Source organism: Planctomycetia bacterium (genome assembly GCA_021413845.1).
Lineage (GTDB): Bacteria > Planctomycetota > Planctomycetia > Pirellulales > PNKZ01 > PNKZ01.
On record JAIOPP010000052.1, the window covers coordinates 1 to 46356 of the forward strand.

59 protein-coding genes, 3 tRNA genes and 1 pseudogene are annotated in these 46356 nt (G+C 62.4%); 25 read left to right on the forward strand and 38 right to left on the reverse strand.

Features of this window, described 5'->3' with window-relative positions; genetic code table 11:
* The 3 genes and pseudogenes from K8U03_09075 to K8U03_09085 form a co-directional block, all read right to left on the reverse strand.
* A partial coding sequence (locus K8U03_09075) for a hypothetical protein (protein MCE9605039.1) occupies window positions 1-247 on the reverse strand: 247 nt, incomplete at its 3' end.
* 402 nt (window positions 248-649) lie between these two features.
* Window positions 650-4229: pseudogene (gene dnaE / locus K8U03_09080) on the reverse strand (DNA polymerase III subunit alpha).
* Window positions 4230-4372: 143 nt separating this feature from the next.
* On the reverse strand, window positions 4373-5053 hold the full coding sequence (locus K8U03_09085; GenBank protein ID MCE9605040.1) for an FHA domain-containing protein: 681 nt from the start codon (window positions 5051-5053) through the stop codon (window positions 4373-4375).
* A gap of 206 nt (window positions 5054-5259) precedes the next feature.
* Between K8U03_09085 and K8U03_09090 the strand changes: the two genes are divergently transcribed.
* From K8U03_09090 to K8U03_09100, 3 genes are all read left to right on the forward strand, one after another.
* A tRNA-Arg gene (locus K8U03_09090) sits at window positions 5260-5333 on the forward strand.
* Window positions 5334-5551: 218 nt separating this feature from the next.
* Complete coding sequence (locus K8U03_09095; protein ID MCE9605041.1) at window positions 5552-5734, forward strand: hypothetical protein; 183 nt, start codon at window positions 5552-5554, stop codon at window positions 5732-5734.
* Window positions 5735-5802: 68 nt separating this feature from the next.
* Entirely contained in the window at window positions 5803-6141 is a 339-nt protein-coding gene (locus tag K8U03_09100; protein ID MCE9605042.1) for a hypothetical protein, read from the forward strand.
* Here K8U03_09100 and K8U03_09105 read toward each other — a convergent pair.
* Window positions 6138-6386: a hypothetical protein gene (locus tag K8U03_09105; GenBank protein ID MCE9605043.1), complete on the reverse strand. Its 249-nt coding sequence runs from the start codon at window positions 6384-6386 to the stop codon at window positions 6138-6140. The genes K8U03_09100 and K8U03_09105 overlap by 4 nt on opposite strands.
* A gap of 529 nt (window positions 6387-6915) precedes the next feature.
* On the opposite strand from K8U03_09105, the gene K8U03_09110 reads away from it, so the two are divergent.
* From K8U03_09110 to K8U03_09185, 16 genes are all read left to right on the forward strand, one after another.
* Entirely contained in the window at window positions 6916-7188 is a 273-nt protein-coding gene (locus tag K8U03_09110) for a hypothetical protein (GenBank protein ID MCE9605044.1), read from the forward strand.
* Window positions 7185-7517, forward strand: a complete 333-nt coding sequence (locus tag K8U03_09115) for a helix-turn-helix domain-containing protein (protein MCE9605045.1) — start codon at window positions 7185-7187, stop codon at window positions 7515-7517. The genes K8U03_09110 and K8U03_09115 overlap by 4 nt, the downstream gene beginning before the upstream one ends.
* 114 nt (window positions 7518-7631) lie before the next feature.
* Entirely contained in the window at window positions 7632-8738 is a 1107-nt protein-coding gene (locus tag K8U03_09120) for a hypothetical protein (GenBank protein ID MCE9605046.1), read from the forward strand.
* A 29-nt stretch (window positions 8739-8767) separates the two neighbouring features.
* Entirely contained in the window at window positions 8768-8914 is a 147-nt protein-coding gene (locus K8U03_09125; GenBank protein MCE9605047.1) for a hypothetical protein, read from the forward strand.
* 43 nt (window positions 8915-8957) lie between these two features.
* Window positions 8958-9031: transfer RNA gene (locus K8U03_09130), tRNA-Met, on the forward strand.
* Window positions 9032-9074: 43 nt separating this feature from the next.
* Entirely contained in the window at window positions 9075-9350 is a 276-nt protein-coding gene (locus K8U03_09135; protein MCE9605048.1) for a hypothetical protein, read from the forward strand.
* A 254-nt stretch (window positions 9351-9604) separates the two neighbouring features.
* Window positions 9605-9811, forward strand: a complete 207-nt coding sequence (locus K8U03_09140) for a carbon storage regulator (protein MCE9605049.1) — start codon at window positions 9605-9607, stop codon at window positions 9809-9811.
* Window positions 9808-10056 (forward strand): hypothetical protein, encoded by a 249-nt coding sequence (locus K8U03_09145; GenBank protein MCE9605050.1) that lies wholly within the window; start codon window positions 9808-9810, stop codon window positions 10054-10056. Before K8U03_09140 ends, K8U03_09145 begins: the two co-directional genes overlap by 4 nt.
* Complete coding sequence (locus K8U03_09150) at window positions 10053-10478, forward strand: hypothetical protein (protein MCE9605051.1); 426 nt, start codon at window positions 10053-10055, stop codon at window positions 10476-10478. Before K8U03_09145 ends, K8U03_09150 begins: the two co-directional genes overlap by 4 nt.
* A gap of 24 nt (window positions 10479-10502) precedes the next feature.
* Window positions 10503-11618, forward strand: coding sequence for a hypothetical protein (locus K8U03_09155; GenBank protein MCE9605052.1), 1116 nt, complete (start codon window positions 10503-10505; stop codon window positions 11616-11618).
* A 296-nt stretch (window positions 11619-11914) separates the two neighbouring features.
* Window positions 11915-12535, forward strand: a complete 621-nt coding sequence (locus tag K8U03_09160; protein MCE9605053.1) for a hypothetical protein — start codon at window positions 11915-11917, stop codon at window positions 12533-12535.
* The gene (locus K8U03_09165; protein MCE9605054.1) at window positions 12532-12909 is read left to right on the forward strand and encodes a hypothetical protein; all 378 of its coding nucleotides are present in this window, start codon (window positions 12532-12534) and stop codon (window positions 12907-12909) included. Before K8U03_09160 ends, K8U03_09165 begins: the two co-directional genes overlap by 4 nt.
* A complete protein-coding gene (locus K8U03_09170; GenBank protein ID MCE9605055.1) occupies window positions 12906-13283 on the forward strand; it encodes a hypothetical protein in 378 nt (125 codons plus the stop codon). Before K8U03_09165 ends, K8U03_09170 begins: the two co-directional genes overlap by 4 nt.
* Before the next feature lie 34 nt (window positions 13284-13317).
* Complete coding sequence (locus K8U03_09175; GenBank protein ID MCE9605056.1) at window positions 13318-15678, forward strand: ParB/RepB/Spo0J family partition protein; 2361 nt, start codon at window positions 13318-13320, stop codon at window positions 15676-15678.
* A 31-nt stretch (window positions 15679-15709) separates the two neighbouring features.
* The gene (locus K8U03_09180) at window positions 15710-16315 is read left to right on the forward strand and encodes a hypothetical protein (protein MCE9605057.1); all 606 of its coding nucleotides are present in this window, start codon (window positions 15710-15712) and stop codon (window positions 16313-16315) included.
* Window positions 16316-16349: 34 nt separating this feature from the next.
* Window positions 16350-16823 carry a hypothetical protein gene (locus tag K8U03_09185; protein ID MCE9605058.1) on the forward strand — a complete coding sequence of 158 codons (474 nt, stop codon included), beginning with the start codon at window positions 16350-16352 and terminating at the stop codon, window positions 16821-16823.
* 28 nt (window positions 16824-16851) lie between these two features.
* Here the strand turns inward: K8U03_09185 and K8U03_09190 are convergent, their stop codons facing one another.
* The 32 genes from K8U03_09190 to K8U03_09345 all read right to left on the reverse strand — a co-directional run bounded on the left by K8U03_09190 (window position 16852) and on the right by K8U03_09345 (window position 40237).
* The gene (locus K8U03_09190) at window positions 16852-17046 is read right to left on the reverse strand and encodes a hypothetical protein (GenBank protein ID MCE9605059.1); all 195 of its coding nucleotides are present in this window, start codon (window positions 17044-17046) and stop codon (window positions 16852-16854) included.
* A gap of 210 nt (window positions 17047-17256) precedes the next feature.
* Window positions 17257-18174, reverse strand: a complete 918-nt coding sequence (locus tag K8U03_09195; GenBank protein MCE9605060.1) for a hypothetical protein — start codon at window positions 18172-18174, stop codon at window positions 17257-17259.
* 1 nt (window position 18175) lies between these two features.
* The gene (locus tag K8U03_09200; GenBank protein MCE9605061.1) at window positions 18176-19018 is read right to left on the reverse strand and encodes a hypothetical protein; all 843 of its coding nucleotides are present in this window, start codon (window positions 19016-19018) and stop codon (window positions 18176-18178) included.
* A 31-nt stretch (window positions 19019-19049) separates the two neighbouring features.
* Window positions 19050-21005 carry a hypothetical protein gene (locus K8U03_09205; GenBank protein ID MCE9605062.1) on the reverse strand — a complete coding sequence of 652 codons (1956 nt, stop codon included), beginning with the start codon at window positions 21003-21005 and terminating at the stop codon, window positions 19050-19052.
* A 2-nt stretch (window positions 21006-21007) separates the two neighbouring features.
* The gene (locus K8U03_09210) at window positions 21008-21286 is read right to left on the reverse strand and encodes a hypothetical protein (GenBank protein MCE9605063.1); all 279 of its coding nucleotides are present in this window, start codon (window positions 21284-21286) and stop codon (window positions 21008-21010) included.
* Window positions 21244-21765: a hypothetical protein gene (locus K8U03_09215; GenBank protein ID MCE9605064.1), complete on the reverse strand. Its 522-nt coding sequence runs from the start codon at window positions 21763-21765 to the stop codon at window positions 21244-21246. The genes K8U03_09210 and K8U03_09215 overlap by 43 nt, the downstream gene beginning before the upstream one ends.
* Window positions 21766-21827: 62 nt before the next feature.
* Window positions 21828-22337: a hypothetical protein gene (locus K8U03_09220; protein MCE9605065.1), complete on the reverse strand. Its 510-nt coding sequence runs from the start codon at window positions 22335-22337 to the stop codon at window positions 21828-21830.
* 125 nt (window positions 22338-22462) lie between these two features.
* A complete protein-coding gene (locus K8U03_09225; protein MCE9605066.1) occupies window positions 22463-22912 on the reverse strand; it encodes a hypothetical protein in 450 nt (149 codons plus the stop codon).
* 31 nt (window positions 22913-22943) lie between these two features.
* Window positions 22944-23330, reverse strand: a complete 387-nt coding sequence (locus K8U03_09230) for a hypothetical protein (protein MCE9605067.1) — start codon at window positions 23328-23330, stop codon at window positions 22944-22946.
* Window positions 23327-23809 carry a hypothetical protein gene (locus K8U03_09235; protein ID MCE9605068.1) on the reverse strand — a complete coding sequence of 161 codons (483 nt, stop codon included), beginning with the start codon at window positions 23807-23809 and terminating at the stop codon, window positions 23327-23329. The genes K8U03_09230 and K8U03_09235 overlap by 4 nt, the downstream gene beginning before the upstream one ends.
* Before the next feature lie 6 nt (window positions 23810-23815).
* The gene (locus K8U03_09240; GenBank protein MCE9605069.1) at window positions 23816-25093 is read right to left on the reverse strand and encodes a hypothetical protein; all 1278 of its coding nucleotides are present in this window, start codon (window positions 25091-25093) and stop codon (window positions 23816-23818) included.
* A 7-nt stretch (window positions 25094-25100) separates the two neighbouring features.
* Window positions 25101-25625 carry a hypothetical protein gene (locus K8U03_09245; protein MCE9605070.1) on the reverse strand — a complete coding sequence of 175 codons (525 nt, stop codon included), beginning with the start codon at window positions 25623-25625 and terminating at the stop codon, window positions 25101-25103.
* A gap of 32 nt (window positions 25626-25657) precedes the next feature.
* Window positions 25658-26041 (reverse strand): hypothetical protein, encoded by a 384-nt coding sequence (locus tag K8U03_09250; protein MCE9605071.1) that lies wholly within the window; start codon window positions 26039-26041, stop codon window positions 25658-25660.
* A gap of 103 nt (window positions 26042-26144) precedes the next feature.
* Entirely contained in the window at window positions 26145-26552 is a 408-nt protein-coding gene (locus K8U03_09255) for a hypothetical protein (GenBank protein MCE9605072.1), read from the reverse strand.
* Between the two features lie 91 nt (window positions 26553-26643).
* Complete coding sequence (locus K8U03_09260) at window positions 26644-27612, reverse strand: hypothetical protein (protein MCE9605073.1); 969 nt, start codon at window positions 27610-27612, stop codon at window positions 26644-26646.
* Window positions 27613-27707: 95 nt separating this feature from the next.
* Window positions 27708-29144 carry a S49 family peptidase gene (locus K8U03_09265; protein ID MCE9605074.1) on the reverse strand — a complete coding sequence of 479 codons (1437 nt, stop codon included), beginning with the start codon at window positions 29142-29144 and terminating at the stop codon, window positions 27708-27710.
* Window positions 29131-30654 (reverse strand): phage portal protein, encoded by a 1524-nt coding sequence (locus K8U03_09270; GenBank protein MCE9605075.1) that lies wholly within the window; start codon window positions 30652-30654, stop codon window positions 29131-29133. Before K8U03_09270 ends, K8U03_09265 begins: the two co-directional genes overlap by 14 nt.
* Window positions 30654-30854, reverse strand: a complete 201-nt coding sequence (locus K8U03_09275) for a hypothetical protein (GenBank protein MCE9605076.1) — start codon at window positions 30852-30854, stop codon at window positions 30654-30656. Before K8U03_09275 ends, K8U03_09270 begins: the two co-directional genes overlap by 1 nt.
* A 159-nt stretch (window positions 30855-31013) precedes the next feature.
* A complete protein-coding gene (locus K8U03_09280) occupies window positions 31014-31277 on the reverse strand; it encodes a hypothetical protein (protein ID MCE9605077.1) in 264 nt (87 codons plus the stop codon).
* 11 nt (window positions 31278-31288) lie between these two features.
* Entirely contained in the window at window positions 31289-33658 is a 2370-nt protein-coding gene (locus tag K8U03_09285; GenBank protein MCE9605078.1) for a phage terminase large subunit family protein, read from the reverse strand.
* 130 nt (window positions 33659-33788) lie between these two features.
* On the reverse strand, window positions 33789-33983 hold the full coding sequence (locus K8U03_09290) for a hypothetical protein (protein ID MCE9605079.1): 195 nt from the start codon (window positions 33981-33983) through the stop codon (window positions 33789-33791).
* Entirely contained in the window at window positions 33980-35446 is a 1467-nt protein-coding gene (locus K8U03_09295) for a ParB N-terminal domain-containing protein (protein MCE9605080.1), read from the reverse strand. Before K8U03_09295 ends, K8U03_09290 begins: the two co-directional genes overlap by 4 nt.
* 218 nt (window positions 35447-35664) lie before the next feature.
* Entirely contained in the window at window positions 35665-35859 is a 195-nt protein-coding gene (locus tag K8U03_09300) for a hypothetical protein (protein ID MCE9605081.1), read from the reverse strand.
* A gap of 81 nt (window positions 35860-35940) precedes the next feature.
* Window positions 35941-36147 (reverse strand): hypothetical protein, encoded by a 207-nt coding sequence (locus K8U03_09305; GenBank protein ID MCE9605082.1) that lies wholly within the window; start codon window positions 36145-36147, stop codon window positions 35941-35943.
* A gap of 41 nt (window positions 36148-36188) precedes the next feature.
* A complete protein-coding gene (locus K8U03_09310; protein MCE9605083.1) occupies window positions 36189-36698 on the reverse strand; it encodes a hypothetical protein in 510 nt (169 codons plus the stop codon).
* On the reverse strand, window positions 36698-37015 hold the full coding sequence (locus K8U03_09315; GenBank protein MCE9605084.1) for a hypothetical protein: 318 nt from the start codon (window positions 37013-37015) through the stop codon (window positions 36698-36700). Before K8U03_09315 ends, K8U03_09310 begins: the two co-directional genes overlap by 1 nt.
* Window positions 37016-37059: 44 nt before the next feature.
* Window positions 37060-37623, reverse strand: a complete 564-nt coding sequence (locus K8U03_09320) for a hypothetical protein (protein MCE9605085.1) — start codon at window positions 37621-37623, stop codon at window positions 37060-37062.
* Between the two features lie 4 nt (window positions 37624-37627).
* Window positions 37628-38797 carry a hypothetical protein gene (locus K8U03_09325; GenBank protein MCE9605086.1) on the reverse strand — a complete coding sequence of 390 codons (1170 nt, stop codon included), beginning with the start codon at window positions 38795-38797 and terminating at the stop codon, window positions 37628-37630.
* A gap of 16 nt (window positions 38798-38813) precedes the next feature.
* Window positions 38814-39293 (reverse strand): hypothetical protein, encoded by a 480-nt coding sequence (locus K8U03_09330; protein MCE9605087.1) that lies wholly within the window; start codon window positions 39291-39293, stop codon window positions 38814-38816.
* Window positions 39294-39343: 50 nt separating this feature from the next.
* Window positions 39344-39637, reverse strand: a complete 294-nt coding sequence (locus tag K8U03_09335) for a hypothetical protein (protein ID MCE9605088.1) — start codon at window positions 39635-39637, stop codon at window positions 39344-39346.
* 46 nt (window positions 39638-39683) lie between these two features.
* Window positions 39684-40064 carry a hypothetical protein gene (locus tag K8U03_09340; GenBank protein MCE9605089.1) on the reverse strand — a complete coding sequence of 127 codons (381 nt, stop codon included), beginning with the start codon at window positions 40062-40064 and terminating at the stop codon, window positions 39684-39686.
* The gene (locus K8U03_09345; GenBank protein MCE9605090.1) at window positions 40061-40237 is read right to left on the reverse strand and encodes a hypothetical protein; all 177 of its coding nucleotides are present in this window, start codon (window positions 40235-40237) and stop codon (window positions 40061-40063) included. The genes K8U03_09340 and K8U03_09345 overlap by 4 nt, the downstream gene beginning before the upstream one ends.
* A 136-nt stretch (window positions 40238-40373) precedes the next feature.
* On the opposite strand from K8U03_09345, the gene K8U03_09350 reads away from it, so the two are divergent.
* Window positions 40374-40742: a hypothetical protein gene (locus K8U03_09350; GenBank protein ID MCE9605091.1), complete on the forward strand. Its 369-nt coding sequence runs from the start codon at window positions 40374-40376 to the stop codon at window positions 40740-40742.
* 26 nt (window positions 40743-40768) lie between these two features.
* Here K8U03_09350 and K8U03_09355 read toward each other — a convergent pair whose 3' ends face one another.
* The gene (locus K8U03_09355) at window positions 40769-41350 is read right to left on the reverse strand and encodes a hypothetical protein (GenBank protein ID MCE9605092.1); all 582 of its coding nucleotides are present in this window, start codon (window positions 41348-41350) and stop codon (window positions 40769-40771) included.
* Window positions 41351-41550: 200 nt separating this feature from the next.
* Here K8U03_09355 and K8U03_09360 point away from each other — a divergent pair.
* Window positions 41551-41617 (forward strand) — tRNA-Arg (locus K8U03_09360).
* Window positions 41618-41776: 159 nt separating this feature from the next.
* Here K8U03_09360 and K8U03_09365 read toward each other — a convergent pair.
* Window positions 41777-42061: a hypothetical protein gene (locus tag K8U03_09365; GenBank protein MCE9605093.1), complete on the reverse strand. Its 285-nt coding sequence runs from the start codon at window positions 42059-42061 to the stop codon at window positions 41777-41779.
* 746 nt (window positions 42062-42807) lie between these two features.
* On the opposite strand from K8U03_09365, the gene K8U03_09370 reads away from it, so the two are divergent.
* The 4 genes from K8U03_09370 to K8U03_09385 all read left to right on the forward strand — a co-directional run bounded on the left by K8U03_09370 (window position 42808) and on the right by K8U03_09385 (window position 46135).
* Window positions 42808-43149, forward strand: coding sequence for a hypothetical protein (locus K8U03_09370; protein ID MCE9605094.1), 342 nt, complete (start codon window positions 42808-42810; stop codon window positions 43147-43149).
* A gap of 286 nt (window positions 43150-43435) precedes the next feature.
* Window positions 43436-43780, forward strand: coding sequence for a hypothetical protein (locus K8U03_09375; GenBank protein MCE9605095.1), 345 nt, complete (start codon window positions 43436-43438; stop codon window positions 43778-43780).
* Window positions 43781-44045: 265 nt separating this feature from the next.
* The gene (locus tag K8U03_09380; protein ID MCE9605096.1) at window positions 44046-44393 is read left to right on the forward strand and encodes a hypothetical protein; all 348 of its coding nucleotides are present in this window, start codon (window positions 44046-44048) and stop codon (window positions 44391-44393) included.
* Window positions 44394-44653: 260 nt separating this feature from the next.
* Window positions 44654-46135, forward strand: a complete 1482-nt coding sequence (locus tag K8U03_09385) for a type I restriction-modification system subunit M (GenBank protein MCE9605097.1) — start codon at window positions 44654-44656, stop codon at window positions 46133-46135.
* The last annotated feature ends 221 nt before the right edge of the window (window positions 46136-46356 follow it).

A 46356-nucleotide genomic window follows, 5' to 3' on the forward strand; every position in this document is an offset into this window, starting at 1 on the left:
GAGCCGCTTTGGCGCTCTGCACCTGAGCCCGCATCAATTCGCCGGTCGGGTCCGTCACCGTGTGCATCCGCAACACGCCGTTCGCATCCACGATCACGCCAGCAGCGGCTCGTTGTTGCCCTCCACCACCAGGCGGTGGATCGGGGGGCACTTGTTGGCCGAAGACGCCCGACGAAGAAGCCGCGACGATCGCGAGGCCCGAAAGCAAGAGCGCGAGGCCGTGAACCGGATTGCGTCGTGAAAGCATGAACAGAATTCTCCGCTACCGTTGATTCCGAGTCGCCCGGCAGCCGCAGTTCGAAGGAACCCACGGCACGCTCGGACGACGATTGACGAACTAGCAATAGGAAATGGGGCCTATGACGGCCGATCGAAACGAGAGTTTGCAATAACGCTCCGCGCAGGGAGGATCGAAGTGCGGCGGCTGCCGTTTTCCGATCACTGCGCGGTATCCCTCATTCTTACCTCTGATTCTAAGTAGGAAAGATAGGTAATTCAAGGAAAAGAGACGGGTTCGACCTTCGCAACCCTGAATCGGCCGGAGAATCGGCGAAAACGGGACGATTTTAAGAGCTATGAAGGTTAAATCGGTTGGAACGGCCTCGTTTCGTGACCATCGCAGCTCTTTAATTCTCTCTGGTCTGCTCCCCTACTCTCGCTGCCCGCCCCCTTTGGCTCCCGCCCACTGTGGTCGCTGCTGTGGGGTCGGTTTGAATTCGGCGGTCATGACCCGCAGGCTTCCTTCGCCGAGAAAGTCGACCACGCGCCGCTGCATCTCGGGAACGAAGGCGACGCGCACGCCGTCGCTACCGCACACGACGCGCGAACGGTCGGCCAGCGTCAACACGAGTTGCACTTCGCAGTTGCCCGGGTAGCCGCGCAGGATCTCGAAGAGCCCCTGTAAGCCTTTCTCGCCGTGCTTCGTTTCGTCGACTTTGACGATCACTCCTTTCGTGAACCGCGAGGCGAGCGCATCGAGCGGGATCACTTCATTCACGATGAAGTTCGCTTCTTCGCTGCCGGGCCGTTTGTCGATCACGCCGCGCAGCGCCACGATGCGATCCGCTTCCACATGCTGACCATGCTTGGCATAGTCTTCCGGCCACAGGATGCAACGCATGATCCCTTGCATGTCTTCCAAGTCCCACATCGCGTACTTGGTGTTTACCTGGCCGGGGCGAGGGTTCTTCGTATGCGACATCTTAATCGCCGCGATCATGCCGCCGAGCAGCACTTCGGTGCGGTGCGGCAAGGCGGTCGCTTCGATATTGGTGTGCGTGCAATAGGTCTTGAGCGTCGCTTCGTGTTCGGCCAAGGGATGGCTGGTGAGATAGAAGCCGAGCGTTTCTTTCTCGGCCGCCATCTCTTGGCGCTGGTCCCAATCGGGAACGATCGGCAAGTTCGTATGCGCTGCGCCGCCGGCCGTCGGGGTCGGTTCGTCGTCGTCGTCGAAAAGGCCTTTCTGCCCGCGCTTCTTGTCGGCCAAGACCGAAGCGGCCGATTGCAAGGCCTTGTCGAGCACCGCGGTCCACTGGGCGCGCGTACCGCCGAGCTTGTCGAACGCACCGGCTTTAATGAGCGATTCGATCGCCGTGCGGTTCACGGTCGAAGAATCGAGTCGGGCACAGAAGTCGAAAAGATCGCGATACGGGCCGTTGAGCTTTCGTTCTTCGGCGAGCGAGGTGGCCGCGCTGCCGCCGCAACCGCGAATGGCCGAGAGCCCGAAGATGATCTTCCCTTCGCGCACGGTGAAGTCGGCCGCCCCTTCGTTCACATCCGGAGGGACGACGGTGATGTTCATGCGGCGGCAATCTTCCAGATGCTCGACGAGCGAGTCTTTCTTCTTGAAGTTGCGTCCCTCGATGTCGCCGCAGAGCAGGGCGGCCATAAACTCGACCGGGTAGTGGGCCTTGAGGTAGGCCGTCATGTAGGCGATCAGCGCGTAGGCGGTCGAATGGCTTTTGTTGAAGCCGTAGCCGGCGAACTTCTCGATCATGCCGAACAGGTTTTCCGCCTGCGCTTTGGTCAGTCCTTTGTCGGTCGCTCCGGCGATGAACTCGTTGCGGAACTTCGCGATCATCTCCAACTTTTTCTTGCTGATCGCTTTAATGCAGGTGTACGCGCTGGAGAGCTCGATGTTCCCCAAGCGGTTCAAAATCCGCATCACCTGCTCTTGATAGACCATCACGCCGTGCGTTTCTTCGAGCACTTCCTTCATCACGGGATGCAGGTATTCGGCCGGCTTGCGACCGTGCTTCACCTCGATGTAGTCGTCGACCATGCCCCCTTCCAGCGGACCGGGACGATAGAGCGCATTCGTCGCGATGATGTCGCGGAAATGGTCCGGCTTCATCCGCTGCAAGAGATCGCGAATGCCGCCGCTTTCGAGTTGAAACACCCCTTTGGTTTCGCCGCGGCACAGCAAGTCGTACGACGGTTGGTCGTCGAGCGGAAACTTATAAGGGTCGATCCGCACACCGGTCGATTGCTCGATCAGGTCGACTGCCCGCGCTAGCACCGTGAGGTTGCGCAGACCCAAGAAGTCCATCTTCAACAGACCGGCTTTTTCGACGTCGCCCATGGCCCATTGCGTGATGATTTCGTCTTTCCCTTGCACGTGCTGCAAAGGAACGTATTCAATCAGCGGCGAGTCGGCGATCACGACCGCCGCGGCATGCGTGCCGACGTTGCGCGCCAGACCCTCGATCTTCATGGCGAAGTCGTAGAGCTCGCGCGTGCGCGGATTCTGATCGTAATTGCGCTTCAGATCGTCGCTCTTCTGCAGAGCTTCTTCGAGCGAGATCCCGAGCTCTTCGGGCACCATCGCCACTAAGGCGTCGACTTCCGGAATCGTCCAACTAAGCGTGCGGCCGACGTCGCGAATCGCGGCCCGAGCGGCCAGCGTGCCGAAGGTGCCGATCTGAGCGACGTTCGCCGAGCACGTAGTTGATGACGTCGACGCGGCGATCTTTGCAGAAGTCGATGTCGATATCGGGCGCTTCTTTGCGATTCTCGTCGAGAAAGCGCTCGAAGAGCAGATCGTACTTCAATGGACAGACGTGGCTCAGCTTCAGCGCAAACGCCACGATCGACCCGACGCCGGAACCGCGCGCCGAGCACGGAATGTTGTTCTCGACGGCGAAGAGCACGAAGTCCCACACGACGAGGAAGTAGTTCGCGAAGCCGAGCTTATTGATGCAATGCAGCTCGCGATCGAGTCGGTCTAAGACGACTTGCGCGAGCGTGCCGTCTGCGGCCCACATTTCGGGCACGTCGGCATAGCGTTCCTTCAAGCCGTCGATGCACAGCTTGTATAAGAAGTCGGGAGCCGTCGTCTCGGCCGGGATCGGCAGAGTCGGGAAGTATCGCTTGCCGAGATCGAGATTGATATCGCAGGTGTTCGCGATCTCTTGGCTGCGAGCAACGGCGTCTTCCAGGCCCGGAAACGCGGCGTACATCTCATCGGGAGCGCGCAGGTAGAACTCGTTCCCTTCCATCTTCATGCGCTTCGTGTCGGTGCGGAACTTCCCCATGTTGATGCAGAGCAGCACGTCTTGCGCTTCGGCATCTTCACGGTCGACGTAGTGTGCATCGCTGGTGGCGACGAGCGGAATGCCGGTGCGCTTCGCGACTTCGACCGTAGCTTCCAGCGCCCAACGTTGGATATCGACGCTGTTGTTTTGAATCTCCAGAAAGTAGCGATCGCCGAAGATATCGCTGAACCACGTCGCGATGTTGCGCGCGGCTTCCCAATCGGGCTCACCGCCGCCGGTCCTGAGGAGCGTCTTGCTGAGCTCTCCCGAGACGCAGCCGGAAAGGCAGATGATCCCTTCGCTATGATCTTTGAGCAGTTCCTTGTCGATGCGCGGCTTGCGATAAAAGCCTTCGAGATAGGCGTGCGACGCCATCTTGATGAGGTTCTTGAAGCCGGTCCGATTCTGCGCGAGGAGCGTGAGATGGTAGCTCGCCTCTTGATCGCCGGTGGGAGCTTCTTTGTGATGTCGGCTTCCCGGCGCGATGTAGGCTTCGTAGCCGATGATCGGGTTGATCCCTTCGGCCTTCGCCTTCTGATAGAACTCGAGCGCGCCGTAGAGGTTGCCGTGGTCGGTGAGCGCGAGCGAGTTCATGCCCGTCCGCTTCGCCTTGGCGATGAGTCCTTCGATCGAGCTGGCACCGTCGAGCAAGCTGAAGTGGCTATGACAGTGCAAGTGCGTGAACGGACGGCTCATGCGAATCCTCTCGCTTATTCAGGCCCATCCCGGGGAAGTGTCGCGAGGGGATGAGAGCAACGAATTTTATCGTTACGGGCCGATAAAACCAACCAGTCGATTTCCGCCGTGCGAACGACTTGCGCGAAAAAACACGCGACGCTTTACGACGGTTCTTTCGGCTCGGCGACGGTGCGCACGTATTCCGCGAGCCGCCATTGCAGATCGACTAGGTTCTGCCAATTCGGCTCGTCGACGATCACGCGCTTCTGCTGCGGTTCGGCTTTCATGCCGGCCAGCACTTCGCGGAGTCGGACGTGGCAGAACTCGAGCACTTCGCAAAGCTGTGCCGCTTGCAACGGCGAGAGCTTGCCCGGCAGCGCCGGCGGGATCTTGATCTTGCGTTCGGCCGCTTCGTGCAGTCGGTCGGCCCAATTGCTTTCGAAGTCGGCGCTCGCTTCGGCGGCGTGGCGTCGGAGTTCTTCCGGCACCAGCGTCGGGCTGTTCGGATTGTCGCCGACTTGCATCCCGATCAACCGCTCGGCGATTTCCTCACGCGAACCGAACAACAGCACCGAACGTCCGACCGAGATGATGTCGCCGAAGCGCAGGATGCGGAGCGAGGCGTCTTCGCCGTTGACCTTCGTGCCGTTGGTGCTGTCTAGGTCGGTCAGCACGTGCTGCTGCTGGTCTTCTTGGATCTTCAAGTGGTAGCGGCTGATCCGCTCGTCGTTGAGCTGAACGACGTTCCCCTCTTCCCGGCCGATGGTCACGGGAGTCGGAATGCCCTGGAAGATACGGCCGCGATCCGCGCCGTCGAGCACTCGCAGTGTGATCATCGCCATCGAAGGTTTAGCAGGCAATGCACACCGGAAAGTCGTAGATGATCCGCAGTTCCAACCTAACTGCGCTTATAACATGCGACGGAAACCCGGGTCAAGCAGCGGTTTAAGTCGCGGCTTTCTTTTCGCTGCCGAGTTGCTCCGCGACAGGCTTGAAGCCCTCGCCTCGCTTGCGGGACATTCCGGAAAACCTTATCCTCACGAGGCATGCACCCGTGGCGCAATTGGATAGCGCATCGGTCTTCGGAACCGAGGGTTGGGGGTTCAAATCCCTCCGGGTGTATTTCGCGGCGAGGCTTTCGGCGTCGGAACTTACGACGTTCGGCCGTTTCGTCGCTCTCGGTCCGCTGGACCGAGGCACCTTTGACGGGATGGGGACGGGTCGTGCGACGGCGAGTCGGTTAGCCCGACATTCTTTGCAAGAACGCCTTGTGAATACTTAGCAGCGCCTTCGCACGGCCCTTCTCCGTCTCGTCGACCTAGAGCGACGGAGTTCTGTGCGTGGCAAAGAAAAAAAAGAAGAAGGCGGCGCCTTTGAATCAGGATCCAATTTTGCAGCTCAAGCGAGACGTCAAACTACACAAGAAGATCCTGATCAACCTCACCTCCGCAATAAACTCCATCTCTAGCAAAGTTGGAATGAAGATGAAGCTCAGCGACGGATTCAAGAACCGAAACGCTTAATCGACCTTCGGTCTCCGTGACCGAGGGTTAGTGCTTGAGTTAACTAGGCAAGCAGGGAAGGGCTTTCGATGAGCGCTGCGTTTGACGATTACGTTTCGGCGGTTGAACGGTTTGAGCGAGTTCAACTCCGAATCGCTGAACTCGACAAAGTGCTGCAACGCGCTCAGACCGTGCTGAAGCGTCCGGGTGACTCGCTGGTCTCGAACATCGACGGCTATTCGTTCGGCGAAGCCCCGCTGCTGCCAAACTCGCCCGCTCTCGACGCTCGCGCTTGGCCGAAGATCGAAGACCTCGCCGCGGCTGTCTCCGGCTATCACACGACCAAGGCAGACGCGAGTCGCGCTTATGACCGGCTCTCCGAAACGGAACGTTCGCGCGTCAACGTTCCGAATGGGCTCTTCCGTTAGGTTGCTTCGATCGATTGCGGCTTAACGGAAGATTCGTCGGCGAACTTCTTCAGGAGCGCATCCGAGGGAAACAACGTGATGTGCTGAACGAGCGGCGATGCATCGAATTTGCAAGTCGCTCGGACGTCTTCGTTGTGCAGCAGGATCGGAGGCGATCGGCCCGCTGCCTCTCTTGATGTCATCGCGGCTTTCACGAATTCCGCCAACGGCGTGGCGTCAACTTCAAAGCGAATTTCTTTCGGCATCTTCTAAACTCCGTTGTCGCTTCATCTCGAGCGCATTCTTTCGCGCACGCTCGCGCACGTCAACGCGAGTAACAACGGGCCGTCGCGAGTCTCACGGTGTAGAACGCCTTGTGTGTCAGCAGCGCGACGGCCCGCCGATGGTATCTACGTCGCACGTGGAAACACGCAAGCGCGTTTAATTCTTTTGCAGCGTTCGTAGGCCAGTTGCTCCCCGAGCGTGCCGGTATGAATCGCTACAGCCGCGCCGCTGTCGCGAAAGAAATGCTTGACAGAATCAAATTCGCGCGGCATAGTCACCCCCGCTAAGTATTCGATTCAAGGTGTTCTTCACGGACCTCGGTCCTTTCTGCGGCTCCAATCTTGGGGCCTGGAAGGTCGTGGCCGGTGGAAACACCGGCCGGCCTTAACGCCTTGGGGCTTTTAGCCGACCTCACCAGTCCAAGTTTTTTTTGCGCTTGCATCGGCGCGGCCACATCGAGTTACGGCTCGATGTGGTCCGCGTTCGCTGCTGCGCGGAAAGCGAGCCGCGATGTTGTCCACGAGCGCCGAGTCCGTCGCCGCGCTGCCGAGCGCCCCAGTTCCAACCCAGTTCACCGAGCCCTCGAACGTCGACCGCGTTCGCAGGGCTCTGGCGTTGGTCGAGGAAGCGCAATCGCTTCTCCGCTACGCCGCTTCCGAGCTTTCGAGCGTGCCGTGGTTCGTCGACGAATACGGCCACATCTGCCGCCTCGAAGAGAACGTTCACAAGCATTGGAACGATCTCTCGTCTTCGCTCTCTCGTAAGCGGAGCAAGCTCGTATGAAGACGTTCGCCGATCGCCTCACCGCCGCGATCGAAGCCACGCGCGAGACGCACAAGGAGCTCGCCCGCGAGACCGATTTGCCGCTCGCGCTCGTCGTCGAATTTTGCAACGGCACGTCGGAGCCGTCGCCGATTCGTGCCCACCGCATCGCGGATGTGCTGGGCTGCAACCACAACTGGCTGCTGAACGGCTTCGTTTCCGAGGGACGTGATTCGACCTTGGTTCGCGAATTGGAACTGGCGTCGTTAAACGCCGCCAACGGCGTCGTCACGCTAGACCGCGACGACTTCCGCCGCATCTACACGCTCGCCTGCATGAGTATCCGGTAACCGATTTGTTTTCGTTCGCGCGACCGGAGGGCCGCGCGGTTTCGCACGGTTCAACGACGTCGATCGGAGGAGTAAAGGAGCGACATCGACGTCGGCAAAGTTCGATCTTTCACCATGAACTTTTCATCTTCCACATTACGCATCTGGAGCGCCGACGCCGCCGAGCCGTCGGCCGTGGTCCCGGTCGGTCCCAACTTTTCGGCCGGCATGCGCCTGAGCGATTTTTATCGGGAGTGGTACGTGCCGATCGTGCTCAAGCTCGACGACGAAGAAGCGGCCGTCGATCCGAACGCGATCAACTATCTCAAGTCGATCGACTGGTGGCGCACGCTCACCGGCGACAAGCCGCTGCATCAGATCGACGAGGTTATGCTGGTCGGCTTCGAGAAGGCGCTCCGCAAAGCGACCTACAAACGAGGCCTCGCCGGCCAAGAGCGGACGCTCGGCGACTTCACGGTCGCGAAACACTTGAAGAACATTCGCGCCGTGCTGTTCCGCACCGGGCCGAAGAGCGCCGATCCGAAGCGGCCGGCGAAAGGCTTGCTCACCGAGACGCCGCACATCAGCGTCTCCGCGCCGACGCTCCTCTTGCCGAAGACGCGCTTCAGCGTGCAGCAAGCTCGGCAAGCCTACGCGGCCTGCGACGAGATGGCCGAGTTCAGCAACCTCGGCCGCGGGCGACCGAGCGACGGCGGTCCCCTCGCGCCGCTCCGTTGGCGAGCCCGCATCGCCACGATGTACTACACCGGTCTCCGCATCGGCACCGTCCTCCGGCTCGAACGTTCGATGATCGTCGAAGACGACGACGGCTTCTGGTTCATGGTGCCGGGCCGCATCGTCCACAAGACCAAGAAGTTTTCCGTGAAGGCGATTCGTCCCGAGCTGCTCGAACTCATTCGAGCTTTGCCCGAGGACGGCAACCTGCTTTTCCCCTGGGACCATTCGCTGACGCATTTGCGCGATCGGCACGAGCGGCTGCAACGGATCGCGGGGCTCACCGAGCCGCGCGACATGCACGCCTGGAAACGGACGCACGTCCGCGAAGTCGGGCGCCTCGGGCTCGACGATGCGATGCGCGTCGCGCAACGAGCAGGGGACCACGCCGATCGGAAGACGACCGAGGACAGCTATTGCAACCTCGGCCAAGAGACCGCCCGGGCCTTGCCCGCGCTCGTCGAGAAGAAGCCGCACGTCGACCCGAACCAACGTCACTTGTTTTAACGATCTGTTTTTTAGGAAGGAGCCGAACGATGTGGAAGAAACGAGGACTCTGCCTGCCCGCGCCGCGACCGCTCTCGCTGAGCATCCGCCGCAACGATCCCAAGCGCCGACGTCGCAACCAGCGCCGCCGCACGCCTTGGGCCCGCGATCGCCGGAGGAGGCTGCTCGCGCCGTAAGCGGCCGGGGCGTTTCCCCGGAAACGCTCATCAGGAAAAACGCCGCGGGGTAGAGCAGTCCGGCAGCTCGCCAGGCTCATAACCTGGAGGTCGTGGGTTCAAATCCCGCCCCCGCCAATGCAGCGAAGTTGGAAGTCATCACGTTTAAGGAGAAACCGAAATGGTCAGAGCGAAGTTCAAAGTCGTCGACATCCTGCCGAGCGGCGAGCTGAAGACGATCCTGCTCACGCCGGTCTACGGCGACGGCAACCCCGAACACGAAAACACGAAGTTCTGGAACTACACGCCGAGCGGTCGCATCGAGCTCGGCACCGTCAACCCGCAAGCGTCGGATCAGTTCGAGCTCGGCAAAGAGTATTACGTCGACTTCACGCCGGCCGAAGCGCCGGCGAGCAACGAGACAACGGAGCCAGCGGGGTCGACGCAACCCCAGTGATTGAAGCCTACAGGTGGCGCAATGTCGCGGGGCGAAACTATAGCTCCGAACCGCGATAGCGAAAATCACGAAGCCTTGCGTTGGTCGATGTAGGGGCGTGCATGGCGACACGCGGAGATTCGGAAGTGGGTGAGGCGAGGCTCAAAAGGCAAAGCCTGTGACCGGTTCAACTCCGGTACCGAATCCGAAGGCCAGCCGGTTCGACTCCGGCCTACATCGTTTTTAGAAAATCGAAACCCAGGGAGGGCCGAGCGATGGGAAAGTTGGTGTTGGATCGGAAAGACGGCGAGGGAGTTCGCTGCCTGCTCGAAGACGGCCGCGAGATCCACGTCGCGCTGCACTTCGCGAACGGTCGCCCGAAGCTCGTCTTCGAGGCTCCGTCGTCGATTCGGATTCTCCGCGACGAGCTCGCGCCGCGCGACCGCTCGTACGACGCCCCGCGGCGGGGAGCGGTGGCATGAGCACCGCCAAGATCGCGGCGATGACTTGCTTCGTGGAGTTGGGCCGACGCCGCTTCACGGTTTCCACGCGGCGCGAGAACGGCCGGCGCCGCATCTCGATCGCCGAAGCGAAGAAGATCACGACCTACGTGCTGCCGATCGACGACGACATGGCGCGGCGCTTCTCCAGCGGCTTCGTCAATCGCATGGTCGAGCGGCATGTTCTCCAAGAGATCAAACCCATTCAGGAGTTCACGCTCGAATGAGCACGCAAGCACAATTCCGCATCGTGTTTCAGCTGGGCTACGGCCCGGTGATGACGCGGCAACAATCGTTCGTCGAAGCGGTCGCCGCTGCGGCCCTGCTCCGACCGTACCTGCCGAAGCTCGTCATCGACACGAAGGAGCTTCGCACCTTGTGGGAGCAGCGAACCTGGGTCATCGCCTGCTTGCCCACGGCCTGCGCCTGTCAGCCGATGGTCAACGTCCGGTTCGTCAAGCTCGAACCGCAGCCGGAGCGAGCTCCGGCGACCGTCGCCCAGGCGACCGTCGAGCAGACGAACGTGAAGCATTGCCGCAAGGGATGGCGCGACGACGCTCTGCTCGTCGGCTGGACGCTCCTCTTCGTGCATTTGATTCGGATCCTCACCCGCAAACTCGGCCGCACGCCGAACCCTTCACCTTGTTAGCCACGGACGAAAGCCGCCCCCGTCATGGAAAGACACTTAAACGATACCGAAGTCCGACTCCGCTACGGCCTAGCGCAGTTCGACGTCGTGCTGGCTCGCGAAGACATCGGCCAAGCAACGAAGGCCGCTTGGTACGTCGTCCTGAAGTTGAGCGAGTTCCGGTTCCGACAACGACTGAGCCTCGCCCCGGCGAACGTGGCCTCGCCCCTCGGGTTATCCTCGAAGCGCGGCCTCGACTACATCAAAGAATTGAAGCTCTCGGGCCTGCTGCATGTGTTCGATGAGCCCGACGGCAAGAGCCGCCTCCCCGGCGCAAACCGGTGGGACTGTTGCTTGCTCGACCCGACCCTCGACCGCGACGAACAGTTGCAGCTGATCGCGGCCGATCCACAAACCACTTTGCCATTCGCCGGCGACGAAGATCACGTCGCCGACGACGCAGCGGGCCGGAATGGAAACCGGCAAGCCTGCACGACATCGAACGTCGTGTTGTTCACTCGTCCGGGGCAAGAAGCCCAACCTCTCGTTGAGGCGCAGCGCGGTCGCCGGGACGCCATGCCTAGCGGTCCTCCGGAACCTGCGGCGGAGTTGGCCCCAACTTCGCCGCAGGTCATCCCGGAACCGCCGCACGTCTCACTTAATACTTCCTCTAGATTGAATCAATCTAGTACTTCTTACTTCTCCGGTACTTCAGCCCCTCCAACCAAGCTGCAAGTAAATACACGCGAGGGGAGTTGCGGCGGAAATGGAGCCAACTCCGCCGGACCTCGGCAACGTGAGCCGACGGCGATCGGCGGCGTCGAAGTCGGCACGGGCCTGCTCGCCCGAGCGCTCGCGGTCGATCCGATCGAGCGGCTCGCGAAGATCGGCAAGCTGGCCGACTGGCTGCGCAACAAGACGCTCGACATCGTCCGCGACCCGGTGAACCGCTTGGATCCCGAGCTCGCCCACCGCGTCGCGGCGGCGATCGTCGACGGCGACCTGCCGCTGAAGAAGGTCGAAGCGATTTTTCACAACGCCGATCGTCGCGCGAAGAACAACGACCTGAAGTCGCGGCTCGGATTTTCGATCGGCGGTTTCCGCGAAGTGTTCCGCCACGCCCGGCTCGATTGGCGAACCGGGCATAAGCATCCCGACTAACGCGAACGGAGGCCCGCGATGACGGCAGAGACCAAGAGACCAAGAGACCAAAATGCGGACGGCCAATCAGGTGTTTCGCGCGGCGCGGCGCGGCGCGGCGGATCGAAACTCCGCTCGGTGCGCTGGTGAAGATGACGGCGACGGAGGGCTTCGGCAACGCTTGGTATTTTTGCCCGCCCGGTGATTGGCTGCGGTCGTTCCGCACGAAGAAGGAAGCGGTCGCGTATCTCTATCCGCGACTCAAAAACGAATGCCCCGAATTTCTCCTCGAACCTCAGTAACGAAAGGGATGCGTGATGCGAAAAGCCCCGTCCGACTTAGGAAAGTTTCGGCTCGACGACGCCGAGTTCGATGCGCTCGCCGAAAATTGCCGCGAGTTCATCGATCGCGGGCTCGACGGCGCGAACGAAAGCTTGTGCCCGCAAACGCTGATCAAGGTCGCCTCGTTCAACAACCCGGCAGAGAAGCCGGTCGTCGAGGTCAGTGTCTTGTACGGACCGTTCAACACACCGGACGAGAAGCGGCTTGCGATGTCCATCGTCGGCGGCAACCTCGCCTGTGGCGAGCGCGTGCCGCTGGCGGTGTTCTTGCTCTCCGAAGCCTGGCACGCCGTGGAGAGCGCCGACGGGTCGCGCAAGTATGCCGACCTCGGCGATGATCCGAATCGGATCGAGGTCGTCACCTACCAAGGACTCACGAACGACGGCCGCAAGCGGCATGGCTCTCGGGCCGTCCGCCGCGACGCCGCGAACAAGATGCACGCCGGCGGCGCATGGGAGATCACACCGAACGAGAACGTGCTCGATCTGCGGTTGCCGAAGATGGTGTATTTGAGCCTCGCCGCAAAAGTCCTGATCGGCAACGCGCTCGCACGAGGCGACAACATGGAAAAGGCTCGTGAGGAGTTTTGCCGATGAGCCTTACGACGCCGCTGCAGTTCACGGTTCAAGACGCGCTCCGGCACGCTCGGGAGTTCTGTCGGTTGAATCCGACCTGGACGCCGATCTGTGATCTGACGAACGAAGCCGACTATGCGCCGATCCCTTGGAAGGAGTTGCCCGAATGGGAGCGACGGCCGTGGCGGGGTCGTTATCGAGGTTATGCGAAGGCTGCCTGGGAAGAGTTCAAGACGAACCCGCTCTACCGCTTTCGCTACGGGCACGTCAGCGGCGCGGGTGAGTTTCACTTCGACTCTGCCAAGATCCCGTTCGGCCACAACTCGATGATGGTCTTCGAGGTCGGCGGCAGGCCCGGCCTCTACCGGCGCGGCGGCGTCGAGGTGAAACGATGATCGATTGCAGCCGTAGCATCACGATCGCGGAAAACGAGCATTGGTGGTTCAACGTCGGCCCGATTACCGGCACGGAGCCGCCGCGTTGGGTCGGCTATGCGCTCGGCAAGCAACGGGTGGAGGGCAGTCTCGCGCTGATGTTGTTTCCTGAAGTGAGCGACGGTTGCGAACTAGGGCTGTTGAATAAATGGCGGGCCGTGCTCCTCACCGGCGCGATCGCGCAAGACCCGGCGAGCTGCTACGGCGGCGTCGCGAACTGGTTCGTCGACGAGCAAGACCGGGGCAGCCCGGAAGATTTTCGTTGTCAGCGATGCGGCGACGTCGGTTGTACCGGCGACTGTCGCGAGGATGTGTATCTGGATCACGAAGAATAAACCACACCGGGCCGACGGCCCTCGAGGGAGAGTTATGAGCACGATCGAAAAGATAGCCCGGAGAAGCGGCGACCTCGGGCCCGAACGGAAGGTCGTCGTGTTGCCGGCGAAGAACGAGTCGCCGAAACCGTTGCCCGGGCAGATGACGATGTGCGCGCTGCACGGCGAAGGCGCGCCGAAGCGGATCCGCACGAAGCGCCGCTGCGAAGGGATCACGGGGCTCGTCGTCCAGGCCGGCGTCGAGATGGACGCCGTCGGCGAGGCCCCGGGCCGCAACGGCCTGATCGTCGCGTTCGACGACGAAGAACAAATGATTTTGAAGCCCGACGACTTCGAGGTAATCGAACGCCACGAGCTCAAGCCTGACGGCCTCGCCGCGAATTGGCCGAGCGAGTACGCCGGCCGCACGCCGAAGGTCGTCCGCTTGGTGCGAAAGATGTGGTTCGGGAGAACCGACGCGGTACCGCCGGGCGAATACGAATACGTCGGTCCGGCCGGAGAAGATCACTTTCAGAAACGCCTACTGGAGATCAGACTTGCCGACGGTACGACGCGCACCGTGTACGAGAGCGATGTCGAAGTCGTCGAGTGGGCGACGGAGCCTGCGAGCAAACCGCTCGCCGCTGCGGCCCGGGCCGTGAAGGAGCCGCCGGCGAAGAGTAAGAAGCCGACGAAGGCCGCAGCGCCGGGCCCGACGTCGGCCGGTGCGGTTGCCGCTGCCCAGCGGTTCGACGACTTGCCGATCCAACGCCTGCCGATTCTCACGCTGCAGCGGCATCCGAAGAACCGCGTGCCGAAGCCGGCCAAGGTCGCGAAGCTCGCCGAGAGCCTGAAAGAGCGCGGCCAGATCGACCCGCTGCTCGTGCGCAACATCCCGCACGAGCATTTCTATCAGATCATTTCCGGGGAAACGCGCTGGCTCGCGGCCAAGAAGAACGACTCCGCCGACGACATCAACTGCCGCGTGATCGTCTGCAGCGACGCCGAGGCCCTGGAGCTGCTCGCCATTTGCAACGCCGAGCGGACCGACCTCGACCCGATCGAGAAAGCCGAGATGATCGTCGAGCTCTGCAAGCCGATCGTCGAAGGGGGTGCAGGTTATACGCGCGAGCAGGCCGCGAAAGTCTACGGCCTGGAAACGGGAGCCGCGGCGAGCAACTTGGTCCGGCTGCTCGAGCTGCCGAAGAATTGGCAAGACCGCGTCATCACCGGAGAATTGCCCCAGTCGTTCGCGCGGTTCCTGACGCCGTATTGCGCAGCGCCGAACGTGATGAAAGCGATCGACGAAGACTACGTTCACCGGCATCGACCGAAAGCGAAGGACTACGAGCGCGAGCCGTGGGAGAACCGCTCCGACGTCGAGGGCCATATCGACGGCTTGGTCGACGAGGTGACGCGGCCGATCGACGCGAAGAACGTGCATCGCTACAGCGGCAAAGACCTCGGCGATTGGCAATACGCCGGCAATTACAAATGCTTGTTCGAGCTCACCGACGAAGTGCGGCGGACGCTCGACGTCGTCCCGTTGCCGTACGGCGAGAATGGGAAGCTGATCGACGTCGCAACGAACGTGAAGGCTTACGACAAATTGCAGGTTCCACGGATCAAAGCGCAGGTCGACGCCGAAGCGAAGCGGAGCGCCGGGAAGGCCGGCCGAGATCCGAAGCCGAAGAAGCCGCGGACGATGACCGTCGTCCAGATGCGCATAGCGGAAGCCGAAGCGGCGAAACAACTCGCGGCCCGGATCCAAGGCTGGCGACATGCCTGGCTCAAGAGCCTCATCGGCAATTACCTCGGCTCGTCGAACTTCGTGCCGTTGAAAATCGTGCTGGCGATCGTGGCGACGAATGAGCATCAGGCCTGCTTCGAGCTCAGCCAGGCGTTGCGTGAAGCGTTGGGTGCGAAGAAGAATCTCAACGGCGGCTGGTCCGGAGGTACGTTTGCGAAGAGCTATCGCGCATTGGATCCGTTCGATCAGATTCCTAAGCTCTCGGCTCGCGCGATCGACGCCGTACGCGGCTTGTTGGCGCGCGAGGATAAAGACCCCCGGCATCCGCTGTTGCCGTTCGACTTCATCGACGCGATCGCCGTCGAGCTCGAAGTCGACGTCGTCGAAGAGTGGCGCATCTTACAGACGACCGGCGACGGCCGCGCGCGGATCGATACGTTCTTGCGGTTGCATACCAGCAAGCCGCTGCAGCGGCAGGCCTCGGAGTGGAAGATCCACATCGACGACGGCAAACCGAAGCAAGTGATGCTCGACATCATCCTCGCCAAGGTCACGCCGCTCGGGCTGCCGAAGTCGATCAAGCCGCTCGCCGCGCGGCAGAAACCCGCCGCGAAGCCGACGAAGAAACCGACCGCGAAGCAGCCGGTGAAGAAGGGGGCGAAGTAACATGGTCACGCTTCCCGAAATGCCGCCGTCGATCCGTAAGCTGCCGCGCGATGAGCGGGGTTATCCGATCCCTTGGTTCGTGGCTTGGGTCGACGGCAAGCCGGAGTTTCGTGCGGCCGAAGCCGGCAAGTTTAAGCGTGCGAGGAAGGAACATCTGTGTTGGGTCTGCGGTGAGCGAGTCACGCACAACCCGACGTTCGTCATCGGGCCGATGTGCGCCGTGAATCGAACCACGGCCGAGCCGCCGTGCCATTACGCCTGCGCCAAGTTCTCGGCGATCGCCTGCCCGTTCCTGACGAAGCCGCGGGCCCAACGTCGCGAAGCGAATCTGCCGCCGGGTACTTGCGCCGGCGAGCCCATCCTGCGCAACCCCGGCTGCTGCTGCCTCTGGGTCTGCCGCTCGAATCACGAGGCATATTCGTTGTTCGGCGACGGTCGCGGCGGCATGTTGTTTCGTTTGCCCGATCCGCTGCGAGCGGAGTATTTCGCCGAGGCCCGAGCGGCGACGCGCGCTGAAGTGCTGGCCTCGATGGAGTCCGGGTTGCCGATCCTGCAAGCGATGGCTCGAACGCAAGCCGGCGCAATGGCCGAACTCGATCGCCTGTACGAAGCCGCGAAAGCGTTCCTCCCGGCCTAGTTCGTTTTACGTACTTGTAGGAGGTGCCCCCGCAATGACCGCTGAAGAACTCCAAGCGTTGGCGACGGAGCTCCGTGCTTCGAGCGAGCTCGTCCGCCAGATGTCCCGCGTGCGCGAACGGGGCGTGAGCGTCATCCTCATCGTCGTCAACGGCGACCAGGCGGAGTTCGTCGCCCCTGACTTCGACGAAGTAACGCTGTTGACGATTCTCTGGAATCTCTCCGGTCGCTTGTCCAAGGCCAATCTGGCCCGCCGCTACGCGATGATGACCGACGACGAGCTGCACGAGCGACGAGCGCATCCCGACTTCGAGTATGAGATTCGCGAGTGCGGCCGGAAGCAGAACTTCGACGGCTTCCCGGAGATGTACGCCGCAGGTTGGGAAGACAACATCTACGGCAACGACCCGCATTCGTGCTGGGACCGAGGCGACTACTCGGAGTCGCACTATTTTCGGCGACGTAAGAAGCCTGCCTCTGAGGATCGAGGCAATGAACAAGCTCCGTGACTACCAGGTCGAAGCGGCGTTGCCGTTGCTAGAAGCGCTCGGCTTTCGGTTCGGGCTCGACTTCGATGACGCGATCCAGATCACGCCCCCGAAGCGGCTCACGCCGGCCCACGTCGTGGCGCTGCTCGAAGGGCACTACGGGCCGATCGGCAACGTGCTCCGGCGACGGTCGAAGCTGCTGAAGCAGCAATACTTCGGCGGTCCGCTGCACGGCCGACGGCATGGCGAATCGGGCTGCTTCTCCCGAGCGCTCACCGTGAAGCTCGGGCCGGCGAAGTGGGCGGCATACACGCTCGACGACGAAGACCGCGCGATCTTTGCCGGCGAAACGACGTCAAAAAGAAGGCTCGCGACCTGTGCGAAGCGATGTTCGACCAACTCGTTCGCCAGGGCCGCATCAAAGCCTACTTCAGCGGCTAGCCGCGGGCCGGAGCTACTCGATGAAGTGGCGCGACAAATAGAACTGGTTCGATTGCAGGATGTTGTAGAGCCCGCTGTGCCGGTTGACCTGCACGTAGCAGACCTGACCCGAAGGAATCGCGTGCTCGACCGAGCCGCCCCACATCTGAAAGTAGACCGGGATGACGCGGCCCGTCGAGATGAGGCCCCCGTCGGCGGTCTCGGATTGCACCTCGGCGTCGGCCCCGTACGACGTCGGCGTGACCTCGTCCTGAATGATGACGGGAAACGGCTCGTTGTGAAAATGCCCGAGCCGCACGAGCGCGAGCCGCCGGCCGTCTGCGACGGCACCGGGAATCGGCTCGTAATCGGCATACAGAATCTCCGCGCCGCCGTATTCGCGCACCACGAGCTTTTTGCACTTCGCCGTCTTGCCGGCTTCGTCGTCCCCTAGCTCCGGATCGGAGTCGGCCGGGTTGACGATGTCGGCGTACGGCCGGCCGTACCACGTATACGTGGCGACGTCGACCCAGGCGAGCGAGACCCCGGAGATGACGGCCGTGCCGAAGCCGTCGACGGCGAGCGGCTCTTGCAAAATGCAGAACTTGCCGATCTGGATCGGCCAATAGGGGGCGTCGACGTTGAAATACGGCCGCTCGAGGAACGACGCCGTAACCGTGCCCCCATAGGACGGATTGAAGACCGCTTGCGACCCGGACGGGAGCGAGATCGCCACCGCCATCACGTCGAACCGCTTGCGGGGGAACCCGCTCGCGTTCTTCACGCGAATGATGTTCTGGTTCGGCAGCTGCCGTCGATCGTCGCGCTGCGGCGGCCGCTTGCCGGCCCGCCGCTCGCGCACCATGTCGATCAGCTCGTTGAGGAGCGGAGCCGTAAGCACCTCTTCGAGATCCTGCCCCGCTTGCACGCGCTTGAGGTCGTCGCCGGCCATGTTAGTTCCCGATCCCGAGGGCTGCGAAATCCGCGAAGTAATACACCCGCTCGACGTTCACCTGCAGCGGCCGCGGGACGATCTGCTTGGCGGCGCCATCTTCGAATTTTTCGTACTGCACCCAAAGATAATCCCAGCCGAGCTTCGCGTCGACGACGATCGGCCCGATCTGGATGTTCGTGAGGTTCGGCGAGCAATCGAAGTTGAACGTGATCTCCCAGCGGCTCTTCTCCCATTGCGGGCTGCCGCTGCAGCCGACGAACAGCACCTCGCCCGGCGCGAACGTCTTGAACTGCGTCTCGTTGACCTTGCCGACCAGGCCGGCCAGCGTCTTGAGATAGAGGTCGTTCACGCGGTTGAGCGGGAAGTAGACCGTCTTCGAGAAGCTGAGCTTGCCGGTGACGATGTCGACCCCTTTGACCTCGCCGTCCTTGTCGACGCCGATCGCTCCCTGGAAATCCGCGGGATCGACGATCGAGTCGCTTGCGCGGAACTTGCCGATCGTCCGCAGCGCCTGCGTGATGTGCGTCGTTTCCCCGGAAACGTTGAAGCTCATCTGCTCTTGGTTGTCGTCGGGGTCGGGCACGCCGTACTGCACGCTGCCGCGCCATTTACGGCGGCCGTCCGGGTCGCACGACCAATCCTTGCGCACCAGGTTGTGAAACGCCGTCGGGAAGATCAGCGGCGTCGCTTCGATCAGGAGCGTTTCCGCCAGCGCGTGATCGGCGGTGCCGAGAATGTTCCAGACGACTTCGGCCGACGGCGTCGCGCCGCCGACGATCCGCCGGCTGGCGACGTCTTCGATCAGTTGCGGCGGACGGATTCTGGGAACGTTGACGGCCATCGGTCACCTCCATGCGATACGACGAAAACGATTACCTGCCGACCTTGGCTTTTTCCGGGGGCGTTTTCTTGCCCGTGTTGTTCGCGGTCCGGAGCGTGTTGGCCGCGATCTTGTCGAGCTCGCCGGAAGAGTTGAGCGCCTGCGCCGCCGTGGCCCCGTTGAACGTGCCGACGGAAAAGACCTTCGCTTGGTCGACGGCGGTTTGAACTCCCTTGCCCGCAGCCTGTTGGTATTTCGCGAGCGAGCTCGGCACATGCTTCGCTTCGGTCGCCGCCTCTTTGGCGTCGGCGACCGACTTCGAGAAGTTCGCCCGCGTCTTCTCCAGTTCCTTCGTGAGCGCTTCGATCTTCGCGTCGTGCGCGCGGTCGACCGAGGCCTTCGCCGAGTCGCGTGCCGACTGCAGCGCCGAGGCGCGATCGGCCTGCGCTTGCTGCGCTTCGCCGGTCCGCTCTTCGTTGCTCATGCCCATCTGCCGATCGAACTCGCGGCTCTTCGCGCCGAGCGTGTCGCTCGTGGTCGCGTCGATCTGCCGGAGCTCTTCGCTGACGTCTTGCCCTTTGATCCAGCCGACGAAGCGGGTCCAGAGCTTGCTCATGCCGCCGACGAGCGCCGTCCACCCCAGGCCGATGCCGGAGGTAAACGCGATCCAACCCTTGTAGAGGTTCGGAAACGACGCCGAGAACCAGGTCTGGAACCCGCCCCAAATGTCGCTGAGCCCTTCGATGGTGCCGAAGAACAGATCGAGGCCGGTCTTTTCGATCCACGCCCAGCCGTCGTGCCAGAGCCCCTGTACGAACGCCAGGCCGCGGGCGAACTCCAGCTTGATGAATCCCCAGGCGATCGCCGCCGCGCCGCCGAGGTCGCCGGTCGAGAGCGCCGCCGCCATGCCGCCCCAGGCTTCCTTCGCATCGCCGGCGACGACCGCGAAGCCGCGGCCGAGTGCGGCGAGCCCCCGTTGCCCGATCTCCGTTTGCGAGAGGAGATACGTGACCGCGCCGCCGACGGCCAGCACGCCGGCGACGACGAGCCCGATCGGCGACAGAATCGCACCGAGCACCGTCGCCAGGACGGGCAACGCCCCGGCCACGAAGCCGAGCGTGCCGGCGACGGCCGAGAGCGCGTAGCCGAACGCGATGAGCGCGGCCCCGCCGGCGACGAGGGCGAGGCCGATTTTGAAGATCGTAACGACGAGCCCGCGGTTGTCCTTCACCCACGCCATGACTTTCACGAGCAGCGACGACACCTCGGTCGCGAAGTCCATCAGCGCCGGGAGGAGCGCGGCGGCGAGACCGTTCGACGTTCCCTTGAGCTGCGACCAGAGCTTGTCGAGCATGTCGCCGAATTCTTCAGCCCCCGCGGCGTCGGCGGTCGACATCTCGAGGCCGGCATCCCGCGCCGCTTGCTGCAGCTCGGTGATGCCCGCCGCGCCGTTGTTCATGAGCGGCAACAGGCTCGTCGCGCTCTTCCCCATGACTCCCATGACGGCCGCGGCCCGCTCGCCGGGATCGGCGATCGACGCCGCGCCGTCGGCGATCATGCGGAACTGCTCGTCGGGGGTGAGCCCCTTTAGTTTTTGCGCGCTGACTTTGCAACGCTTGAGCGCCTCGGCCGCGGAGTCGGAGCCGTGGGCTGCGTCGGCGATCGCCTTTTGGGCTTTGCGCATACCCCCTTCCAAATCCTCCATCGAAGCGCCCGATTGTTCGGCCGCGTACTTCAACGTCGACAGCTGCTCGACCGAGGCACCGGTCCGTTGGCTCATGTCGACCAGCGCGCTGCCGGCCAGCGCGAAGCCGGTCACCATGCCGAGGATCGGCGTCGTGAGGGCTGCGCCGGCGGCGAAGATCGTCTTACCGACGCTCCCGATTCCGCTCGCCCATTTCTGTACGTCGCGCGAAGCCGACTTGAGACCGCGAACGAGCTTCGACTTGTCGGCGAAGAGTTCGAGATAGGCGCGGCCTGCGCGGATCGCTCCGGATTTTCCCGCCATGACTATTTCTCCGGCAGACTGTCGAGGTAGCGATCGAGGGCCTTCTCATCCGCGCGGCGATCGCGGCGACGCCGCTTTTTCGGCATGAAGTCGCCGTGCTGAAACGGTTCCTTCTTCTTCTTTGCGTCGCGGTGGCAGTTGGCGAGCAGCTGCAGAACCTGCGCGACGAAGCCTTGCGCGTGCAGACTCTTGCCGCGCACCATCGTCAGCAGCTTCCGCAGCGTGTACGGTCCGGGATCTAGCTCGAGGACCCCGGCGGATTCCCAAATGAGCCGATCCACTGTTGCGCCAGTTGCGCGGCATCGATCTTTGCGAGGTCGGCGTTTCCTCTTGCGGCGGCGAGCTGCACCGTCTGATCGATCACCGCCTCCAGCTTCTCGATCACGCCGCGCGCGGTTTCGCGCACGCGGCGGTCGCGGAAAAAATCGGTGATCGCCAACGCGACGGCCGAGCAGCCGTGCGCCAAAGCGTCGCCCAGCAACCGCTCGGCGAACTCATCCGCCGGCACCTCTTTCGCGAGGAGCTGCTTTTCGAGAATGACGCAGAGGACCTGGCCGAGCAGCAAGTCGTCGTAATAGAGCCGGCGCAGACCCTCGAACTCCTGCTCGACGGTGCGACGAATGTCGTATTGGAGCTCGTCGATCAGCCGTTGGACCGTGTTGACGTTGATCGTCACGACCCATTCGTCGCCGCGGGCATCTTTGAATTTTCGCGCGGGAGGCATGTTCCCCTCGAGCGCCGTGGTAATGACTTCGGACATCCGTGTCCCCTAAAAAAAGCTGTCTGGATCCGACCCCTGACCTCTGACCCCCGACCTCTGCATTACCCCGCCTTCTCGCGCACGCAAACGTCGGCGAACGCTCCCTTGCCGAGCGTGCCGGTGCCGGCCGAGATCGCGACGACGACTTCGAGCACGTCGTCGGCGACGCAGTTCTTCGCGGCGATGTCGATCGTGGCGGCGAGCGTCGCCCGTGCGGCGAGCGCACTGGTGATGACGAGCGGGGCCGTGAGAACCGTCGTGCCGTTCTTTTTCAAGTCGATCGTGATCGTCGAATCGCCGATGCAGGCGATCACGTTGCCGGCCTCGAAGCCGATGATCTCGCCGACGGCCCGACAGCGATGCACGAACCGCGCTTCCGCGACGGCCGTCGCGGCGCTCGCTTGTGCGTAGGGCACTTGATGCTGATGTTGGAGCTTGGCGGCCGAGATGTCGGCGACGTCGGAAACGTGCGAATCCGCGACGCAGCCGGCGCTCAGCACGAACTCGCCGGCGTAGAGCGTGCCGTCGATGATCACGTTGCCGGGAATCCTCGTCGGAAGCGGGCTGGACATGGCGAAACCTCACAACGAACTAGAAACTGGAATAAAATCGCACCCGTTCTTAATCAAAAATTCGCAGCGGCCATCCGCAGCGGAGCGGCGCTGTTCACGCCGCTCCGCGCGGGGGCCACGATCGCTTACGCGAGCGCCGTCGTGACGCGGGTCGGCTGGGAGTCCGGGTCGCTCGGCACGATCTTGAGCGAGAGCTTCCCGGCTTCTCCTTCCGGATACTCTTCCGACCAGCCCATCACGATCCCCTTGAACTTCATCGCCTTGCCGCTGGCGACGTCCTTGGTCGCGCGGCAGACGACGACGAACAGCTCGGTGCCGTTGTCGTACGAGTCGCGCAACAGAGCGATGTCTTCGCCCGAATCGTCGGCGTCGAGCAGCTTGTCGAATTCGACGCTGTAGTCCTTCGCCCCTTGGCCGTGAACCTTGTAGGCCAGGTCGCGCGCTTCGGCGACTTGGTCGTCCGCTTCGTCGTTGGTCGTGATGTCCTTCGTGCGGCGGATCACGACGAGATCGGCGGCGGTGAACGCCTCGTCGGAGATGTAGATGCGAGCCCTGCGGCCCCAGCGAATTTGCATTGTCCTAGCCTCCTTGCTAAGTGGTGGTGAATCAGTCGGCGTACGGCCGCGCGAGTTTGTCCTTCTCGCGCTCGAGGGCGGGTCGCATGAACGGGTTCGTCTCTTCGAGCGTCGTGAGCACGTGGCTGTCGCCGAGCAGCTCGGGCCCGACGATCACGGCTTGCGCGTCGGGTTCGTAGGCGAAGAACAGCCGGTCGTAGACCAGCGGACCTTTCGGATGGTCCTTGTCCTTCTTGTGCCGATGCGGCGGTTTCCCCTTCGCGGCGGCCCCGTCCTTGGAGCGCATCGAACGCCGCGAAGAACGCCGCAACAGCGCGCCGTCGGCGCTGAGCGTGCGCCGCGTGGCCGGATCGAGGGATTGTTCGACGAAGGCCTTGTCGAAGAACGTGCGCGATTTATCGATCGAGATCCCGATCATGCGTCGTCGTCCTCCGGCTGGAGGCGATCGACGCGGAACGTGCAGCGGACGATCGCAATGAAATGATTGTGCTTGTAGAGCCGGTCGTGGTCGTATTGCGGCGTGAGATCCGCATCCGTGAGCTCGAACGCCGCGAGCTGCTCGTCGTCTTCGTCGGCGTCGAGCAGGAAGTCCCGGACGTTCTCGGCGAGCTCGACCAGATCGTCGACGTCGTCTTCGAGCGTTTCCCGGGAAACGCGTTTGAGGATGCCGATCTCGACCGTGTGCTCGGTGCCGACCGTGTCCCGCGCGAGCTTGGAGCTTTCCTGCGCGGCGGCGGCGACCCAAACGCGGAGCGTCTCGTCGATCAGCTTGAGATCGAGCAGGATCTTTCGCTCCGGCTCGAACGTCGTGAGCGCGAACGGGCACGGGTCGAGCGCGAGCCCGGCTTCGAGCTTCGCGACGACGGCCAGCGCCAGTTGTTTCGAGATGGAAGCCATGGGTACCTAGCTCGCGCCGGTGATTTGCCCGTTGACGATCGTGAAATTCGTGTAAGCGCCGGAGCCGTTGAAGCCGGCCGAGCCGACCAGATAGCCCGAGTCGTTGGTGAGCGCCGAAACGACGGTCGGGATCGACGGCTTGCCGGTGAGGTCGCTGTAGTCGCCCGTGGACGCAACGGCCGCGAGCCCGAGGTTTGCACGTGCCGTGATTGGGGCAGCAATGCCCGATAGATTGTCAGCCTTAAGGAAAACCTCCGACGCTCCCAGCAAAGCAGCGCTGCCGAGTCCAAGGATGCCCCGAGCCGTCGGTATGTTGCCGAGGTCGGCCAGGTTGGACGATGGGTGCATGACACCGGTGAGCGCCGAGCCATCGGCCGTGATACTCCCGAACGTCACGTCGCTGGCGGTTCCAAGCCCGATGTTCGTGCGCGCCGTCGCAATGCTCGCGAGATCATTGAGATTCTCGGCGACCATCAGAACGCCGAGGCCCGCCGGGATCTTCGCCGTCCCATTGAGCTGCAGCACGTTGTCTGCATCCACGCCGACGTCGAGCAGGGCGGCGGTGCCGAACGCCGGTTTGTCTTCGATGTCGTCCCACGCGACGTCGCCGCCACCACCCGGCAGGTTCGTGAGCTGCGAACCGTCGACCGCCGGCAGCTTGGCGTCGGCGTCGAGGCGCACGACCTTGAGCGCCGTCGTGCCGACGTCGAGCGCGGCCGCGGTGCCGAGCGTCGGCTTGTTGGCGACGACCGACCAATCGGGAGTCACGTCGGCGCAGAGAATGTACGAGGCTTCGAGCGTCTTCGAGCCGGTCCCCTTATAGACCCACCGCTGCCCGTCCGTCGTCGTGACGATCGCCCCGGCCGTGACCGCCGTTTGCTGACCGGCGTCGAGGTTCGCGATTCCGCCGGTCGAGATGACTTGCACGCCGCTGAACAGCACGCCGATCCGCGCCGGGTCGAGCGTGCCGGTCGTGATCGCCGCGGCGTCGTGCGTGTGGCTGGAGGCCGCTTTGCCGTTGATCTGCGTTTGCGCATCCGACGACAGGTTCGCGATGTAACCCAAGATCGTCGTCGAAATCGACGAAGCGCTGACCTTACCGTCGGCGTCGGAGAGCAGCACGCGCGAAGCGGTGAGCCCCGCGATTCCGACCGCCAGCATGAGCTGCAGCTTCGTGACCTTGTAGTCGACCCCGGCATGATGGATCAAAAATAGATCGCCGTCGGCGGTCGCCGCTCCGAGGAGCGCCGCGAGATCGGGTAAGGTTTTCGTGTCCGCAGGCATGTGCCACCTAACTAAGCAAAAGAACCGAGCCGTCCGAAAGTCCGAGCGGCGAGCCGTCGAACAGTTCCAACCAGATGTCGTCGACGTAGGGCGTAGCGATCCGCTCCACGCTCTCGTCCGCGTCGCTTTGCCGGAGAATCAGCGAGACCTTCGCCGCTTCCGTTTCGGGGAGCTCTTCCGGCCAGCCGAAGACGTACGCCCGAAACCGCATCCCTTTGCCGCACGCGAGTTCCTTCGCGTTGCGCGTGACGACGACGTAGAGCTCGCTCCCGAGATCGAAGGCGTTGCGGAGCAGCTGCACGTCGTCACCGGTGTCGAGCGCTTCGAGCAGCTTCTCGCACTCGATGAAGATCTCTTTCGCTCCCGCGCCGTGAACCGTCCCGCCCCAGTCGCGCGTTTGCGCCTGCAGCGTGTCGGCCTCGTCCCCCAGCCGGATGTCCTTGCAACGCCGCACCGGCACCAGGCCGGCATCGGCGAAGCCGACGTCGGAGATGTAGAGGCGAGCTTTGCGGCCGAACGAAATGAGGGACACGTCTGAATTCCTGAGTTACGACTCCACGCTCTTCAAGCAACCGTCTCGCTGACTAACTTCGTGTGGCAGCGCCACACCGTGCGGCCGCGATCCCAAAAACGCTTCGACGGATCCTGGCCGAGCGGCAGCAGCTCGTAGATCGCGACCGTGTCGCCGTTGGTCTCGACGATTTGGTCGCCGTCGAGCGGCTCGACTGCCTCATCGTCGAACCGATAGTCGGCGCGCTTGATGAGGTAATCGCGGCTCTCTTCTTCGACCACGAACGACTCGGCGGTTTGGATCTCGACCTTCGAGCTGCCGATCGCCACCGGGACGTCCGACGTCGACAGCTCACCGCGGCGGAGCTCGACCGTGACATTCGTAGCCCGTTGAGCTGCGGAGATGGCGGCGGCGGCGGCGAGGTTGAACAGCGACATCGGACGTTTCCCCGGAAATGGATCGAGCAGGGGTCAGGGTTCGGGGGTCAGTGGGTCCGAGGTTTTCACTGACCCCTGACCTCCGACCCCTGACCCCTTCCGCTTACAACAGCGCTTCGAGCGTCATGCTCGAGGCGGACGCGTCGCCGGTCGTGCTGCCGGTCGCCTTGCAACCGATGTAGCGTTTGACGTCGACCGGCAGCCGCACGGTCGCCGAGGCGGTGACGGCTCCGATGCCGCCCGCACCGGTTTGCACGATCACGTCGGTCATCAACGTGCTCGGGCTGGAGAGATCCGAGTTGTCCGAATGGACGATGCTGTATTTCATCGTCTTGGCGTCGGCGAGCGGCGTGACGCCGAGCGCCGGAGCGGTGAGCTTGAATTCGACGGGGGCGACGAAGTCCCCTTTGCTGCTCAGCCCGAGATCGATCGCGTCGGAAGTGGTCGAAGCCGCGCCGTTCGGCAGCACCTTGGTCACCTTGAGCAAGGCGTCTTTGAGTCCGTAACCCATGATCGTGTTCCTCGATAAGAGGGAAGTTCGTGTGAGTGAAAACGTCGGGGACCGGGGAAGGTTTTCGACGTGGTGCGTTACGAATCGACGACTAGAGGTCGATCGATTCGATGTTCGAGATCGCGTCGCTCGGAACGAGCGGGATGCCGTCGTAGTCTTGCGGCAACGGCGCTTCCTTCCCGGTCTCGGTCGTCGCCGTGCGGCTGCGACGGAGCTGGCCGAGCGAACGGCGCGAAAGGAAGATGACGTCGGGCTTGATCCGCGTCGGGAATTTTTCGAGCAGCTGCGAGAGCAGCGTGTCGGTCAACATCTTGCCGGTCTGCTCGGTGAGGTTCTTGATCCGCGCGACCGACTGCAGGCTGCCGACTTGCAGGCCCGGGTAGGCTTGCATCGTCTGCACGTAGCCGTCGAAGCGCTTCGTGGCGTCGGCCGGATCGGTGAGCGATTCGACGCGGACCGGGTTGAGCTCGAACTTGCCGTTCTCCCCCATGACCCACTGCACGTTTTGCGGACCGAACTTCACGGCCCAGACGCTCGAAGCGGTGTTGGCCGTCGAGCCGGTCGCGTCGACGAGCATGTTCGTCGAGTCGTAGGCCTGCAACAAACCGGGGAACGCCTTCGAGTTGCCGAACGTGGCGTTGTAGCCGTAATAAAACGCGCGGCAGAGAGCTTGCAGCTCCCCTTCGAGCGTTCCTTGCGCTTCGTTCGCTAAGAACGCTTCCGGGCCGTCTTCATCCGAATCGGCGACGGCCTTATCGCACTCGAACCGCGGCTCGAGGATATAGGTCTCGACGATACGGTTTTCGTAGGTGTGCTTAACCGAAGTCGAACCTTCGTTGGCGCTGCGGAACGAGCCGGCCGTGTTGCCGAGCGCGGTCCGGACCAACGTCTTGTAGAGCCGGCCGGCGATCGTGCGCGCTGCGCCGACGTTGGCGAACTTGCGACCGCTCGAAAGATCCATGCCGGTCATTTCGACGTTGGACTTCGAGGTCTCGTCGATCAAGCCGACGAGCGCATCGCTGCCGTTGCGTTTCGCGATGTCGAGTAAAGTGGTGAGCATCTGACGTTCTCCGAGTAAAAATCGTGTGGTTCGGGAGAGACGTCGCGGACTGGGGAAAAGCGCCCGAAGGCGCTGGTGAACTCAAAACGTGCGGCTTACTTCTTCGCCGCGGTGAGGCTCTTCAGGCCGAGGCCGGCCGCGTAGGCCGACATGCCGGTCGAGAGCTTGCCGCTGAAGCGCGCGGCGTCGTCGCCGGTCTTCTGGCCGGCGTCTTTCGCATCCGAGCCGCCGGTGACCGGAGCCGCTTCGCCGCGCAGCGTCTTGTTGACCTGCGTGAGCGTGGCGACTTGCGTCTTCAGATCGGTGACCTCGCTCGTCAGGGCGGCGATCCGACGATCCTTCGCCTCCTCGAAGCTGAGCCCCTCGGCGTACCAGACGCCTCCTTGCGGACCGAACGCCGTGATGAAGCGTTTGCCCGGCGGTTCGACGGCGTTGGCTTCCGCCGCGGGAGTCGTCGGGGTCGCCGCGACGGCCGTCGCCGGCGCGGCGGCTGCCGCCGTGGTCGTCGTCGGCGCTCCGGCCGTTGCGGCCGCCGCGTCGCTGGTGCTGGTGGTGCTCGAAGCGGCGCTAGCCGGAGCGGTATTGACCGACATCGGAGTCTCCTTCCCGGTCGCAACGCGACCGCCTGTCGTAGAGTTGGCCCGCTGTTGAATGGCGGACGTTAAAGCGCTCATCGCGGCATCGAACGATTCGATGCCGTCGATCAGGCCGAGTTTCAAAGCGTTCTGCGCGACGAACACACCGCCCGTCGCGACCTGCTTGACTTGATCGGGCGACATCTTGCGCCCGGCACTCACGGCGTCGGCGAAGTGCTGTTGCGTCTGATCGACGATCGACTGGAGATACGCGTCCTGCTCGGGCGTGATCGCCGCGCCGGGGAAACCGGCTCCCTTGAGCGGACCGGTCGCATAGACCTTCGCCTTCATCCCCTTCATCGCGGCGGCGGCGCTGGCGTCGTAGGTGCCGATGAAGGTGCCGATCGAGCCGATCAGCGCGGTGTTGTCGTTCGCCGTGAAGCGTTCCGTCTGACTGGCGACCCAGTAGGCTGCGCTCGCGACGAGATCTTCGCCGAAGGCATGCACCGGTTTCTTGAGATTGGCGGCGCTGACCGCGGCGGCGAGGTCGGCGGTACCGGCGACGGATCCGCCCGGCGAATCGATCACGAGCATGATGCCGCCGATCGTCGCGTCGTTCGCCGCTTGGCTGATGTCGCGCTTCAATTGAATCGTCGAGCTCGACGAATCGAGCGACGACTCCTGTTTCATGAGCGTGCCGGCGATCGTGATGACGGCGATCTGCAGCGGCGACTGCGCATTCGGGCCGGCGACCGCGAGCGTCTTCATCTTGCTCTGCACCCGCCGCGTCCCTGCGGCGAGCACATGAGCCAAGAGGTCGGTGTTGGCGCAGCGATCGAACAACGCCAGGCCGCGCGTCGGTTCGATCGACCAGAGGCCGCAATACTCATCGAGCCGCGCGAATTGCACGCCCGTCAGGTCGGCGATCGGTTCCGCGCTGAGATTAAGCTGGTGCATTGCTGAACTCCTGAATGGTGACCGCCCCGGGCTCGACCAAGCTGTGCGGTAGCTTCAGGTCTTTGCGATAGGCTTGATAATCCGCCTCTTCCTTCGCCAGCGCGTAAGCGTCTTTGCCGGAGACCTTGCAGATGGAAGGCGTCGAATCGAAGCCGCCGTTGCGGGCCGCGATGCTCGCGTTGATCTCCTTCAACGGGTCGATCCACGGGATGCCCGTCGAGACCCACTCCCATTCGAGCGCGTCGAATTCGACGCCGGCCGGCAACGTGAGCTCGCCGTCGGCGATCGCCAGCGCCAAGCGCCAGCGAGTGAGCGCGTCGAGCAGCTCGCGGTTGTCGCTCCGCTTCGACTCGGCGCTGTCTTCGTATTGCAGGAGCGCCTGCCGGCCGCCGCTGTAGTTCGTGAACGACTCGTCGTAAAACGTGTACGGGATGTCGAGCGACTTGAGCGCGACGGCGATCGACGTGTTGACGAACTGCTGGAACTCGACCGAAGGGGACTTCGATTCGAGGAATTCGGCTCGATCGCGGTCCTGCAGTTCGAGCTTGATCGGACCGCCGCCGAGATCGACCTTGTATTTCCCTTCGGCGTCGTCGGCCTCTTCCCCTTCTTCGGCCTCCTCCTCGTCGTCGGCGTCCGACGCGCCGGGCAACGTCACGCCGATGTCTTCGCTCACGTTCGAGAAGATCGCCAACGCGAACAACTGCGCGACCTTCATCTTCGCCAGCGCCAGCTCGCCGCACTCGTAGACGTCGCGGAGCGAATTCAAACCGGCCGCGATCGGGCTGATGCCCCGGTATTGATCGAAGCGATCGAAGTAGCCGTGCAGGATCATGTTCTCGATCGGAATGACCCGCTCGAACTCGAACCCGTCCCCCTTCGGCTTTCGCTTGCCGACGGCGTAGGCGAGCGCTCCGCCGGCCGTGTCGACCTGCACCCCCTGGACCCACGCGTCGCCCTCGGTCGAGCCGGAGAAGTTGCGGATCCGATCCCCTTCGACGGCCTGCACCTTCTTCGACGCGAGCTTCACGACGCCGACGTCGCCGTCGAGCGTGCGGCTCGCCTCGGCGATGCGGATCCAACGCTTGAGCGGATGCCGCCGCGCGACGTCGAAGTTTTCCTTCTTGCCCCAGTTCCGCACGAACTTCTCCAGCACGTCGTCGAACTCGCCGTTGCCGGTCGACGCTTTGAAGGTGAAGCTCGCGACGTAGTCGAGGTGCTTCCGAATCGCCCAGGCGGCGATCGCCATGTTGCGGCGGCAGTCGCGGCCGAGCGTGAGGAGCTGCGATCGCTTGTCGGCCGGCAGCTCGTTGTCTTCGCTCTTCGTGGAGACCGGCACCGAACGCCGCTTCTCGGTCTTCTTGGCGGCGTCGTAGCCCGCTTGCCGCGGGTCGCCGCTCGTATCGTTTCCGGGGAAACTGCCGCCGAAGTACTTCCGCTCGATCGACGCGTTGAAGCGGTTCGAGTTCTTACGGGCGTCGGCGGCGGCTTGATTCGCGAAGGCGATCATTAGGTGCGCCTCAACGAGATGGTCGAGACGCGCGGTTTGCGGCCGTTCTCGCGAGCGACCTTCGCCTTCCAAAATTCGTACTTCGCTTCGACGTCGCTGAGCGCTACCGTGACGCCGTCGATCGTCGTCGACGCGAGCCCTGCGCTTTCGAGCAGGACCGCTTCGAGCTTCGTCACCATATTTTCGGCGAACGTAGCCATGTAAAACCGCACCGGGGCGACGATGTGAAGCGTCGCCCCGGTGTTCCCCGGTCCGCGACTAAGCGATCGGCGAACCTAGGTGCGAAGTGGTGCAATGCCGCAGAGCAATTCGCGCGGAATATATTGTCGATGACATTAAAACGGGCTAACGTCGGACGCTTACTCGTCTTCGGTTTTTCGATTTTCGTAGGCTCGATCGAACCGCACCTGGCCGCAGGCGCTGCAGGTGCAGCGGCGGCGCACGATGTGGGTGTACTGCGTGCCGTCCGGCCGAACGCCGGAGAACTCCTGCACCTCGGGCGTGCCGAAGTAGGCCGAGCGCTCCGTGCTCTGGCACTTCTTGCATTGCGACGGCTGCACGTCGACGGTCGATTTGATGTTGGCGGCTCCGGCCGGGCGACCGGCGTTCTTACGTTGCGACATGAAACGAACTCCTAAATCTTGAGTGACGAAACGGATCCCTTGCGCCGCTTCTTCTTCGGCGATCGCGGCGCATGTGTTTTCTCTCCGACCGAGCAGCCGCGAATCGACGCGGCGACGCGGCAACCGACGATGTTGTCCCAGTGATCGTTGTCGGGACTGCCGGGGTTCTCCTTCCAGACGTCGACGACGCGACCGCTGGCGACCCCTTTCAAACGGGTTCGATATTCGGACGTGCAATGATCGGCCAGCAACCGTTGATCGGTGCCGGGCTTGCCGTGGAACACGAGCGAGCCGGGGTTGCCGGGGACGGCCATCAGCGCGTCGGCCGTATCGCTCTTCCAATAGTTGGTGTCGATCGTGACGGATTGGATGCTGAGCTTCTTGTTCGGGCCGATGAGCCAGTGATCGCCGATCAGCTCTCCCTGCTTCTCGGGGAACTTATCCATCGGTGCCTTGTCGGGCCCGATGCCGCGACCGGCTGCCGGGCAAACCAAGCCGACGAACTCGGGCAGCAGGCAGACTTCCGCGACGACGGCCTGCATCGCGCCGTCGGACCAGTCGACGAGGATGAGCTCGAAGTTCCGCGCGACGCCGTCTTGCCGCTTCCAGAGCCGCGGCTTCGGCCAGCTCTTCGGCCAGTTCTCCGACGTGCGGCCGAGCAGATGGCGCAGGAGATCGATGAGCCCGGCCTTGACCGCCGCCTTCGGCACGGCGTTCTTGTAGAGATCGGCGAGCTTCGGGCTGGCGCTGCGCTTCTGATAGTAGGTGCGATTCTGATCCGGCCACGTGCCGTGATCGACGAGCTCGCCGCTGAGCCGGCGATCGCAGGCCAGCGCGCCCCAATAGAGAATCGAGTGCATGACGTCGACGTGCGCGACGAACGTCGTCGCCCCGTTGGGAATGACGCCGCGCGGCAGGCCGCTCGTGCGGAACCGGAGCAGCTTCGCCTGCAGCTCTTCGATGTCGCTGCCGTCCTGACGCTGCGGTTGATTCTGATATTCGGCGTAGAAGACTTCTTCGTTTTGGAAGAAGAGATTCAGCGCGAACTGCAGGGCCGAGGCGCAGCCCGGTTTGCGATCTTCCCAGGCGACGTGCGCGCCGAGGTCCATCGCTTTACGATTCTTGAGATAGAACTTCGCCTCGCGATCGTCTTTAGAGTTGGCGAGGAAGCGTTGCTCCTGCAGGCGCCGGTATTCGCGCCAGAGCTCCATGTTCTTCGGGAACGCATAGAGCAGCTTGTAGCGTTTCCCTTGCCAGTCCGGGTACTGCTCCGGGTCCAGCAGCCGATCCGCGACGTCGCCCGGATAGATCACGGTCATCGCCGCGTAGATCTTCATCACGTTGCCGGGCCCGGCGAGACCGCGGACGTCGGCCTCGATCAATTCGAGCCGCTCCTTCACGCGGTCGGGATTGCGCGCCGACTTCTTCGTTTGCGGATCGTCGAGGAACGCGAAGTCGGGCCGAGCGCCGTCGACGTTCAGGCCGCGGATCGCACCGTCGAGCCCGCTCGCGGCGAGGATCGTACCGGAGGCCTTGCTGCCGGGAATGCGCGGCAGGATGATCCGATCTTTGCCCCACTCCATCCCCGTCGGCTCGTCGTTGTACGTCAAGCCGTTGCAACGATTGGCGATGTTGCCGACCTTCCGGACCGCGACGCAGACCTCGGGATAATCTTCGAGCAGCTTGTCGTTCGTGAGGAGCTGCGTCTTGACGTCGGCCAGCAGTCCGACGCCGAGCTTCTTGATCGCTCCGATCAGCACGCCGAACTTGATCGCCCCTTTCAGAATGCCGAACAGCACGCCGGCCTTGCCGATCGTCGACTTGCCGCCGCCGCGCGGCATGCAACTCGGGAGTTGTCCGCCGCTTTCGAGCACGGTCTGCAGGTCGCGTGCAATGTCTTCGAGGTCGGGGGACCAACCGAAGCTAAACCAGTGCGCAAGATACGTGTCGCACCAGAGGCGTAAGTTCTCCTCGGCGGCTGCGCGCCGGGCCGGATCTTTCACCGGCGGCAGCGAGCCGATCTCGCGGCCGCTCTTGCTCTTCTCCTTGTTCCGCTCGTTCTCGCGTTCCTTCTTCGCCTCGTAGCTCTCGACCGACGACCGCGACGCGCGAACCGTTTCCGCGGAAACCGTCGGGAAGTGCAGCTCGCCGCCGAGCCAGCCGGCGTAGCGTAAGAGATCGATCGTCTTACCGTCGCCGATCCGCGTGCCGGCCCGCATCCGATGACGGCGCATGCGGCCGTCGTCGAGCACTTGGCCCGCGGCCGTCGAGTTCAGGATCCGGCAGAGTTCGGCCGGTTTGAGTTTGCGAGGATCGGTTGCCACGTCCCGAATAATCGTTACCAGCGCCGCTGCCGCCGCCGCGATCGGATCACGAGCCATGCGTCTCGCCCTCCGAATCGCAGCGCGCACGCCGAATGTGAACTACGGTTTTCGTAGCCTGCATGCTGTTTGCTCAGCGTGTGGGTTAGAGGACCGTCGCAGCGTCAACTGCGGCGGTCCTCGTCTTTGGTTACTCGACCTGGCCGGCAAGCCAGGCCGTGTAATGAATCAAGTGCATCGTGCCGTCGCCGTTCCGCGGGGCCCCGCGGGCGACGTCGTCGCGGATGTGCTGCTCGGTGATCAGCTTTCCGCCGGCCTTCGTGAGCAGCTCGGCGAGCTGCTTGGTCGTGAGCGCCGTCGCGGCGGCGGTGTTGGGTTTCGTCATGCCGCCCGCTTCGAATTTTTCGGTTTCGGTTTCGTCTTAGCCGTCGGCTTCTTCGGCTCGTCGGCCGCGGGCTCGCGCGTCGCCTTCTTGCCCGTGAATTCTTCCCACCGCCGCACGATCACGTCGCAATAGAGCGGGTCGAACTCCATCAGGAACGCGTGTCGCCCGAGCTGCTCCGCTCCGATGAGCGTCGAGCCGCTGCCGCCGAACAGGTCGAGCACGTTCTCACCGGGCTTCGACGAGTATTGCATCGCGCGAGTCGCGAGCTCGACGGGCTTCTCCGTAAGGTGAACCATCTTCTGGCCGGGAACCTTCTTCACGCGCCAAACGTCGAGCGGCGAGTTGAAGACGTTCACCGCCACGCCGTCGTCGGATTCGAGCTTCACGACGCGCAGCCTTCGATCTTCGCTCGGCGGAAGCACGTCGACGCGAGCACCGTCTGCGGCTTCGAGCCGCACTCCCTTGCCGATCTGGCACGAGCCTTCGGCCACGCGCGAGAGTTCCCACGTGTCGGTCGAGGTCATCGCGCCGAAGAAGCGATGGTTCTTCCCGGTCCAGCCGTAGGAGCAGAGCTCGAAGTTGCCGTTGAAATCTTTGCGCGACAGCGCCGGGTGCTCTTTAATCCACACGATGACTTGCGCGAGATGTACGCCGACGCTACGGAGCGCGCGAGGATAGTTCTCAAGATTGACGTAACCGCCCCACAGGTAGAACGCGCTGCCGGGTTCCAACGCGTACGCCATATTGCCGAACCACTTCAACAACACCGCGTCGAAATCTTCGGCCGACATCGAGTCGTTGGTGAGCGGCCGATCTTTGGCGCGTTGCTCGAGACCGCCGCCGTTCTTCACTCGATCGCTGCGCGGTTGGACCGCGACGTTGTACGGCGGATCCATGTGCGCGAGTTGCGCCTTCTTTCCGCCGAGCAAACGGTCGACGTCGGCCCGCGAGCTGGAGTCGCCGCATAACAAACGATGGTAGCCGAGGACGTAGAGATCGCCGCGCTTCGTCTTCGCCTTGGAAGGCAGCGGCGGAACGTGATCGGGATCGGTAAGCCCGTCGAGCGGTCCGACGTCGAGCATCGCGGTAAGAAATTCTTCGCTGAAACCGAAGTCGGCGAGCTCGAACTCCTCCTCGCCGAGGTCGGCCACCTCGAGCGCGAGCTTCTGCCAGTCCCATTCGGCGAGCTCGGCGGTGCGGTTGTCGACAAGCCGAAGCGCTTTGACCTGCGCTTCGCTGAGATCGGCCGCGACGTGAGTCGGAACCTTCGTCATGCCGAGCTTAATCGCCGCGCGAAAGCAGGTGTGACCGCAGATGATGACGCCGTCGGCGTCGACGACGATCGGTTTGCGGAAGCCGAACGCCTTGATCGAAGCGGCGACAGCATCGACGGCGGCGTCGTTGATGCGCGGGTTCTGTTCGTACGGCTTAATCTCGCTGATTTTTCGATCGACAATCTTCATCGAACCGTCTTTCCGTTCGGCTATGAGCGCCGGCAGGCCTACCCAGGCCAAACGGGGCGTACAGCGGACAACCAACTGTGTCTAACTCTCGGACCTCATTGTGTGGCCTTAGGAGCTTTTAGGCCCAGGAGGGACCCGTTCGCCCAGCGCCGGCGGCCATATGCGCCGGCTGTCAGCGCCGGCGAGCCTGGGCCTGGCCGGCGTGTGAGCGGACCAGGCTAGCGCAGGAGAAGCGAGAACGTTCCCGCGCCGTACCAGATCGCGGCGAACGTGCCCATGACGATCATCGTGCTGATAAAACCTGTGAAGCCGGCCGGTGACTTACCGGGTCGGCCTTGGAAGTCGCTATCGACCGTGACGAAGAACATCGCGATCAAGATCAACACCGAAAGAATCTGACAAAAGAACTGCATCGCTCGACTCCTTAAAAGCACCGACCCCGGCCCGCGCATCCCTGCGCGAGCCGAGGCCATTGGTGGTGTCTTGAAACCGCTTCAGACCGGCTCGCGCCATTTGTCGACGACCTTCGGCAGCGGCCCTCCTAACTGCTTCTTGAGCAGCGCACGAGCATCGCCCGGCGTCGGTGCGATCACGCTGTAGTACATGCCGTCGCTGAACCCCGAGCCGTCGCAAAACACGAAGAAGAACTTGAACTGCTTTCGCGGCTTAGCGCGCCTGAGCATTCGAGTTGCAAAACACATGGCATCGGTCCCCGGTAGGTATGGCAGTTTGGGTAAAGCAGTTACCAGCGACCGCGACGTCGAAACAACCGCGGAGCCGCCGCGGGGCACGGACCATCGCCGCAAGGCCCCGCATTTCGCGTCTGCGGCGTGGGGGCTGGTGCGTACGGCTCCAACGTCGGAGCCGGGTCGAACCACTGCACGTCGCCCGCGGGCACCGTGTACGCTTCCGCAAACGACGGCAGGGCCGGTGCCGAGGCCCGATAGTTCGGCAACGTGTCGAACTGGTACGACGGGCGAGCCCGCTTGATCGCCGTCTCGCCGAGGATGCCGACGGCCGCGCGCTTGGCACGCAGGGCGTTGCTCTGCGGCTCGGCGCAACCGGCGAACAACACGACCAGCGACACGATCGCGATGACGACGATCATCAGCCACGTTTCGATGAAGCAACCCCGGCGCGGCGGACCGGGATCGCCGAGCTGCGTCTGCGTGGTGCGAAAGAGCATCGGCTCACGGACGGCCATTGCGTTCGGATCGAACAGGCGGATTTGGCTGGAATATCCCGTGTGCATTACAGCTCGCTCTCCACCTTGAGCGTCACATGCCCGGTTCCAGCGTCACCCACTGCCGACGAAGCAGCGGGTGGGGGAGCGGCGGCGGGAGCGGGTTGTCCAATCGGATTCGCGCCGGCGGGAAACCAGGGACGTCTTTCGTCGCGGCCTCCGTCGTCGGTGCGGCGCTTGCGGAGCTGCTCGAGCTTGTGCTCGATGCGACCTTCCGCGTCGGCGACCTTCCGATCGCTCACCTTGCGCTCGCGCTCGGTCGAGCAGCCGTCGATGAGCATCGTCGTGACCAGCGACACGACCAAGTTGATGATGAAAGCCTTCATGATGATCTCCTTAAACGAACGACGAAAATCGCAACCGCAGCGAACTATCGTTCCGCGAACGGCGACGAAGAATAAACGGAGGGATGGCAGTGGAATCGCACGGGTCCCCAGAAGGCCTCACGGTCCTGCCTGCGATCGAACGTCGCCGGCAACGTCGGCTTCGGGCATTCCCGCTCGCGCTCTTCGAGCTGCTTGCGCAACCGGTCGACACGCTCCTTCACTTCGTCGCGGATTCGCGTGTTCACGGCGTCTTGCCGTTGATGCTCTTCGCTCGCAGCTTGAATCCTCGAACCGGAATCGCCGAGCTCGACGAGCACGATGTTGCCGCCGACGATCATGAACGGCTTGTTCTCGGGCGGATGCAAATAACGGTCGCCGTGATGGAGCAACGCGCAGCTGGTGTAATACTTCTCGTTGCTCGCCACGTCGCGAATGACGTCGACGGTTTCCCGGGAAACGACGTATACCCGTCCTTCTTCGCAAGCGTCGTAGGTGCCGCCGAGATTGCCGTGGCCGGTGAAAGAGGTAAACGCCGCGCCGGCCCCGAAGCCGACCGCGAGCAACGCGATGAAGATGCCTAGGCCGACGATTTGATCCTTGAATTTCATAGCGTTACAAACCTTTGACGATGAGCAGCTCTTGCCGAGGGAAGCCGATGAGCGAGCTCACGGCGTACGAATCACGCCCCGCGATCATGCGGAGCCAAGTAGCCATCGGGCACCAGAAAGCGCCGCGCGGTTGGTCGGAGGGATAGATGCCGCGGCTTTGGTCGAGCCAATCCGGGCCCCAGCTGTTGAGGATGAGCACGGCCGGGATATCGAACCGCACGCCGATGGCGCACATGCAATGCGGCCAGCTGCCGCTCGGCCTGGCGATCCCGTTGACGTCGGTCCACTCGGTGAAGCCCTGGCCGGAGCAAACCGGAATCGGATAACCGTTGGAAAGTGCGGCGATCGTTTCCGCTTCGGTCGTGACGAGCGCGACCTGGCGAATCGGATGTTGTCGCGCGATGAAGTCGAGCCGACCGCCGTCGGCTCGCCCGCCGCAACCGAAGGCACCCCAGTTGCGGGCCCGAGCTCCGGAGTAAACGCGCAGGTCGCATTCGCTCGAAGCGCCGCCCGTGTAGTCGAGCCGAAACAGCACGCCGAACTTCGTGACCCCCGCGGCCATCGCCGCGCCGTACGAACCGTCGCCCGAACGGTTGTAGGTCAGGCCGGCCCCTTCGACGCGGCCGAGGCCGTACATCGGTTCGGTGGCGACGATTTGGAAGTCGCCGCTGCGACCTTCGAGATAATCGATCGCCAGCACGATATCGACGGCGTGCGACCAGCCCCAGCTGGTGCAGTCGCCGATCTCCTGCCGGCCGACGACGAACGGCTTACCGAACTTGCGCTGATGCGCCTCGTTCAGGGCGCGATAGAGCAGGATCGGCTTTCCGTCGCTCGCCGAAGTGACTTGCGGGGTCGGCGGGCCCCTGGCTTGGAAAAAATGCGGTGCCGCCTGCTGCAGCGTCGGTCGCGCCAAGCTCCGGATGTAAAGCTCGCTCCGTTGCGGCTGCGGCGTGTAGCCCATCGGCGGCAGAGCATGCGGTCGGACCGGCGCGGCATCGGGCAACGGTGCCGGCCGAGCGACGTCGACGTCGGGATCGGCCGCTTCGTGAATCGGCCGAACGTGCGACGGTTTGGAAACGGTCGGACGCTGTTCGGCCGCATCCTTGCAGCCGAACAGCGTCGCCGAAGCGGTCAGCCCGAAGGCGACCGCTATACGCGCGAGAGTCTTCATCGATCAGCATCCTTGCTTAGATCTGCAGCGCCGAAGCCTGCACTTCTCGGAGCGCCTGAATCCATTCAGAGCGCCGTTCGTCGGTGAGCGTGTCGCCGAGGTCTTTCCCCAGCCGTGCTTTGAGATATTCGCCGATCGTCTTTCCGAGCGCCGGGTAGCGCTCGGAGAACGTCCAGCGTTGCGTGTAGAACTTCCGAATGACGACGATTTGCTCGTCGACCGTGGCACCGGTGTTGTACACCCGCTCGCGGCCTTCGAGCTCGCCGTCGAACTCGACGCCTTCGGCGACGATCGCCATCACTTCGGCCAAGGCCTGCGCATGCTCACGACGTTCGCCGACGTTCCCGTTCCGCTCGAAGATCGGTCGCAGGTCCAGTTGCGTCGGCGGCAGCGGCTCGTTACTCGAGTCGACGGTCTGCAACGGCGAAGCGATCGCCAACAGAATCACGAAGCCCACTGCGAGACCGCCGATGAATTGCTTTACCGAGTCGCTCATAAATCGGATCCTGCAGCTGCGGTCGTGAGGGAATCAAAAGGGCGACGCGGTTACTTCGTCGAAGTGAAGTGCTCGGCGATCGCGGCTTGGATCGCCGGCTCGATCTGCGCGGGAGGCAGACCCAACACGGCCGCGGCGTCTTGCTTCTTGGTGAGGTCCGCCATCAACGCCTTGAGCTTTTGCTCGACACTCTGCGTGACCGTGACCCCTAACGCCAGGCCCGGGATGCCCAGCTTCGCGAAGAGCTTCGGTCCGAAGATCCCGCCCGCGACGAACGCGGCCGCGATGATGCCGAGCATCGGCAGGTTGAGCGACGACGCCAGGTTGAGAAGTTGGAACTGCACGACCGCACCTCGGGAAGGGATGATGAAGACGCCCGACGCCGAAGCGCTACGCCTGGTTCGGTTGGAACGTAGCGATGACGCTCAGGGCGTCGGACGAATGGAAGAACGCGGCGAACTGGTCGATCAGCTTGTCGGCCGTGACGAGCATCAGCTTCTTGAGCGCCGGGTCGATCAGGTTGTCCGGGCCTGGCAGATCGATCGGTTCGATGACTTGGTCGTACAGCTCGGCGAGGAACTGCAGCACGACGGCCTTCTTCTCGAGGCCGGTGGCGGCGAGGTCTTCGGCGATTTGCATCGCCGAGGGTATGGCAGGCAGCACGGCCTGATGCATCGCGGCCATCACGCCGAGCGCTCCGGCTTCGACCTTGTCGTGAGCGGTCTTAATGACCGCACGAAGTTCGCCGCGGACGGAATCGTAGAGGCTCATGGGGCACCCGCTGTGGATTGTTGCGGGGCCGGATTCCGATTGCGGATGCGTCGCACGGTCCAACGTGAGATGCCCGCTTCGCGAGCGATCTCGTGCGTCAGTAAGCGTTTGGCCTTCGTCAGCCGAAGCACGGTGGCTTCGATCGACTTGGGCGTCCGTTTGCGACCCGCCATGATCCGATCTCCCTGCCCTCAAGTGGGCGGAACGATGCTACGTGCCAGGTGGTGCAAAATAGGGGTCCAATTTTGCCCCCGCCGCGAAGTAGGTTCTGAGGATCTCCTCCACGCCGCGAACCGAAGGGTGCTAGCTATGGCGAAGAAGATCGCCGAAGAAGAAGACGTCCTCGCGATTCAAATCAAGCATTACCTTGAACTTGAGGATAATCGCAAAACGCTGAATCGTCTCGCCGGAAGCGTCGAGCGGCAGGGCGACCCGATCTACGAAGATTTGTTGGAGCACACGCGTGCCAACGGCGGCGTGGAGAAGGAAGTCGTGCATGCCGGATATCGTTTGACGATCCACACGGTCGAAGGGACCGTGAAATGGAAAGACGAGTTCATCAAGCTCGCCGGTGCCGCGATGGCCGAAGATCTGCAGAGCAAAGCGGAGAAGCGCGAGAAGCTGGAGATCGAACCGCTGGCAGCCGTCGTCGCGTCGAAGTCGCGCAAAGCGGCCTAGCGTTTCCGGGGAAACGATCACGCACGCTACGGGCAGCCGGTCCCTCCAGCGAGCTTTTCGCCGGTAAGAAATTCTTCGGCCCATCCGGGAATTTCGCTTTCAACGAGCAAAGGATGGCTCGACGATAGACCCGCTCGGAACACGTCGTAGAAGTTCATTTGCGCCATCTTCACGATCTTCTCCGCTAGCGCTCGTGCGTCGACAACAAATTCCAAGACCTGTCCGATTTCTTTGCATCGCACTCGGTTATCGACTCCTGTCCCCTTCCTTGTAATGTAGATCTTCACTTTGTGGCTTTGATGATTGAAGGATGCTTGGTGCAAGAGTCCGTCACGGAGGCACTGCCAAAGCTTTTTCGTTTCATCCAGATGAAGGTTGAATAGACGTTCGCCGATTTGCCGATAAAACGAGTCGCCGAGTTTACTCGACTGTCCGCTATCGCTGGTCTGCCGAAAGTAGCGCTCGGCCAAGGGAATGCTCAAGATAAGCGCGGCAATCCCTCCATCTTTCTCATTACAGAGTCGAAGGATCGGATCGGCATACCACGCGTTGAATTGTTCAAGAGTCATCTCCGTTGGATCGGCTGACTCGGTATTAAGATTATTCATCGCGAACCTGTATCTTTGGATGCTCGGGGCAGGGCCATGGTAGGCGGGATTCGCGATTATGAACACCGTCGAAGGCAAGCCGTCGCTCGAAGCGTTCCTAAGGATATTCTGCCCTGAAGTGGACGGCATTCGCATCCGAACGACGGGCTGAAACAGGGCGTGCCGAACGGCGTTCTGGACTGCCGATCCGGTAGCCGCGAACGAGGTATTTCTGACACCCTCGGTCTTCGGAACCGAGGGTTACAGGTTCGAATCCTGTCGGGTGTACTCGTTCGCTCTCGCGCCGAGCTTGAATTTAAGCTCAGGGCCCGCTGGCAGAGTACCGCGGTATGATTGCGCATTCTTGCGCCTGAGGGCCGAATTTAAGGCCTATGCTCGCGATCGGCGGGATGCTTCCCGCTCGATCTACTACCGTATCGAGGCCGCCTAGAGGCTGGCGTCGAGCTCGAGTTCTCGCACTTTCGCAGAGAGGCTCACGATACAGGTCAAATAGCCCTGCAACTCCTCGATCCGCTGCGATTGCAGAACGATCTGCTTATTGGCGAGCCGAAGTTGTTCGAGCAATTCAGCGGCAGACCGCTTTGAGTTGCCTGCCAAGTCGCTGATGTCCGTGTACTCGAACTCAGGGTGCATCCCGTTCATGGCGTCAGGGCGAGCATGTTCGCTCTTGTCCGTGCTGCATCCGTTGCACTCGTTGATGACTTTAGGCATGTCTGAGCTTCCGACTCTTGATGGTGTTTTTAAGGAGTTCTCGAAGTGTGTAGAACTCCCTAACTAGTTGGGTATAGCCTCGAATAAACCAATAGGAAGTTGCTGATACTAGAGAATGCGGGATTTCGTAGGCGATCTTCGTCGAAGACGTGTGTTATTCGTTACGACCGAATTAAAGCTAAGAGATTCGGCGTAGCAAACCCCGCAACCGATGGCTCTTAACGCCTCGACGCTCTGAGAATATCGCTTCTGCGCGTTGGTTTTGGTGGACGGCAAGCCTCTTTCGGCTTCGTCGGCACCGTTCCGAAGAGCCCGTCGGGTCGGCTCTCCTCGTATCGAACGCAAGCGTGTCGAAAGGCATTCGGTCCACGGCACAATGGTCTCTCCAACCGGAAGGCCATCTCTAAACTGCTTATTGATAAGTAGTTAGCAACAAGCAATTTTCGCATGCTGCATTCCCTAGAAGCAGAAATAACAAGATAGACGGAATGAATAGGAAAAATAATATGACCAAAAAAGATAAAATAGATTGAATAAATAGAATAGGCAGTATAAAACGGTAATTGTCACATGTCGGCCAGTCATCACGACAGGAACGACTGTGCTCGACACGCAAGGAATTTCCGGAGTTCCAAGTGTGTCGAGGAAGCGGAAACGGCGGAAGCCGGGCCCGATCCGCCTGCCTCGTGTCGAGGGGGCGTGAAAGTTTGTCTCTCACAAAAACCCACGTTTAGAAAGTCAGAACCATGTTGAAGCGTCTTTGGAGCGAAGAAGTCGGTGCGATCGTTTCGGCCGAAATCATGTTGGTCGCCACGATCCTCGTGATCGGCGTGATCGTTGGTCTCAAGAGCGTCCGTGATTCGGTCGTGACCGAACTCGCCGACGTCGCTCAAGCGATCGGCAACGTCAACCAAACCTACTCGTACAGCGGCGTCAGCGGTCACCACACGTTCACCGCCGGTGCTCAATTCACCGACAACGCCGACTTCTGCGATGTCTCGTCTTTGTCCGATGCCGGCAACTCGAAGTGCGTCGTGATCTGCACCTCGATCCAGACCCCAGGCGGCAGCAGCGAACCGACGAACTAACGTCGCTGGTCGAACGACTCAAGTGCCAAGCCTGAGTTGATCGGCCTGTCGGAAACGCGAATGGGGGCCGAGGGTAAGACTCTCTTTTCCCACGGCCCCCTCTTCGCGGCTCTCCCATCCCCAACGAATCCCACTGTCTTGTGAATTACCGTCTTGCGAATGTTCCTTTGTTGCGAGCCTCTAGGTCGCCTTGCTCTTTCGACCTAGCGGCTTGTCGTCCGATCCTGATCCGTACCTGATCCGTAAGTGTCCGTTTCCAAACCCTGTTTTTTAGAAAGTCAGAACCATGTTGAAGCGTCTTTGGAGTGAAGAAGTCGGTGCCATCGTCTCGGCTGAAATCATGTTGGTCGCCACGATTCTCGTGATCGGCGTCATCGTAGGCCTGAAGAGCGTCCGCGATTCCGTCGTGACCGAACTCGCCGACGTCGCTCAAGCGATCGGCAACGTCAACCAAACGTACTCGTACAGCGGTGTCAGCGGACATCACACGTTCACCGCCGGTGCCCAGTTCACCGACAACGCCGACTTCTGCGACGTCCCGGGCACCCCGACCGACATCGGCAACTCGAAGTGCGTCGTAATCTGCACGTCGATCCAAGCCCCAGGCGGCACGACTGAACCTACGAACTAGTCTCTCTTAAGTCGAACGAATCCGGGTGCCCACTAGGATTCGCTCGATAGACCGATGGAAACGTGATCGGGGGCCGTGGGTAAGACTCTGTTTTCCCACGGCCCCCTACGTCGCGAATGTTTGCTGTCCGATGTAGAAGCGTAAATGTTGTCGCGCCGTGCGGAACCTTTGCGAGCCTCGAGGTCGTCTCTCTCTCACGACCTAGGGACTAGCGGAACCGCGAGTTGCGAGTCTCACCAACACCTTTACTAAAAGAAGTCCTCTCATGTTGAAGCGTTTTTGGAAGGAAGAATTCGGTGCGATCGTTTCGGCCGAAGTTATGTTGGTCGCCACGATCTTGGTGATCGGAGTTATCGTGGGTCTGAAAAGCGTTCGTGATTCGGTGGCAACCGAATTGGCGGACGTCGCTCAGGCCTTCGGCAACGTCAACCAAACGTATTCGTACAGTGCCACCAGCGGGCACCACACGTTTACCGCCGGTGGACAGTTCACCGATGCCGCCGACTTCTGTGATCTCCCCGGGATGGTGATGAACTGCGAGCAACAATCGAAGTGCGTTGCCATCTGCACTTCGATCCAAGCTCCCGGTGGAAGCACCGAACCGTTGAACTAAGGTTTGTTGCCGTGTCGAACGACTCTTGTGCCAACTAGGAGTTGCTCGATGGGGCGTAAGTCGCGAATGGGGGCCGAGGGGAATCTCTCTCCTTTCCCACGGCCCCCTCTTCGCGGACCCAAGATGCGAAGCTCTCCGAGAAACCTGTGCCTTGCGGAATCGTGCCTTTGCGGGGCCCTAGGTCGTCTCTCTCCCGACCTACGGCCCCGCTTTCTTTTTGATCCGCTCGTCGCTTCTCCTCGCAACGAAACGAAATCACGATGGTCGTTAAGAAATCCAAACTCTATTCCTTCCTCTGGTCGAGCTGCCGGCGACTTCGCGGTTCGATGGATGTCGGTCGATTCAAAGACTACGTGTTGGTGCTGCTCTGCGTGAAATACGCCGGCGACAAATACACGAGCGGCTCGAGCGCTCCGATCGTGGTTCCGCCAGACGCCGGATTTAAGGATCTCGTAGCCCTCAAAGGTCGTCCCGACATCGGGGCTCGGATCAATCAAGAAATCGTGGCTCGACTGGCTGCCGACAACCGGCTCTCCGACCTGCCCGACTTCGACGACGCTTGTCTCGGCGTCGGCCCGGAAAAGGTCGACCGCCTTTCCGCCCTGATCGCGATCTTCGAGAACGAGGCGCTCGACTTTTCGACGACCCTCCCCGAACACGACGATCTTCTCGGCGGGGCCTACGAATATCTGTTGCGCTACTGCGGCATGGAAAACGGCAAGAACTCCGGCCAACCGCACACGCCGGCCGAAGTGAGCCGCGTCATGGCGCAGGTGCTCGGCGTCGGCGAAGGCGCGACCGAAGCCACGACGGCCTACGACCCGACCTTCGGCTTCGGCTCGCCGCTGCTCCGACTCGCGATCGACGCCCGGCGCAAGCCGCTGCTCTACGGACAAGCTCGCGATTCCGCTTCGAGCGGCCTCGCACAACTTCACCTCCGGCTCCAGCACGGCGCGATCGCGAACATCGCCGTCGGCAACACGCTCGCAGATCCGCAGTTCAAAGACGGCGACAAGCTCAAGACGTTCGACTTCGTGGTCGCCGACCCGCTTTTGCACGGCGACTGCTGGCGCTGCGGAATCGATCCGGCGCTCGATCCTTATCAACGCTTCCGACCCTTCGGCACGCCGCCGGAAAAAGGGGGCGGATACGCTTATTTGCTGCATGTCGTTCACTCGCTCAACGGCACGGGCCGCGGGGCGTGCATCATGCCGCAACGCGCCTTGTCGCGCGGAGCGCGCGGCAGCGCCGAGGCCGACATTCGCTGGGCGCTCATTCGCAAAGGCCTGATCTCGGGCATCATCGGGCTGCCGCCGAATCTCTTCTTCGGCACCGGTATCTCGGCCTGCATCGTGATCGTCGACAAACGCGGTGCGCACGCTCGCAAAGGCGTATTCATGATCGACGCCGGTGCGAGCTTCGTGAAAGACGGCTTGAAGAACCGACTCCGCGAGCAAGATCTGCAACGAATCGTCGACGTCTTCCACGATCGGCTGGAAATTCCCGGCTATTCCCGCCTCGTGGCGACCCACGAGATCGCCCGGGCCGACTACAACCTGAGCCTGCAACACCACATCAACGGTCGGCCGACTCGCGGCTTCCGCAACGTCGCCGGCTCGCTGCCGCGCGCGGTGCCGGGAGTCGACGTCGACGCCCTGCGACACTATTGGTCCGCCTTCTCTCAACTCGGACAGGCATCGTTGAGCAACCGCCTCGACGCCCCTCCCGAGTCGAGCTCCTGACCAAGCCATGAAACATCGAAAATCCTATTCCTTTCGGCGCTCCTCGATCCTTAGAAATAACTATCGCACCGCCGTTAAACACTAGAAGTAGTTTCAAAACCGTCTGAGGGTGATGACGAGGCAGGCGAGTTGAACGAATCCGAGGAACAGATTTTCGTGATGTTCGTAGCGTGTGACCAGTCGCCGGAAGTTCTGCAGCCAGGAGATCGACCGTTCGATCT

Coding starts and splice junctions, on each gene's coding strand:
- K8U03_09085 (MCE9605040.1), bottom strand. CDS start 5,053: ATGGCGATGATCACACTGCGAGTGCTCGACGGCGCGGATCGCGGCCGT.
- K8U03_09100 (MCE9605042.1), top strand. CDS start 5,803: ATGAGCGCTGCGTTTGACGATTACGTTTCGGCGGTTGAACGGTTTGAG.
- K8U03_09105 (MCE9605043.1), bottom strand. CDS start 6,386: ATGCCGAAAGAAATTCGCTTTGAAGTTGACGCCACGCCGTTGGCGGAA.
- K8U03_09110 (MCE9605044.1), top strand. CDS start 6,916: ATGTTGTCCACGAGCGCCGAGTCCGTCGCCGCGCTGCCGAGCGCCCCA.
- K8U03_09115 (MCE9605045.1), top strand. CDS start 7,185: ATGAAGACGTTCGCCGATCGCCTCACCGCCGCGATCGAAGCCACGCGC.
- K8U03_09120 (MCE9605046.1), top strand. CDS start 7,632: ATGAACTTTTCATCTTCCACATTACGCATCTGGAGCGCCGACGCCGCC.
- K8U03_09125 (MCE9605047.1), top strand. CDS start 8,768: ATGTGGAAGAAACGAGGACTCTGCCTGCCCGCGCCGCGACCGCTCTCG.
- K8U03_09135 (MCE9605048.1), top strand. CDS start 9,075: ATGGTCAGAGCGAAGTTCAAAGTCGTCGACATCCTGCCGAGCGGCGAG.
- K8U03_09140 (MCE9605049.1), top strand. CDS start 9,605: ATGGGAAAGTTGGTGTTGGATCGGAAAGACGGCGAGGGAGTTCGCTGC.
- K8U03_09145 (MCE9605050.1), top strand. CDS start 9,808: ATGAGCACCGCCAAGATCGCGGCGATGACTTGCTTCGTGGAGTTGGGC.
- K8U03_09150 (MCE9605051.1), top strand. CDS start 10,053: ATGAGCACGCAAGCACAATTCCGCATCGTGTTTCAGCTGGGCTACGGC.
- K8U03_09155 (MCE9605052.1), top strand. CDS start 10,503: ATGGAAAGACACTTAAACGATACCGAAGTCCGACTCCGCTACGGCCTA.
- K8U03_09160 (MCE9605053.1), top strand. CDS start 11,915: ATGCGAAAAGCCCCGTCCGACTTAGGAAAGTTTCGGCTCGACGACGCC.
- K8U03_09165 (MCE9605054.1), top strand. CDS start 12,532: ATGAGCCTTACGACGCCGCTGCAGTTCACGGTTCAAGACGCGCTCCGG.
- K8U03_09170 (MCE9605055.1), top strand. CDS start 12,906: ATGATCGATTGCAGCCGTAGCATCACGATCGCGGAAAACGAGCATTGG.
- K8U03_09175 (MCE9605056.1), top strand. CDS start 13,318: ATGAGCACGATCGAAAAGATAGCCCGGAGAAGCGGCGACCTCGGGCCC.
- K8U03_09185 (MCE9605058.1), top strand. CDS start 16,350: ATGACCGCTGAAGAACTCCAAGCGTTGGCGACGGAGCTCCGTGCTTCG.
- K8U03_09190 (MCE9605059.1), bottom strand. CDS start 17,046: ATGCCGTCGGCCGTGCAGCGGACCGCCGAAGTATTGCTGCTTCAGCAG.
- K8U03_09195 (MCE9605060.1), bottom strand. CDS start 18,174: ATGGCCGGCGACGACCTCAAGCGCGTGCAAGCGGGGCAGGATCTCGAA.
- K8U03_09200 (MCE9605061.1), bottom strand. CDS start 19,018: ATGGCCGTCAACGTTCCCAGAATCCGTCCGCCGCAACTGATCGAAGAC.
- K8U03_09205 (MCE9605062.1), bottom strand. CDS start 21,005: ATGGCGGGAAAATCCGGAGCGATCCGCGCAGGCCGCGCCTATCTCGAA.
- K8U03_09215 (MCE9605064.1), bottom strand. CDS start 21,765: ATGTCCGAAGTCATTACCACGGCGCTCGAGGGGAACATGCCTCCCGCG.
- K8U03_09220 (MCE9605065.1), bottom strand. CDS start 22,337: ATGTCCAGCCCGCTTCCGACGAGGATTCCCGGCAACGTGATCATCGAC.
- K8U03_09225 (MCE9605066.1), bottom strand. CDS start 22,912: ATGCAAATTCGCTGGGGCCGCAGGGCTCGCATCTACATCTCCGACGAG.
- K8U03_09230 (MCE9605067.1), bottom strand. CDS start 23,330: ATGATCGGGATCTCGATCGATAAATCGCGCACGTTCTTCGACAAGGCC.
- K8U03_09235 (MCE9605068.1), bottom strand. CDS start 23,809: ATGGCTTCCATCTCGAAACAACTGGCGCTGGCCGTCGTCGCGAAGCTC.
- K8U03_09240 (MCE9605069.1), bottom strand. CDS start 25,093: ATGCCTGCGGACACGAAAACCTTACCCGATCTCGCGGCGCTCCTCGGA.
- K8U03_09250 (MCE9605071.1), bottom strand. CDS start 26,041: ATGTCGCTGTTCAACCTCGCCGCCGCCGCCGCCATCTCCGCAGCTCAA.
- K8U03_09255 (MCE9605072.1), bottom strand. CDS start 26,552: ATGGGTTACGGACTCAAAGACGCCTTGCTCAAGGTGACCAAGGTGCTG.
- K8U03_09260 (MCE9605073.1), bottom strand. CDS start 27,612: ATGCTCACCACTTTACTCGACATCGCGAAACGCAACGGCAGCGATGCG.
- K8U03_09265 (MCE9605074.1), bottom strand. CDS start 29,144: ATGCACCAGCTTAATCTCAGCGCGGAACCGATCGCCGACCTGACGGGC.
- K8U03_09270 (MCE9605075.1), bottom strand. CDS start 30,654: ATGATCGCCTTCGCGAATCAAGCCGCCGCCGACGCCCGTAAGAACTCG.
- K8U03_09275 (MCE9605076.1), bottom strand. CDS start 30,854: ATGGCTACGTTCGCCGAAAATATGGTGACGAAGCTCGAAGCGGTCCTG.
- K8U03_09280 (MCE9605077.1), bottom strand. CDS start 31,277: ATGTCGCAACGTAAGAACGCCGGTCGCCCGGCCGGAGCCGCCAACATC.
- K8U03_09285 (MCE9605078.1), bottom strand. CDS start 33,658: ATGGCTCGTGATCCGATCGCGGCGGCGGCAGCGGCGCTGGTAACGATT.
- K8U03_09290 (MCE9605079.1), bottom strand. CDS start 33,983: ATGACGAAACCCAACACCGCCGCCGCGACGGCGCTCACGACCAAGCAG.
- K8U03_09295 (MCE9605080.1), bottom strand. CDS start 35,446: ATGAAGATTGTCGATCGAAAAATCAGCGAGATTAAGCCGTACGAACAG.
- K8U03_09300 (MCE9605081.1), bottom strand. CDS start 35,859: ATGCAGTTCTTTTGTCAGATTCTTTCGGTGTTGATCTTGATCGCGATG.
- K8U03_09305 (MCE9605082.1), bottom strand. CDS start 36,147: ATGTGTTTTGCAACTCGAATGCTCAGGCGCGCTAAGCCGCGAAAGCAG.
- K8U03_09310 (MCE9605083.1), bottom strand. CDS start 36,698: ATGCACACGGGATATTCCAGCCAAATCCGCCTGTTCGATCCGAACGCA.
- K8U03_09315 (MCE9605084.1), bottom strand. CDS start 37,015: ATGAAGGCTTTCATCATCAACTTGGTCGTGTCGCTGGTCACGACGATG.
- K8U03_09320 (MCE9605085.1), bottom strand. CDS start 37,623: ATGAAATTCAAGGATCAAATCGTCGGCCTAGGCATCTTCATCGCGTTG.
- K8U03_09325 (MCE9605086.1), bottom strand. CDS start 38,797: ATGAAGACTCTCGCGCGTATAGCGGTCGCCTTCGGGCTGACCGCTTCG.
- K8U03_09330 (MCE9605087.1), bottom strand. CDS start 39,293: ATGAGCGACTCGGTAAAGCAATTCATCGGCGGTCTCGCAGTGGGCTTC.
- K8U03_09340 (MCE9605089.1), bottom strand. CDS start 40,064: ATGAGCCTCTACGATTCCGTCCGCGGCGAACTTCGTGCGGTCATTAAG.
- K8U03_09345 (MCE9605090.1), bottom strand. CDS start 40,237: ATGGCGGGTCGCAAACGGACGCCCAAGTCGATCGAAGCCACCGTGCTT.
- K8U03_09350 (MCE9605091.1), top strand. CDS start 40,374: ATGGCGAAGAAGATCGCCGAAGAAGAAGACGTCCTCGCGATTCAAATC.
- K8U03_09355 (MCE9605092.1), bottom strand. CDS start 41,350: ATGAATAATCTTAATACCGAGTCAGCCGATCCAACGGAGATGACTCTT.
- K8U03_09365 (MCE9605093.1), bottom strand. CDS start 42,061: ATGCCTAAAGTCATCAACGAGTGCAACGGATGCAGCACGGACAAGAGC.
- K8U03_09370 (MCE9605094.1), top strand. CDS start 42,808: ATGTTGAAGCGTCTTTGGAGCGAAGAAGTCGGTGCGATCGTTTCGGCC.
- K8U03_09375 (MCE9605095.1), top strand. CDS start 43,436: ATGTTGAAGCGTCTTTGGAGTGAAGAAGTCGGTGCCATCGTCTCGGCT.
- K8U03_09380 (MCE9605096.1), top strand. CDS start 44,046: ATGTTGAAGCGTTTTTGGAAGGAAGAATTCGGTGCGATCGTTTCGGCC.
- K8U03_09385 (MCE9605097.1), top strand. CDS start 44,654: ATGGTCGTTAAGAAATCCAAACTCTATTCCTTCCTCTGGTCGAGCTGC.